The following is a 54149-nucleotide window of genomic DNA, read 5'->3' as shown; positions in this document are numbered from 1 at the left end:
GCTCCCCAGCAGGTTGCGCATCAGCGACCAGGCGTCATCCTGCAGCGCCGCGAACGCGCCCGGCAGGCTGCGCAGCGCCAGCCACAGGGCGATGAAGCCCAGCGACACGGTGATCGGAAAGCCCACCGCGAACAGGTTCATCGACGGCGCCGCGCGGCTGATCGCGGCAAAGCCGATGTTCACCACCAGCAGCGAGGTCATCGCCGGCAGCGCCACGCGCACCGCGCCGGAGAACAGCTCCGCCGCGAAGCCGACCACCGCGTGCAGGCCGTTCGCGTCGATCGCCGGCATGCCCGGCGGCAGGCTGCGGAAGCTGTCGGCGAGCAGCGCGATCAGGCGCAGATGGCCGTCCATCGCGAGGAACAGCAGGGTCACCAGCAACAGGTAGAACCCGCTCAGCACGTTCGCGCTGCCGCCGGCCTGCGGGTTGACCACCTCGGCGAAACCCAGGCTCATGCTCTGCCCCACCAGCTCGCCGCCGAACGCCACCGCCTCGAACACCAGCTTCAGTACGAAGCCCACCGCCGCGCCGATCAGCACCTGCCCGGCCATCGTCGCCACGCCGTCGCCGCTGAGCGGGTCGATCGTCGCCGGCGCCAGCGGTACCAGCACCAGTGCCAGCACCACCACCACGCCGATGCGGATACGCGCCGAAACCACCGTCGCGCTGAACACCGGCGCCACCAGGCACAGCCCGCTCACCCGGCCCAGCGCCCAGAACAGGCTGCCCAGCCACAGCGGCAGCCGCGCCAGGTCCAGCGCCGTCACCGGATCGCTCCCGGCAGGCTTTCGATCAGTTGCGTGGTGTAATGCACCAGCAGGCGCAGCATCCACGGCCCGGCGACCAGCGCCACCAGCGCCATCGCGATCAGCTTGGGGATGAAGCTGAGCGTCATCTCGTTGATCTGCGTGGCCGCCTGGATCACGCCCACCAGCAGGCCCACCGCCAGCGCGGTCAGCAGCAGCGGCGCGGCCACCAGCATCGCCACGTACAGCGCGTGCTGGCCGATCTCCATGACGGATTCGGGGGTCATGGGGCGGCTCCGCTTTGCTTTTCTGCGTCAAAGGCGAAGAGCTTTCGATCGCCTACGGCGACCGAGTCACTTTTCTCTTGCTTGGCCAAGAGAAAAGTAACCAAAAGAGAAGGCCACCCCGCTTGGCGCTTGCCGGGCATCCTGCCCGGCAAGTCCGTGAGTCGAGGCCGGGCTTTTCGACAGCACATCCATGTGCTGGCGAAAAGGAGTCGGCATCCTGCCGACTCCCGCTGCGCGGCCTGTCGACCCCGACTCACCGCCGCACAGGGGCCCCGGGTAGAGCAGCGGGCCATCGTGGCCCGCACTCGATGATGAAGCTGGGAAGCAAAAGCCACAGAGCAAAGTCCAGCGCTGCTGTTGCACTGCTGTTGATCTGGCTGTTGCTTTGGCTTTTCTGAAGAGTGCGGGCCACGATGGCCCGCTGCTCTACCTGGGGCCCCTCTGCAGCGGCGGGCGGGCGAAGGAAAGCCCGTAGGGTGGCCGGCATGGATGCCGGCCAGTTTTTCGCCAGCACAGGATGTGCTGTCGAAAAATCCCGTAGCCCGGCCGCGAACCTTGCGGGCAGGATGCCCGCAAGGCGCGCAAGCGGGGTGGCCTTTCTCTTGGGTTACTTTCTCTTTGGCCACGCAAAGAGAAAGTGACTCGGCTGCCGCAGGCAGACGAAAGCTCTTGCTCTGAAAGCTCTTCGCTCTGAATGCGGGGACGAGCGAGAGCATCGCCCGCGAGCGGGCTCCTACGAAGGCTGCGGCCAGCCGATGCGCGGTCACGTGTAGAAGCTCCCGGCCAGGGTCCCGAGCAGCAGCGTCCAGCCATCCACCAGCACGAACAGCATGATCTTGAACGGCAGCGAGATGATCATCGGCGAGACCATCATCATGCCCATCGACATCAGCACGCTGGCCACCACCAGGTCGATGATCAGGAACGGGATGAACAGCAGGAAGCCCATCTGGAACGCGGTCTTCAGCTCGCTGGTGAGGAACGCCGGCATCGCCACCTTGAACGGCACGTCGGCCTTGCCGGCGTAGGGTTTCTCCCGGGCCAGCCGGGTGAACAGCTGCAGGTCCGCCTCGCGGGTCTGGTCGAGCATGAAGCGCTTGAACGGCGCCGCGGCCGCCGGCAGCGCCTGCTCGGCGGCGAGCTGGCCATCCATGTACGGCTTCACGCCGTCGACCCAGGCGCGATTGAGCACCGGCGACATCACGAACAGGGTGAGGAACAGCGACAGCCCCAGCAGCACCTGGTTCGGCGGCGTCGACTGCGTGCCCAGCGCCTGGCGCAGGAAACCGAGCACGATCACGATGCGGGTGAACGAGGTCATCATCAGCGCGATCGCCGGCAGCAGGGTCAGCGTCGTCATCAGCGCCAGCACCTGCAGCGACAGCGTCCAGTTCTGGCCGCCGCCGGGCGCGCTCTGCACGTTCACCAGCGGTATCCCCGGCGGTGCCGCCAGCGTCGCCAGCGGCAGGGCCAGCAGCAGGACGGCGATGACCCAGCGCCGCGACTTCATGAGCCGCGCTTCCAGCGCGCCAGCAACTCGCCGAACGCGGGCAGCGCCGGTGCGGTGGGCACGGTGGGTTCGGCGGGCGTGCCGTCGTAGACGTGCAGCGTGCGCATGCCGCCCGGCCCCATGCCGACCAGCAGGCGCTTGCCGTCGGCGTCGAGCAGCAGCAGCCGCTCGCGCGCACCCACCGCGAACGTCTCCACGCAGCGGATGCGCCGCCCGCCGGGCCGGCTGCGCACCTGCAGGCGCCGGCTCAGCCAGCCCGCGACGAAGATCAGCGCCACCACCGCGGCAAGGCTGAGCAGCACGCGCAGCAACTCGCCGCCCACGTTGATGTCGGCCGCCGGCAGCGCCACCGGCGCCAGCGCCATGCGTATCCCGTATGACTCGCCGCATCGGCGGCTTGCCCTGGGGGCCATCGGCTTCGCCGATGTTCGCTCCGGCATCCTGCCTGCGCGATCCGCATCCCGGCTCTCAACAGACGAAGGCCTGGTCATCACGGCCGTTGTCACCGCAACTTCCGCACGCGCTCGGCCGGGCTGATCACGTCGGTCAGGCGGATACCGAACTTCTCGTTGATCACCACCACTTCGCCGTGCGCCACCAGGGTGCCGTTGACGAACACGTCCAGCGGCTCGCCGGCGGCGCGGTCCAGCTCCACCACCGAACCCTGGTTCAGCTGCAGCAGGTTGCGGATGCTGATGCGGGTGCGGCCGACCTCCATGGCCAGGGTCACCGGCACGTCCAGGATCATGTCGAGGTTGACCTCGCCGCTGCCTGCAGCGGTGCCGTGCAACGAATCGAACTCGACGCGCTCGCCGGCGTGGGCGGACGCGGCTTCAGTAGGCTGGTTCATGCGGGATTCTTCTCTCTGGAAAGGTCGCCGGCCGCGCGCCTTTCGCGCCGCCCGGCCTGGACATGGAAACGCACGGCGTTGCGGCCGCCGGACTGGCCGTAGCGGCCGCGGAACACCGGCACGTCTTCGGCGTAGACGGTGGCCAGTTCGGGCAACTGCACGGGGATCACGTCGCCCGGCCGCAGGTGCAGGAACTCGCCGAGGCTGAGCTGCACGTCGAGCAGCAGCGAGCTGAGGCCCACTTCCGCGTCGAGCACTTCCTCCTGCAGCATCTCCGCCCAGCGGTCGTCGCGGTCGGCGCGGTCGCTCTGCACGCCGGCGTCGAGCAGGTTGCGGATCGGCTCGACCATCGCGTACGGCAGGGTCAGGTGGATCTCGCCGCCGCCGCCGTCGAGCTCGACGTGGAAGCGCGACACCACCACCGTCTCGGTCGGGCTGACGATGTTGGCGAACTGCGGGTTGATCTCCGAGCTCTGGTACTCGAACTGCAGGCCCAGCACCGGCGCCCACGCCTCGGCCATCGCGCCGAACAGCTCGCCCAGCATGATCTGGATCACGCGGTTCTCGGTGGCGGTGAAGTCGCGCCCCTCGATGCGGGCGTGGTAGCGGCCGTCGCCGCCGAAGAAGTTGTCGATCACGGTGAACACCAGGCGCGGCTCGAACACCACCAGCGCGGTGCCGCGCAGCGGCTTGATGCGCACCAGGTTGAGGTTGCTCGGCACCGCCAGGCCGTGCACGTACTCGGCGAACTTGACCATCTTCACGCCCAGCACCGAGACCTCGCAGGTCTTGCGCAGCACGCTGAAGACGCCGGTGCGGAAGAACCGCGCGAAGCGGTCGTTGACCATCTCCAGCGTGGGCAGGCGGCCGCGCACGATGCGGTCCTGCTGGGTGAAGTCGTAGGTGAGCACCGCATCGGGCGGCAACGGCTCGTCGCTGCCGGTGCTCACCGCACCGCCGGCGACGCCGTCGAGCAGCGCGTCGATCTCGTCCTGGGAAAGCAGATCGCTCATGCGCGCGGCATCCGTTACTGCATCACGAAGCTGGTGAAATACAGCGCGTCGATGCCGGGCCGGCCGAGCCGCGCCCGGACGATCTTGCGCACCGCGTCCAGCGCCTGCTCCTGGAGCTTCTGGCGGCCGGCGGCGTCGCTGATGATCGAGTAGTCCTGGTTGCTGAACAGCGCCACCAGGGCATCGCGAAGCACCGGGTCGGCGGCCTTCGCCACGTTGATCGCCTCGGGATCGTGCGACATCAGGGTTACCCCCACCTGCAGGTAGCGCAGCGATCCGGCATCGCGGAAATTCACCACGAAGGCCGGATCCAGCGGCAGGTACAGCTCGGCCTTGCCGACGTCGGGGGCCTTCGCCCTGCCGTTCGCGGCGTGCGTGCCCTGGCGCGCCTGCCAGGCGTAGCCGCCGGCACCCAGCGCCAGCAGCAACGCCACGGCCACCCCGATCACCAGCGGCTTGCGGCTGTTGCGCTCCGCCGGCGCGTCGGCCACCGCTACGGCTTGTTCGTCGTCGATCATGAAAACCTCGGTCTGCCATGGTTTGGAATGCGCTCGGCGGGAGCGCCCACCAACAGAAGCAAACCACGTGCCATCCACAGGAAACGTTGTTCCAGCTGGATTTGACGGCATCGCACGCGAACGCGGCACGCCGCGCGGCGCTTTCTTGACGCCTGCCGGCGCATCGTCGCGACGCGATCGCGACGTGCCGGCCGGCGGTGCAGGCGCACTCCCGCCCCGGCGATTTCCGCGCGCGGAGAAAACCGCAAAGTGCGGATGCGATGAAGCGCGGATTCGCCCGCGTTACGCGAACGCGTCGAGCAGGCCGACCCGACCCGGCGATGCCGCCGGGCCGATGCCGTGGACTTCGACGATCTCGTCCGCCACGCCCGCGCCGGCATGGCCGGCGCGACGGCGGCCATCGCCGCGATCGCGCTGCCCCACCTCGGCGTGGCCCAGCGAGAGGCCGTGCCGGGCCAGCATCTGGTCCAGCTGCGGCAGGCCTTGCTGCACGGCCGCCACGGCCGCCGGATGCTGCGCGCTGAACACCACGTCCACGCGACCGTGCGTCACGCTGACATTGACGTCGAGCGAGCCCAGCTCCTCGGGATGCAGCCGGATCCGTGCCTGCTTGATATCCTGCCCGCCCAGCCAGGCCACGTGCTGGCCGAGTTCCTGGCCGAACGCCGGGCCGCCCGGCGGCGACTGCAGTTGCAGCGCATGCGGAACCACCGGCGCGGCGGGTGGCGGTTGGCCCGGCAGCGCGATCGGCGTCACCGCGTCTTTCGACGGCTCCCGGCCGGTATCGACCACCGGCAACGGGCCGCGCCCGGACACCGCCGCCACGACGGCCGTCACGGGCAGCTCGACGGCAGCGGCAGCGTCGAGCTGCAGCGACGTGGCGGCGCCGGCGTCGGTGGCCACGCTCTTGCCGCCCGCCGGCACGACGTCGACGGCCCCGGTCACGGCGGGGCGCAGCACGCCGGCGACCGACGGGCCGAGCAGCGCGAGCATGGCGCCGGCCAGGGCCGATGCCGCCGGCTCGCCCGAAGCATCCTTCTCCGCCGGCGCTTTCGCTGCAGGCGCTGCGGCATCCGGCGCCACCGCCACGGCGCCCGATGCCGGTGCCGGCCGGGGCCCCGTCGCGGACGGCGGATCGGCGGCGGGCGCAGCGGCGTCCGGCTGGCGCGGCGCCGGCGCCTGCTCGCGGCGCTCCGGCGCTTTCGACGAGGGATCCGCACCCGCCGCATCGCGCTGCTGGCGCGCCGCGTGCAACTGGCGGTCGAACGGGCCCGGCGCCGCGGCATCTTCGCGGGGGCCGCCTGCGGCCGCGGTGCGCGGAGGTGTCGGTGCAGGCGGGCCGGGGGCGACGGCTGGCGTGGTCATGGCAAGGACTTCCCTTCACGTGGAAACGCGGCAGGTGCCGGCGATGGCTGCACGATCGGGCCGCTCATCGCAGCCGCCGGTGCTGCATGCGCTCGTCGACTTCGGCCTGCTCGTGCCGGGCCTCGGCCCGGCGCTCGTGCTCGCGGTGCTGGGCGACGACGCTGTCCAGCGCGCTTTCGCGGGCGTGCGCCTGCTGCCAGCGCTCCCGTATCTGCTCCAGTTGCCGGCTCTGGCGGCCGACTTCGGCGGTCTGCTGCGTGATCGCCTGGTCGATCCGCTCGACGAATTTCCGGCGGTTGAGCAGCGCCGCCACGCCCAGCGCAGCGTCGCCGGCGGCGGCGTACTCGCGCCGGTAGCGCTGCAGTTCGCCAAGCTGCAGCTCGGCCCTGGCCAGTTGCTGCTGCTGTGCGGCCAGCTTCGCCAGCGCTTCCTCGCTGCGCTGCCTGGCCTGCTCCACCGCGGGTTCCAGCTGTTTCGTGCGCGAATTCATCCGGCCACCTGTTCGGCGAGGGCAGCGAGCTTGTCGATGGCCGTGTCGAGCGCCATCGGCTCGTCGACTTCCTGCTGCAGGAAGGCGCGCAGCTGCGGCCACATCTCGATCGCCTGGTCGACCTGCGGATCGGAGCCTTTCTGGTAGGCCCCCACCGCGATCAGGTCGCGCTGCTGGCGGTAGGCCGAATAGACCTGGCGGAAACGCTGCGCCGCGCGCAGGTGCCCGCGCGCCACCACCGCCGGCATCACGCGGCTGATCGACGCCTCGATGTCGATGGCCGGGTAATGGCCGGCTTCGGCGAGGTCGCGCGACAACACGATGTGGCCGTCCAGGATCGCCCTGGCGGCATCCGCGATGGGATCGTGGCGATAGTCGTCGCCCTCGGTGAGCACGGTGTAGAACGCGGTGATCGAGCCGCGTCCGTCGGCGTCGTTACCGGCGCGCTCGACCAGTGCCGGCATCATCGCGAACACCGACGGCGGGTAGCCCTTGGTGGCCGGCGGCTCGCCGATCGCCAGCGCGATCTCGCGCTGCGCCTGGGCGTAACGGGTCAGCGAATCCATCAGCAGCAGCACGCGCTGGCCGCGGTCGCGGAACCACTCGGCAATCGCGGTGGCGTACTGCGCGCCGCGCAGGCGCTTGAGCGGCGGCGCGTCGGCCGGCGCGGCGACGATCACCGCGCGCCGCCGGCCTTCCTCGCCCAGCGTGTGCTCGACGAACTCCTTCACTTCGCGGCCGCGCTCGCCGATCAGCCCGACCACCACCACGTCGGCGTTGGTGTAGCGGGTCATCATGCCGAGCAGTGTGGACTTGCCCACGCCGGAACCGGCGAACAGGCCCAGCCGCTGGCCGCGGCCGACGGTGAGCAGCGCGTTGATCGCGCGCACGCCGACGTCCAGCGGCGCGTCGATCGGCTTGCGCGCCATCGGGTTGATCGGTTCGCGCTTGAGCGCGGCGTGCTCGTCCGAATCCAGCGGGCCCAACCCGTCCAGCGGTACGCCGTCGGCGCCGATCACCCGGCCCAGCAAGCCTATGCCGACCGGCAGGCCGCCACTGTGCGCGCACGGGCGAACCCGTGCATTGGGCAGCACGCCGTGCATGTCGCCCACCGGCATCAGCAGCAGGCGCTCGTCGGCAAAGCCGACCACTTCGGTCTCGAGCTTTGCGCCGTCGGCCGTGTCGACCAGGCAGCGCGCGCCGAGCGCGGCCTCGCAGCCTTCCGCTTCCAGGGTCAGGCCGACCACGCGGCGCAGGCTGCCTTCCACCGTCAGCGGGCGCGCCGCAACGGCGCGCGCGGCGTATCGGGCAAACCGCCGCTGCCAGCGCGCGCGGCGCGCGCCGTCGGTGACATCGCGGTCGGCGTCGATACTCATGCGTCACCGCCGGTGGATTCGGCATCGTCGCCGAGCACGGCGTCGATCACCGCCGCCAGGCGGGTTTCCACCCGCGCGTCGAGGCGCGAGCGCTCGCTTTCGAGCCGGCAATCACCACGCGCCAGCGCGGGATCGGCGAGGAGCTGCCAATGGCTTTCGGCCGCTCCCAGCTCGCGCAGCAAGGCCAGGTCCTCCGGATGCACGTGCACCCGAAGCTCGCGGGTGGCCGCCGGCAGCGCGCCGGCCGCCTCGCGCACGGCGCGCGCGACCAGGTCGGGCGACAGCTGCAGTTCGCGCACGATCACCCGGCCGGCCACCACCGTGGCCAGCCGCGCCAGTTCCTGCCCGGCCTGTTCGTCGAGCGCCAGCAGCGGGCGCGCCGCCGCTTCGTACAATGCGTCGAGTTGGGCCATGCGCTGGCGCAACTGCAGCTGCGCCGCCTCCCGGCCTTCGGCGAGGCCGGCGGCATAGCCTTCCTCGCGCGCCTGCTGCTCGAGCGCCGCCAGTTCGCGCACGGTCGGTTGCGGCGACGCGTCGGCCGCCCTCGACGGCATCGGCCGGGTGCCCACGTTCGGCAGCTCCCAGCGCTGGAAATCCGCCACCGCGTTGTGGACCGCGGCCGCCATCAGACGTACTCATCCCCGCCGGAGCTCAGGCTGAGCTGGCCGGCATCGGCCAGCTTCCTGGCGGTGGCCAGCACCTCCTTCTGCGCGGCGTCGACCTCGCTCAGGCGCACCGGGCCCTTCACCTCCAGGTCGTCGCGCATCATGTCGGCGGCACGCTTGGACATGTTGGCGAAGATCCTCTCGCGCACTTCCGGTTCGGCGCCCTTGAGCGCGGTGACCAGGGTGCCCGACGGCACTTCGCGCAGCAGCTGCTGCATGCCGCGGTCGTCCAGCTCCGCCAGGTCGTCGAAGACGAACATCAGGTCCTCGATGCGCCCGCCGAGCGCCTCGTCGTGGCTGCGGATCGCCGTCATCAGTTCGGTTTCGCGGCTGGTTTCCATCGCGTTGAGGATGTCGGCGGCGGCCTTCAGCCCGCCGACGCTGGCTGACTTGAGCTTCTTGGTATTGCCGGAGAACTGGCGCTCCATGATCTCGTCCAGTTCGTTCAGCGCGTGCGGCTGCACGCCGTCCAGCGTGGCGATGCGCATCACCGCGTCGGAGCGCACGCGCGGCGGCAGGTAGCCGATCACCTCGGCCGCCTGGTCGGGTTCCAGGTGCGCCAGCACCAGCGCGATGATCTGCGGATGCTCCTGGTTGATCATCTCGGCGATGGCGCGGCTCTCCATCCACTTCAGCGATTCGAGCCCCTTGCTGCTGCGGCCGAGCAGGATGCGGTCGATCAGGCCGCCGGCCTTGCTCTCGCCCAGCGCGTTGACCAGGATCTTGCGGATGTATTCCTCGGTGCCCACGCCCAGCGCGGTCTGCCGGCCCATGTCCTCGCCGAGCTTGTCCAGCACGTGTTCGACGTGTTCGCGCGACACGCTGGAGAGTGCCGCCATGGCGGTGCCCACCGCCTGCACGTCGCGGGCGCTGAGATGCTTGAGCACCTCGGCGGCGTCCTGCTCGCCGAGCGTCAGCAGCAGGATGGCCGCGCGCTGCGCGCCGCTGATGGTTGCGTCGGGACGGTTAATTGCCATCTTCGCTCACCCAGTTCCTCACCACTTGTGCCACCTGCTTGGAGTTTTCGCCGACCATCCGCCGCGCCTGGCCGATGCGCTGCTCGTAGGCGAGCGTCGGCACGGCGTCGAGCCGGGCCGGCTCGTTGGCCGCCGGCTCGTCGTCCACGCGCACCGAGATCTTCGGCATCGGCGCCGGCAGCGCACGCGCCGTGGCCTCGCCGCGCAGCAGCCCCTTCAGCAGCGGGCGCAGCAGACCGAACGCCACCAGCAGCGCGATCAGCACGCCGAGCCCCTGCTTGAACAGATCCATCGCGCCGGGCCGCTCCCACAGCGGCGTCGCCGGCAGGGCATCCGGCGCGGGATCGCGATGGAATGCCTGGTTGACCACGCTGACGCTGTCGCCGCGCGCGGCGTTGAAGCCCACCGCGTTCTTGGTCAGCTCGGTAAGGCGCTGCAGTTCCTGCGCGCTGAACGGCACGCTCTTGGCCTCCGGGGCCGCGCCGCTGACCGGATCGGCGGCGGGAGCGACCAGCTTGTCGTCCAGCACCACCGCCACGGTGAGGCGGGCCAGCCGGCCGGCCGGGTCGCTGACATGGCTGATGGTGCGGTCGAGTTCGTAGTTGCGGGTGGCGCTGCTGGAGTTCTCGCCGGTACCGCCGGCCGCCGTCGCCGTCGCGCCGGCGCTGCCGGGCTTGCCGGCCTCCGGCCTGGCCGCGGTCGGTTGCGCCACCAGGGTCGGCGGCTGGTTGCTGAGCGCGCCGGGCACGCCGCCCGCCGCAGCGGTGCCGCCGCCGCGGTGCTCGCTGCTGGTCTGCTCGCTGCGCAGGGCCGGGTGATCGTGGCCGAAGGTTTCGGTGGCCTTCTCGCTCTGGCTGAAATCCAGGTCCGCGTAGACCTGCGCGCGCACGCGGCCGGGGCCGACCAGCGGCGTCAGCAGTTCCTCGATGCGCTGGGCATAGGTGTTCTCGATGCGCGTGGTCATGCGCAGGCGGTTGTCGCCTACCGCGCCCGGACTGTCCGGGTCGCTGGTCAGCAACTGTCCCTGCTGGTCGATCACCGAAACCTGGCGCGGGTCCAGTTCCGGCACGCTGGCCGCGACCAGGTGCACGATCGCCGCCACCTGGCCGGCGTCGAGCTGGCGTCCCGGATACAGCGTGACCAGTACCGATGCGCTGGCCTCGCGGCTGTCGCGGACGAAGGCCGACGGTTTCGGCAGCGCCAGGTGCACGCGCGCGGCGCGTACCGACTGCAAGCCGCTGATGGTGGTGCCGAGATCGGTCTCCAGCAGCTGCTGGTAACGGGTGCGCTCGGCCAGGTCGCTCATGCCGAACGGCGAATCGGCGGCCGGCAGCGCGCTGCTGGCGGCGCTCCCCTGCGGCAGTCCCTTCGCGGCCAGCCTGAGCCGCAGCGCGGCCAGGTCGGCCGCCGGCGCCATGATCGACGAACCGTCGTTGCCGAGCTGGTAAGGCGTGTTGCTCGCCTGCAGTTCCTGCGTGATCGCCGCGGCGTCTTTCTGCTCCAGCCCGGCGTACAGCAGGCCGTAGCTCGGTCCGCGCGACCACAGCACCACCGCCACGCCCAGCGCCACCGCCGCGGCCACCGCCACCAGCAGCATGAACTGGCGCGTCGCCGGATTGCTGGCGATCTGCTTGAGGGGATCCAGGCGCGTACCGTTGTTTGCGGTCGTCGCGATGGCGTTGTCTGCCATGCTGCTGCTCGTCGGCTAGGGCGGAGTCGAAGGTCGGCGCGGGCGCGTCAGACCGGCATGTTCATAATGTCCTTGTACGCATCGACCAGCTTGTTGCGCACCTCGACCATCGTGCGCAGCGAGAGGTCGGCCTTCTGCACCGCGATCATGGTGCGCCCGAGATCGGCGCCGGGGTCGCCGCGCTCGAAGCTTGCGGCCATGTTGCCCGCCTCCGTCTGGCTGCGGCCCACCGCGGAGATCGATTGCCTGAGCAGCGCGGAGAAGTCGGCCGGCCCGGCGCCGGCCGGCGCCGCCTTGACGGCGGTTTCCGGCAGGCGCACCTGCGCCGTCATCTGGCGCATCTGGGCAAGCAGGTTGTTGACGTCGATTGTGCTCATGTCGCTGGTTGCCTCGTGACGGAATCCCGGCGCGTGACGGGTTTGCAGGTGGTAAATGCACGAGCCGTGCCATGGCGATGCGAATGGCGATGTCGTGCTTCGCCGATCCGCGCCTCCGGCCCCGGCCTACGCCGCCAGGCTGTTCTGCAGGCCGTACTTGCGCAGCTTCTCCACCAGGGTGGTGCGCTGCATGTGCAGCAGGCGCGCGGCGTGCGCCACCACGCCGCCGGCGGCGTCGAGAGCCTGGCGGATCAGCCTCACCTCGATGTCGGCCAGGTGATCCTTCAGGTCGAGGCCGTCCTCGGGCAGCAGGCGCAGCGCTTCGTCCGCCGGATGCACGCCGCCTTCGCCCGGCTGCGGCTCGTCCTCCATCAGCGCCAGCAGGGCCGCGCCGCGCACTTCGTCGCCCGACTGCCGGCAGCGGTATTTTTCCGGCAGTTCGCTGCTGCGCACCTCGCCGTGCGGGAACAGGATCGCCATCCGCTCGACCAGGTTGGAAAGCTCGCGGACGTTGCCCGGCCACGCATGCGCACGCAGCGCCTGCATCGCGCCGGCACTGAAGCGCACCACGCCAAGGCCGCGGCGGGCCAGCCGCTGGTTGAACTCGTCGATCAGGGTCGGCAGATCCTCCAGCCGCTCGCGCAGTGCCGGAAGCTCCAGCGGGAACACGCTGAGGCGATAGAACAGGTCCTCGCGGAACTGGCCGTTGGCGATCGACTGTTCCAGGTTGCGGTGCGTGGCGGCGATGATGCGCACGTCACAGCGCTGGGTCCTGGTGCCGCCGATCCGCTCGTACGCGCGCTCCTGCAGCACGCGCAGCAGCTTCACCTGCATCGGCAGGCTCATGTCGCCGATCTCGTCGAGGAACAGGGTGCCGCCCTCGGCCATCTCGAAGCGGCCCTTGCGGGCGCTGATCGCCCCGGTGAAGGAGCCCTTCTCGTGGCCGAACAATTCGCTTTCCAGCAATTCGGCAGGGATCGCTCCGCAGTTGATCGCCACGAACGGCTTGTCGTGGCGCGGCGACTGCTCGTGGATCGCGCGCGCCACCATCTCCTTGCCGGTGCCCGATTCGCCCAGCACCAGCACGCTCGAATCGAACGGCGCGACCTGGCGGACCAGGGCGTTGACGCGGACCATCGGCATCGAATTGCCGACGAAGCGCAGGGCGCCGGACTGCCCGCCAAGCAGGCGCGCATAAAGGTTGCGCATCGCCTCGGCTATCTTCTCGTAGCGCAGCGGGAATGCCAGGGTGGCGATTCGCGCGGCAAACGACGATGCCGGGGCACTGAACCGCTCGAGCCAGGGCGAGTCGCTGGCCAGCAGCACCGGGACGTGGGCCGCCGCACCGCCGAGCAGGGCGAACTGGCGTTCGGCCTCGGCCTTGTCGTCGACGCTGCCGACATACACGGCGCGCCAGGCATGGGTGGACTCGTCGACGCCGTCGCAGCTGGCACCGTGTTGCGGCCGATAACCCAGGAAGTGAAGTGCCGAGAGCACGGAGCTTACCCGTGCCTGATCGGACTCGATGACCAGGAAGTCGAATTTTTGCACTGCAGTTTCTCCTTGCCGCACATTTGGCAGTCCCATGCTTCCGGCGGGACGGCCTTTTCATCGGTGCCGACTTTCCGTCGCCGGCCTGATGAACCATGAGCAATAAGGAGGCCAGTTTCGCGAACTGGCGCGGCAACAAAACGTCACATGTCGGCAAAACGCGATGCCCGACCCGCTTCCACATACGCGAGGGTCAGGCGTAACTTCATGAAACGAAAAATATTTATGTGGAAACGTTTACGTGACGCGATTAGCGCAAGAGATGTGACGGGCATCATGGCCGGTGCAAACCGAGTTTCGTATTTGCGAACCGCATCACATTCGACGCGCCGGCCGTGCCACGTTTCATCCGGCCAGTTGGCGGGCCTCTGCCACTTTGCGTCGATGATGGCGAAATACCAACCGCTCAATTGCGTCACCCAGCATGTCGCCCTGCGGTGCAAACGCCACGAAGATTCGACCATCGTCGAGTTGACGTTCCGCACGCGCCGCCAACTCGAGCGGCAGGCTGCGGCATGCGTCGAAGCGCAGCCGCAGCAGCAACGCACCGCCCGGCGGCACCAGCGCGGCCGGCAACAGCGCGCCGGCCGCATTGAAGCGCAGCGACTGGCGCGACGGTAGCGCGCCGGTGGGCGCCAGCAGGTGATTGACGATATCCACCAGCGCGGTGAGCTTGGCGTCTAGCCGCAGCATTTCCTGCATCAGCGGGTTGTCGTCCTCGCCGAGGTCGGCACGACGCTCTTCCAGCGCGGCGATCGCCGCCAGCGTGTTCGCGTTGCGCTCGGCCAGGCGCATCAGCAGCTCCTGCGACGGCGGCCAGGCGAGCGGCTCGCTGTCGGCATGCAGGCTTTCCTCGCTGCTCACCCGTTGGTCGAAATCATCCCAGCTGCTGGTGGTCATGGTGTGGCTCCGCGGCGCGACGGGGTGCCGAAAGCCGCCACGCCGGCGGCCTTGCGGGAGTCGGGCATCAGCAGCCGGTGCCCGTCACGGCTGCCTGTAGGCGGCGATCGCACGGGCACGGTCGGCTTCGCGTTGCCACTGCCCGGCCGCCGAGTCCCGCGCGCTGCCCACCAGCGCCTGCAGCTGGCGATCGTACGCCAGAATCTCGCCCAGCCGGGCACGGCTCGCCGGATCCGGCTCGTGCTCGCGCAACAGCAGCGGAGCACGCTCCGCTTCCAGCTCGATCAGCCGGGTCCACTCCTGCGCACCCGCGGCGGCCAGCATGCCGCGGGTCAGTTGCAGGGCGCGCTCCAGCAGGTTCATGGCTGCGCCGGCACGCCTGCCGCGGCTTGTACGGACGGGCCGATCTGCACCCAGCTGTCGCGGATCGGCTGCAGCAGGTTGCTGACCTCGTCGATCAGGCTGGCGTCGTCGCGCAGGTTGGCCTGCAGCAGGCGGCGGCTCATGTAGTCGTAGAGCGAATCCAGCCGGCCGACCAGGGCCGGGTCCGCCTTGGGGTCGAGGCTGCCGCGCAGGCCGCCGATGATCTCGATGCAACGTGAAATCGCCTCGCCCTTCGCCGCGACCTCGCCGCGCAGCATGTGCGCGCGGGCCTTCACCATGCGCTCCAGCGCACCGTCCATCAGCAGCGTGATCAGCCCGTGCGGATCGGCCGACTCCACCCCACCGTGCGAGCGGACTTGCTGATAGGCGCCTGCGCCGTAGCCGAATCCCATGTGCGTGTCTCCCGTTTGCTGATTACTTCTTGTTCGCCGCGGTGAGCGCGTCGAACTGCTGCTGCAGGTAGGTGCTGGTGCTGTTGAGCTTGGACATCAACGTGTCGAGCGCGGTGAATTGCGCCTTGTAGAGCGCGGTGAGGCTGTCCATGCGACTGTTCAGCGCGGTCTGCTGGTTGGCCAGGTCGCTCAGCTGCTGGCCGATGCTGCTGGTTCGGCTGGCCAGCACGCCCTGGCTGCCGACCCAGCTGGTCAGCGGAGCATTGAGCTTCGCCGCGAAGCCGTTGGTGCCACCGAACAGGGCGCCCACCTGCTTGCCGCCGTCGCCGAGCGCGGTCGCCAGCTTGCCGCTGTCCAACTTCAGCGTGCCGTCCACCTGCAGCGAGATGCCGATCGAGGACAGCGAGGCGCCGTTGGCGGTGCCGCCGATGATGCTCGACAAGGTGTTGTTGATGCTGTTGAGCGTGGCGTCGCCGAGCAGTGCGCCGGCGGTGCCGCTGGTAGCGTCGTACCTGGTCAGGTTCTGGTAGATCCCGACGAAGCCGTTGTAGGTGTTGACCAGGTTGGTCAGCGCACTGGTGGCCTTGCTGGTGTCGCTGGTCACGCTCAGCGTGCTGCTGCCGGCCTTGACCAGGTTCAGGGTGAGGCCGTCGATCGCGCTGCTGACAGTATTGCCGGCGCTGCTGGCGGCCAGGCCGTCGATGCTGTACTTCGCATCTGCGGCGGCGGTGACCACGCTCAGCCCGTTGCCGCTGGAGGCCGTCGGATCGTATTTCAGCGCCGCCAGCTTGCCGTCGCCGCCGCTGCTGCTTACCGAGAAACCGTTCGCCGCGCCGGTGCGGGTACCGCTCAGCACCAGGTGCGCGCCGTCGGTGCCGGTGACGATGGTGGCGCTCACGCCGGGGTTGGTGCTGGCGCCGTTGATCGCATCGCGGATCGCCGCCAGCGAGTTGTTGGTGCTGTCGAGGGTGAGGCTCATCGACTGGCTGCCTACCGCGATGGTCAGCGTGCCGGTACCGACCGCAGCGCTGCTGCTGGCGAATGCACCCGACGAAGCCTTCAGCGCGCTGGCCAGCTGCGTCACGACGATATTGTAGCTGCCGTTGACGGGAGTGCCGGTGGCGCTGGCGCCGAGTACGGTGGTGTCGCTGCTGCTTACCGCGCGGGCGGTGAAGGCGCTGCCGTCGGTGAGCGGGGCCATCGCCGACTGCAACGCGGAAAGCGCAGCGCTGACCTGGCCCAGCGCCGAAAGCTGGGTGTTCGCCGTGTTGGTCTGGCTGGTGATCTGGTTCTGCTGCGGCGCCTTCTTCGCGGCGACCAGCTGGCTGACCAGATTGGCCACGTCGAGCCCGGAACCCACGCCCAGTGACGTCAGCAGGCCCGTGGTCGGGGTGCTGGTGGAGCCGACGGTGATCGCCATGTGCGGGGTCCCTCAAAAATGGATGGAGCGGCCGCGATGTGCCGCGGCCGCTCCGGTGGCAAGTTACTGCAGCAGCTTGAGCACGCTCTGGGTGGAGGCGTTGGCCTGCGCCAGCACCGAGACGCCGGCCTGCTGCAGGATGTTCGCGCTGGACATGTTCGCGGTCTCCGCGGCGAAGTCGGCATCCTGGATCTGGCTGCGCGAGGCAGACAGGTTCTGCGAGATGGTCTGCAGGTTGGCGATGGTGGACTGGAAGCGGTTCTGCACCGCGCCCAGGTCGCTGCGCATCGAGCTGACCGTGTTCAGCGCGGCGTCGATGCGGCTAATGGTGTCGTTGGCGCTGGACACCGTCTTCACGTCGCTGGTGGACAGGCTGCCGCCGGTGGCGATCGCGGTGGCGCCCGCGCCGGTGAAGCCCAGGTTGCCCGCGCCCGCGCCGGACTTGGTGCCGTTCACGGTCAGCGCCGACTGCGAGTTCAGGTGCACCATGTGGCTGGTGCTGTCGTAGTAGGCCGAGACGCCGGCGACGCCCTTGGCGTTGATCGCATCGACCAGGCTCTGCGCGCTGTTATAGGTGCCGTTCATGTCGACGGCGGTGCCGCCGCTTGCCGACTGGATCGTCAGGTCGCCGGTGGCCAGCGTGAGGATGCCGGTGGAGGCCGGCGTCTGCGCGGCCACGCTGGTGGTGCTGAAATAGGTCGCCTGCTTGGTACCGCCGATCGCCACCGCCGTCGCGTTGGTGTTGCTGATGGTGATCTGGTTGCTGGTGGAGTTGAAGGTCGCGGTGACGCCGGCGCCGCCGGCCGTCTGGATCGCGGCGGCAAACTGGGCGCCCGTATAGGTGCCCGCGGCCACGGCGGTGCCGCCGATGGTCAAGTCGCCCGCAACGATGGTGGTCGACGCGCCCACGACCAGGCTGGTCGCCGTGCCCGGCGTCGCCGCGCTGACGGTAAACATGGCGCCCAGGTCGACGCTTTGCGTATTGGCCATCTGGCCGACCTGCTTGGCGCCCGCGCCCTGGCTCAGGTTGACCGAGATCGTCTCGCCGACGTTGGCGCCGATCTGGAACGCGGCGCTGCCGAAGGTGCCGTCGAGCACGTGGCGGCCGTTGAACGTGGTCTGCTGCGAGATGCGGGTGATTTCCGACAGGCGCTGCTGCACTTCGGCATCGAGCGCGGCGCGATCGCTGTCGGAGTTGGTGGCGTTGGCCGACTGCACCGCCAGCGTACGGATGCGCTGCATGTTGTTGGTCACCTCGTTCAGCGCCGACTCGGTGGTCTGTGCCAGCGAGATGCCGTCGTTCGCGTTCGACACGGCCTGGTTCAAGCCGTTGATCTGGGTGGTGAAGCGGGTCGAGATGGCGAGGCCCGCGGCATCGTCCTTCGCGCTGTTGATGCGCATGCCCGAGGACAGTCGCATGATCGCGGTGGCGAGTTTGCTCTGCGACTTGGCCAGGTTCTGCTGGGCGTTCAGCGAGCTGATGTTGGTGTTGACGCTCATGACCATGGGAGTATCTCCAGATGGGGTCGTAGGTGCCGGTATTCGGCGGTGGTTGCCAGCGGGGATTCCGATGGGAACACCGCCGCCTCAGTCACTGTTTCGACCCCCACCATGGAAACTTGAGAGATGTCAACGCAAATAATCGAACAACTTTGAACCCTGGATCCTCGTGAACGTCTGCTGTGCCGCCTGCAGCGCCGTGGTCCGCGCGGTGAGCTGGCTGATCGCGTCGTAGTAGTTCAGGTCCTGCACGCCGGACAGCGCGCTCTTGTACTGCAGCGTCAAGTCGTCGTTGAGCCCGCTCTGCTGGTCGAGCGCGTTCATGCGCGCCCCGACCATGCCACGGGTGCGCGTGATGTTGTCGATCGCCTGGTCGAGATTGGCGAACTGCGTGTTGATGCTGTTCTGCATGTCCGCGCCGCCGCCGTTGGGCTGGCGCAACGTGGTGATGATCTTGTCCAGCGTGGTGAACACGTCCTGCCTGGCGGAGGCGCCCAGCGCGAAGCTGTCGCCCGCATTGGGCTTACCGCTGAACGCTACCTGCGCACCGCGAAAGTTGATGCTGCCGCCGATGGTGGCGTCGTAGCTGCCGCTGTCCAGCACCGTGCCGGCGCCATCACGCACTTCATACGCATTGGCTGCGGTGAACACGATGCGGTAGCTGCCGCCGCCCCACGCCGAGGGATTCGCGCTGGGGTTGCTGACGCTGCTGGCGCCGGCCACCGCGCCGCCCGTGTTGGCTGCAGCGGCACTGACCGCGAACGTGCCGTTGCCGGTAGGGATGTCGGCGAACACCGTGCTGCCCGGATCGCCGGTGGCCACCTGCAGGCCGGGGCCGGCGGCGACCATGCGCTGGCCGTCGTCGCCCACGTAACTGACGCCGTTCTGCGAGGCGAACGGCGCCGTGCCCGTGCGGTTGCCGGCGAAGATGTAGTCGCCCTGGCCATCCTTGCTGTTCGCCTGGCCGAGCAGTTGCTGGCGCAGTTGCACCATCTCGGCGGCGATGTCGCCGCGGGTGCCGTCGGTCTGCGTACCGTTGGCCGCCTGCAGCAGCAAGGTGCGCACGCGACCCAGCACGCCGCTGACATTGGCCAGGCTCTGGTCCTCCAGCCCCAGCCGCGCGTTGGCGGTGCCGATGTTGCGCTGGTACTGCGCGGTGTCGGCGGTGAGATGGCTGAAGTCCAGCGCGCGCGCCGCGCCCACCGGATCATCGGACGGCTGGTTGATGCGCTTGCCGGTGCTCAGCTGCATATTGAGGTTGGACAGGTCGCCCTGGCGATCGATCATGCTGCCGACGGACTGCTGTTGCATCCAGCTGGTGGAGACGCGCATGGCTTACCCTCGCACGGCGCCGAGCAGCGCGCCGAAAATGGTGTTGGCGGTGCTGATGACCTGGGCCGAGGCCTGGTAGGCCTGCTGGTAGCGCAGCAGGTTGGCGGCTTCCTCGTCCAGGTTCACGCCGGAGACGCTCTGCTGCGAGCTCATCGCGTGGCTGTACACCGCGGTCTGCGTGGTCAGGTCGTCGTTGGCCAGCGCACCGGCGCTGCCGACCTGGCTCACCAGTTGGCCGTAGGCGCGGCCGGCGCTGGTGACGCCGCCGTCCAGCACGCCGAGGTTGGCCACCTTGCCCAGCATCAGCGCATTGCTGTTGTCACCCTGTGCATTGCTGTTGGCCTGTATGCCGAAGCTGTCGCCGGCCTGCGGCGTGCCGCCGAGCTGCACGCTCCAGCCGTTGTGGACGATCGGCTGGCCCGGCGTGAACGCCTGTGCCGCACCGCCGTCGATGCTGTAGCTTGTCGGCGAGCTGAACACGATGGAGCTGTTGTTGAACAGGGCCGGGTTGCTGCCGTCGCTGATGCTGACGGCGGGTGTCGCCGTGCCGGTATTGCCGGCGACGGCGGTGATCTTCAGCGGCGCCGCGGCGGCGATCCGGCCGGGATCGTCGATCGTCACCGAAAAGCCGGCGGCGGCATCGCGGCTGGGCTGCACGCGGAAGCTGTCGCCGGCGCTGGCGCTGCCGCCCACCACCAGGCTCAACCCGGCGGCCTTGAAGGGATCGGCGCTGGTGCCGCTGCCGCTCAGCGCGACGCTGGTGCCGCTGGCGTCGCGCATGCTCCAGTTGCTGCCGTTGTAGCTCAGCACGTAATCCTTGCCGGTCAGCTTGCCGATGTCGCTGATGCCGGCGGCCAGCGTGCCGCTGCCGCTGTTGCTGCTGGCCGCCTGCACGCTCGGTCCGGCGACGCCGAAGAACGTGCCGCCGATCCTGCCCTGCAGGTCCGCTCCCTGCGTGTGCTGGGCGTTGAACGCGCTGGCCAGGGCCTGCGCGGTGCGGCCCAGCTGGCTCTGTGCGGGATCGAGCACGTTGCCGCGGAAATCCAGCAGCGCGCCCAGGGTGCCGCCGCCGATGCGGCCGCTCAGCACGGCGCCGGAGGCCGCGCCCACCACTTCCTTGCGGGTGGCGTCGTAGACGTTCGGCGCGGTGCCCAGCGCATGCGCCTCGGTACCGGTGACCAGGGCCTGGCCGTTGCCCACGAAGATGCTGATGGTGTTGTCGCTCTGCGGTACCACGCTGACGCCGACCTCGCCCGCCAGCTTGTTCACCAGCGCGTCGCGCTGGTCGAGCAGGTCGCCCGGCGGCGAGCCGTCGGTAGCCGCCGAGGAACGGATCAGGCCGTTCAGCCTGGCAATCGACTGGCTGTCGCTGTTGATCGAATCGACGGTGTCGCCGATCTGCTGCTGTACCTGGCCGGAAAGCTGGCTGAACTGCCCGGACAACGCCCGGAAGGTGCTCGCCAGGCCGCCGGCGCGGGCCAGCAGTACCTGGCGCGAGGCGATATCCGATGGTGCGTTGGCCATGTCCTGCGCCGCGCCGAAGAAGCTGTCCAGCGAGGTCTGCAGGTTGCTGCTGCCGGACAGCTGGTTGTTGATCTGGCCGGTGAGGCTGGCCATGGTGCCGGCGCGCCCCTTGCCGGAGCTGGCCGACCACAGCGAGCTGTTGAGGAACTGGCTGTAGGCGCGCTGCACCGCCACGGTGTTGACGCCGGTGCCGACGTAGTAGCCGCTCTGCCCTTCCGGCAGCCGGGTGCCGTACGACACCAGCTGGCGGCTGTAGCCGTCGGTATTCACGTTGGCCACGTTGTGGCTCACCGTGCTCAGCCCGATCTGCGCGGCCAGCAGCCCGGATACGCCGGTCGATAGCATGTCAGCCATGGAGCATCCTCAATGCCGGGGGTACCGCGCGGCAGGCGCGGTGCATGGAAGCGGTAACGGCCGCGGCGCTGCTCACTTGAATCCGCCCGACGGCTGCAGTGCCGCCAGCGCCTCGCGCATCTGCGGACTGTTGGCGATCGCAGTGACCTTGGCCACGTACGACGGATCGGTCGCATAGCCGCCGCGGACCAGGGCCCGCGCGAAGCCGGCGACGTTCTCGCCCTGGCCCAGCGCCCTCGCATAGCGCGGGCTGTCGCTGAGCAGGCGGGCGTAGTCGGCGAACGATTCGGCCGGCGAGCCGTAGGCGCGGAACTGGTCGCGCCGGCGCACCGCCACGCCGTTCTCGTATTCCAGCGTGGGCACGCTGACCTTGTCGCCGTCCCAGCCGCCGCCAGCCTTGATGCCGAACAGGTTGAAGCTGCTGCTGCCGTCGCCATGGCTGGGCAGGTGCCGGCCCCAGCCGGTTTCCAGTGCCGCCTGCGCCAGCAGCGCGCGCACCGACACGCCGAGTTTCTTCGCCGCCACCTCGGCATGCGGTGCGAGCGCACGCACGAAATTCACCGGATCGCCGCCCGGCAGCAGCTTCGCCGCCGTGCCGGCCATGTCCAGCGCACCCCGCGCCAGGCGATCGAGCGCATCGCCCCACGGCGAGGCGGCGTCGAACGTCGACGGCATCGCCGCAACGCCGTCGGCCGGCGCCGCTTCGCCGCCGGCCGCATCGCCACCGGCGCCCAGTCGCAGCAGCGCGCGGACATTGGCGTTGAGCACGTCGGCCGTGGGCACCGGCAGGCCCTGCCCCGCCGTGGCGACCGCTTCCGGCTTGCCGCCCAGCTGGCGCACCAGCATCTTCGCGATGCCGAGCCCGTTGCGGCCGTTGGCCAGGCTCAGCGACAGCTGCTGGTCGAACATCTCGCGGTACGAGTCGACCTGCTCGCTGCCGGCGATGTCGCTGCCCATGCCGGCGTTGGCGTCGCGCATCGACTTCAGCATCATCTGGGTGAAGATCGCCTCGAACTGCTTGGCCACGGCCGGCAGCGCGCTCTTGCCGCCATCGCTGCGCGCCTGCGCGCGCAGCTGCTGGAACCCGGACAGTTCGGTCCAGGTATCGAGCGCGGGCGAAGGGCGGTTGATCGATGTCATGGTGATCCCGTCGCCTAGATCACGACCAGGTCCGCGTGCAGCGCACCGGCCTGCTTCAGCGCCTGCAGGATCGAGATCAGGTCGCTTGGCGTGGCGCCGACCTGGTTCACCGCGCGCACGATGGTGTCCAGGCTCACGCCGGGGCCGAACTTGAACATGTGCGCGCCCTCTTCGCTGACCTGCACACTGCTGCTGGGCACCACCGCGGTCTGCCCGCGGCCGAACGGCGCCGGCTGGCTGACCTGGGACTGCTCGCTGATGGTGACCTGGATTGCGCCGTGCGCCACCGCGGCGGCGCTGACCCGCACGTCGGAACCGATCACCACGGTGCCGGTGCGCGAGTTCACCACGATGCGCGCCGGGGCATCGCCCGGCTGCACGTCGAGGCTCTCGATCGCGCCCAGCCATGCCACTTTCTGCGCCGGATCCTGCGGCCCGCGCACGGATACCGAGCCGCCGTCGAGCGGCTGCGCGGTGCCGGCGCCGTAGGCCCGGTTGATCGCCGTGGCGATCCGCGTGGCCGTGGTGAAGTCGGCGGTGTTGAGGTTCAGCATCAGGTCGCCGCCGCCGGCGAAAGACGAGGGCACGACGCGCTCCACCGAGGCGCCGTTGGGGATGCGCCCGCTGGCGGAGATGTTGACCTGCACGCTGGAGCCGCTCTTGCCCTGCGCGCTGATGCCGCCGACCACCACGCTGCCCTGCGCCACCGCGTAGACGTTGCCGTCGGCGCCGCGCAGCGGCGCCATCAGCAACTGGCCGCCGCGGATGCTCTTGGCGTTGCCGATCGAGGCGACGGTGACGTCGATGGTCTGGCCCGGCTTGGCGAACGGCGGCAGGTCCGCGGTCACCATCACCGCCGCCGCGTTCTTCAGCTGCGGCCGCGCGCTGGCCGGCACGGTGATGCCGAACTGCTGCAGCATGTTCTCCAGGCTCTGCGTGGTGAACGGCGCCTGCGTGGTCTGGTCGCCCGAGCCGTCCAGGCCCACCACCAGGCCGTAGCCGATCAGCTGGTTGCTGCGCACGCCGGCCACCGAGGCGAGGTCGCGGATCTTGTCGGCATGGGCCGGGGCGACAACCAGAACCCCCACGACAAGCAGGAACACACGTAGGAGCCCGCTCGCGGGCGATGCCTTTGCCTTTGACCTTGCCGAATCCCGGCTTTCAACAGACGAATGTCTGGTCATCCCGAATCCCGGCTTCCAACAGACGAATGTCTGGTCATCCCGGAACAAACGCATCGCCCGCGAGCGGGCTCCTACGGTGGAGCGTGGCGACGGGCTCATCAGAACGGCATCCACTTGGAATTGAAGAAGCGCGACAGCCAGCCGCGCGTGTTCGCGTCGGCCAGGGTGCCGCGGCCGGTGTAGCTGATCCGCGCGTCGGCCACGCGGGTGGACGGCACCACGTTGTCCTGGCCGATGTCCTGCGGGCGCACGATGCCGGAGATGCGCACCAGCTCCTGGCCCTGGTTGATGGTCAGCCATTTCTCGCCGCGCACCAGCAGGTTGCCATTGGCCAGGCGCTGCGCCACGGTGACGGTGATCTGCCCGGTGAGCTGGTTGCTCTGCGTGCTGGAACCGGCGCCGTCGAAGCTGCGTTCGCCGTCCAGCCCGATGTTCGCCGCCTTGCCGCCGATCGAAACGCCCTGGCCGAGGATGGTGGGCGACGCGATCTTCGCCTTGTCGGTCTTGCTGGTGGTGGTGGTGGCCTTCTTGCTGGCCTGGGTGCTTTCCACCAGCGCCACGGTGAGGACGTCGCCCACGCGGTGCGCGCGCGGGTCGGCAAACAGTTCCATGTTCTGCTGGTCGTGGTAGATCGCGCCGTCGGCCTGCCCCGGCGCGATCTGCGCCGCGGGCGGCGGCGTGGGCGCCCATTCGGCATCGTCGTGCGTGCGCGGGCCAGTGGCGCAACCGGCCAGCAAGGTCAGCGCGCACAGCACGAATGGAAAACGGCGATCGAACATCACGACATGCCTCAGGTCTTGTTGGTGAGGAACTGCAGCATCGAGTCGGCGGCGGACACCGCCTTGGAATTCATCTCGTAGGTGCGCTGGGTCTCGATCATGTTGACCATCTGCTCCACCACGTTGACGTTGGAGCTTTCCAGCGCGCCCTGCGCCAGCGTGCCCAGGCCGTTCAGGCCGGGCTGGCCGATCTGCGGCGAGCCGCTGGAGGCGGTTTCCAGGTAGAGGTTGTCGCCGTTCGGCTGCAGGCCGGCGGGGTTGATGAAGTCGGCCAGCTGCACGGTGCCGATCTGCTGCGTCGCGGCCTGGCCCGGCACGCTTACGCTGACGGTGCCGTCGCTGCCGATGGTGATGCTCTGCGCGTTGGCCGGCACGCTGATGGCCGGATCCACCGCGTAGCCGTTGGCGGTGACGATCTGCCCGTTCTGGTCCATGTGCAGCGAGCCGTCGCGGGTATAGGCGATGCTGCCGTCGGGCATCGTCACCTGCAGGAAGCCGCGGCCCTGGATGGCCACGTCCAGCGAGTTGCCGGTCTGCTCGATGTTGCCCTGGGTGAACAGTTTCTCGTTGCCGACCACGCGCACGCCGGTGCCCAGCATCAGGCCGGCCGGCGCCTGGGTCTGCTCGGTGGTCTGCCCGCCGGGCTGGCGCAGGTTCTGGTAGACCAGGTCCTGGAACGAGGCGCGCGCGCTCTTGTAGCCGGTGGTGTTGGCGTTGGCGAGGTTGTTCGAGATCACGTCCATGCGCGTCTGCTGCGCATCGAGGCCGGTCTTGGCTACCCACAGGGATGAAAACATGTCGATGGACTCCGTCTGGATGTCTGGATGGCTAGGCGTGGATCAGGTGACCTGCAGCAACCGCGTGGCCGACTGTGCGTTCTCGTCGGCGCTGTGGATGGCGCGGATCTGCAGTTCGTACTGGCGCGACAGCTGGATCATCTGCACCAGCGTCTGCGAGGGGTTCACGTTGCTGGACTCGAGCACGCCGGACTTCAGGGTGACCGCCGGGTCGGTGTCCGCGGTCACGCCGCCGCTGAGGTGCATCAGCCCGTCGCTGCCCAGCGAGAGCTGGCCGGTAGGCGGGTTGACCAGCTTGATGCGGCCCACCGCGGCGATCGTCTGCGGGCCCTGCCCCATCGGCACCACCGACACCGTGCCATCGGCGCCGATGCTGATCTGCGCGCTCTGCGGCACGCTGATCGGGCCGCCGTCGCCCAGCACCAGGTTGCCGCGGGCGTCGGTGAGCAGGCCGTCGGGGGTCAGCCGCAGCTCGCCGGCGCGGGTATAGCCCTGGCTGCCGTCGGCGCCCTGCACCGCGATCCAGCCTGGCCCCTGCACGGCCACGTCCAGCTCGCGCCCGGTCTCGGTCTGGCCGCCCTCGCGCAGGTCCACGCCCATGCCCTGCGCCACGCCGTTGACCCGCGTGGGCAGGCCCGGGCCCTGCACCGGCAGGGGCTCGAACGCCGACAGCTGCGCCTTGAAGCCGACCGTATCGGCGTTGGCCAGGTTGTGCGCCACCTCCGACTGCGCGCGCATCATCTGCGTGGCGCCGGTCATGGCTACGTAGAGCGAACGATCCATGGAGAGCCCCTCAAAGAAGTGAGTGGAGAGAAGTGAGAAAAGAGAGAAGGCCGCTTTCTCTCACTCCTCACTCCTGATCACTCACTCCTCAATTGCGGATGTTGATAACGGTCTGGGTCAGCTGGTTGTCGACGGAGATCACCTGCGCGTTGGCCTGGTAGTTGCGCTGCGCCTTGATCATGTTGACCAGCTGCGCGGTGAGGTCGGCGGTGTTGGAGGCTTCCAGGGCGCCGGCCTGCACGTTGCCGAACGTGCCGCCGCCGGCCGCGCCCATCACCGGCGTGCCGGAGTCGTAGGAGGCCGCCCAGTTGGTGTTGTCCAGCTGGCGCAGGCCCTGCTCGTTGGAGAACTGCGCCAGCGCCAGCTGGCCGAGCGAGGCGGTCTGGCCATTGGAGTACTTGGCCTGCACCACCCCCTCCCTGGACACGTCGATGCTCGACAGGATGCCGGTCGGGTAGCCGTTCGGATTGATCGCGCTGGCCGCGTAGGTATTGCCGAACTGGGTCGCCTTGCTCATGTCCAGGGTGAGCTGCATGGGGTTGGCGCCGGGGCTGACCGACACCGCCGGGAAGCTCAGCCTGCCGCTGGCCGGCGCGACCAGTGCGCCGCTGCTGTTGAAGGTCAGCCGCTGCGAGGCGCCGGTCGAGGTGCCGTCGACATACAGGCTCGCGTTCCACACGTTGGCGGCCGGGTCCTTGACGAAATACACGACGCCGCTGTGGGTGGCGCCGAGCGAGTCGTACGCGGTGAACGGCGTGGCCTGGTTGTAGCTCAGCGGATTGTTGAGGGGATCGAACGCGGCAGCCGGCGGGGTGGCGTTGGAGGGCAGGTTCAGCGACATCTGCACCAGATCGGTGGCCTTGGCCGCGTTCTGCGAGGTGACCAGTTGCAGGTCGGTCAGCGTGCTGTTGTCGAAACCGCCGCCGGCCACCGGCGGATAGACCTGCAGCCGCTGGCCGTTGGCGTTCATCACGTATCCGTTCTGGTCCTTCTGGAACGCGCCGGCGCGGGTGTAGGAATAGCCCTTGCCGTCGTGCAGGGTGAAGAACCCGCCGCCGCTGATGGCGAAATCCAGGCTGTTGTTGGTGGTCTCGATGCTGCCGGCGGTGAACTGCTGCGCCACGTTGGTCAACCGCACGCCGCTGCCGGTCTGGCTGCTGCTGAGGTTGGGGCCGGCGGCGTTGAACAATTCGGCGAATTGCGTGCGCGAGCCCTTGAAGCCGGTGGTGGCGGTGTTGGCGATGTTGTTGGCGGTGACCTCGAGATCCTTCGAGGCGGCGTTGAGACCGCTCAATGCGATATTGAAAGGCATCGGAGTAATTCCTCTGTGTTGAAGCCCCGCGGGGCCATCAGTTGATCTGTGCGACCTGACTCAGCAGGGCCCCGCCAAAACCGTCCACATCCAGATAGGCGCCGTCGCTGCCGGTCATGCCCACGCCGGCGACCTTGCCGCTGACGTAGGTCGCCGCGGCGGCGTTGCCGGCCTGCGCCTTCAGGCCGTAGGTGCCCGGTGCCAGCGCGCTGCCGTTATCGCCGATGCCGTCCCAGTGGAACGCCACCAGCCCCGATGCGGGCGTGCCCAGGTTCAAGGTGCGCAGCACGTTGCCGGCCGCATCGGTGATCTGCACCAGCACCGTGCCGCCGCCGTCGGGGACGTTCACTGCGCCGTCCAGGCCGCCGGCCTGCAGGCGGCCAGCCGCCGAGGGCACGGTGACGCCGCGGCCGACCAGGCCGCTGGCCTGAAGCAGCTGGTTGCCCTGCAGCGACTTGCTCAGGCTGTCGAACGAGGCTTGCAGCGCCTGCGTGGCCGAGACCTGGCTGATCTGCGCCAGCTGGCTGACCATCTGCGACGAATCCGCCGGCTTGGTCGGGTCCTGGTTGCGCATCTGCTGCACCAGCAGGCTCAGGAAATCGGCCTGGCCGAGGGTCTTCTCCTTGCCCAGGCTGGCCGCCTGGGCGGCGCTCGCGCCCACGCCGGAAACATTCATGTCGCTCATGCCATGCACCTCACGGATTCATGCCTCATTTGCCGAGATCCAGCGTTTTCTGCATCAGCTGGCGCGTCGAATTCATCACCTCGACGTTGTTCTGGTACGAACGCGAAGCCGAGATCATGTTGACCAGCTCGTCGACCGGGTTGACGTTGCTGCTGTAGACGTAGCCGTCGGCGTCGGCCAGCGGATTGCCCGGCTCGTAGCGGCTCGGTATGGCGGCCTGGCTCTCGGTGACGCCGAGCACCTGCACGCCCTCGCCCGGCGCGTCGCCGCCGCCGGCCAGCCGGTTCTGCACGGCCGCGAACAACGGCTCGCGGGCGCGGTAGGCCGCCTCGGGCGTGCCGGCCACGCTGTCGGCGTTGGCCAGGTTGCTGGCCACCGTGTTCAGCCGCAGCGATTGCGCAGCCATGCCGGAGCCGGCCACGTTGAATACGGAAAAGAGCGACATCAGCCCTGCCCTCCGGTGATGGCGGTGCGCAGCATGCGGATCTGCGCGGTGATGAAGGAAAGGCTGGCCTGGTAGTGCACGCCGTTGGCGGCAAAGGCAGCCTGCTCGGCCTGCGCGTCGACGGTATTGCCGTCCATGCTCGGCTGGGTCGGCACGCGATAGGCGAGCCCGTCCGCCGCCTGCCCCGCCGAACCGATCTGGCGGGAGTCGGTCGTCTGCAGCGGCAGGCCGTCGGGACGGCCGCCGGCGGCGGCCAGCACCTTGCGGAAGTCGATGTCGCGGGCGAGATAGCCCGGCGTATCGGCATTGGCCAGGTTGTTGGCAAGCACCTCGGTACGGCGCTGCCACAGGTCCAGCGCCTGGGTGTGGATGCCGAACAGGTTGTCAGGGGTCAGGCTCATCGCTTCGCTCCGCGCGCAGTTGCCGCACGAAAGCTGGCAGCAAATTGCATGCCACCACCTGAAAACCGTTGCCGTGACTGGGCCGGCGGGGCAACCGACGCGGCGCTGCGGGGATCGCGCCGGCGAAAAGACGGTTTGTTGACGCTGCCCGGCGCGCGCCGCGCGGCGGTCAGTCCGCCGGCGCCGGCTCCGGCAGCAGCTCCAGCACGGCCTGCGCCAGCAGGTCCGGCTGGAACTTGGCGACGAAGCGGTCGGCCTTGACCTCCTTCACCATCGCCTCGTTGAAGATGCCGCTGAGCGAGCTGTGCAGCACCACCTTGAGCCGGCGCAGGCTGGGCGCCTCGCGGATCGCACGGGTCAGCGCATAGCCGTCCAGGCGCGGCATCTCGATGTCGGAGACCACCAGCCGCACCCCGTCGGCCGGATCGCCGGCGGCCAGCTCCCGCAGGCGGTCGAGCGCCTCGCGGCCGTCCTTCGCCACCACGCACTCGATGTCCATCTGCTTGAACAGGCTGACCAGCCGGCGGCGCGCGATCAGCGAATCGTCCGCCACCAGCACGCGCCGCGGCGCCAGCGAGCGTGCGCCGGCGACGCGCTGCATCTGCTCGGACAGCTCGGCCGGCGCGGCGTCGATGCTGGCCAGCACATGCTCCACATCCACCACCGCCAGCAGCAGGCCATCGACCCGGGTCACCGCATTCACCCGCGCGCCGAAGCCCAGCGCGCTGGGCGGCGCCACCAGCGCGTCGCCTTCGCATTGCACCATGCGCTGCAGGTCGGCCACCAGGAATCCCTGCATCGAGCGGCTGAACTCGGTGACCATCAGGTGTGCCGACTCCACGTCGCGCAGCGGCGCATAGCCGAGCGCGGCAGCCAGGTCGATCACCGGGATGGTCTGACCGCGATAGTCGCAGCTGCCCGCCAGCAGCGCGTGCACGCCCGGCATGCGCTCCAGCAGCGGGCGGCGCATCACTTCGCGCACCTTGAACACGTTGATGCCGAACAGCTGCTCGTCGCCCAGCCGGAACAGCAGCATCGCCACCCGGTTGTGGCCGGCCAGCCGGGTATGTCGTTCCACCTTTTCCAGCAGCGTGCCGCCCATGCGGGCTCCTCGATGGCGTACCGCGCGCAGCGGCCCTACGCGCAGGCTATCGGCCGCGATGCGATGCGCTTGAGTGCCGCTGCCGGCCAGCATCGCCCGACCGGGGTGGCATGCGACTTGCTTCCTCAAGTTTCGAGGATTCCTGACGATGCAGCTCCTGCATTCCCGCGCCATAACAAAGGTGATGTCCACCCCATGAGCTTGATCTGGAACCGGCACCTCGCCGCCCTGGTGGAGGCCGCTGCCGCCGGCAACGAAGCACAGGTTGCCGTACTGCGGCGCAAGTACCCGCGCGCGGCACGGACGCTGGCGCCGTTGCTGGCCCGCGTCGCCGGTCGGCCGCCAGCAGCGGCGGCGTTGCAGACCGTGGAGCAGCAAAGCCTGGTGCTGGGTGCGGTGCAGCAGCTGTCGCGCGAGCAGGCGGCCCTGGAGAAGGCGGCGATCGACAGCCGCGGCAGCGTCGATCGCTTGACGGATGGCAGCGCCGGTATCTCGACGGCCCTGCACCAGGTCGGCGCCGACCTGGACCAGGCCAGCCAGGCCGGGCTGGCCGGCACCGGCACCGTCAGCGAGCTCGACGGGCAGCTGCGGCTGCTGCGCAGCGCGCTGGCGGCGATGAGCCGCAACCAGAGCAAGCTGGCCGAGCAGGTGGCGCAGATCCGCAAGCTCACCGGCGTGGTGCAGGAGATCGCCCACCAGACCAACCTGGTGGCGCTGAACGCGGCGATCGAGGCCGCGCGCGCGGGCGAGGCGGGCCGCGGCTTTGCCGTGGTCGCCGACGAGGTCAAGCAGCTGGCGGAGAAAACCACGCTCACCACCACCGAAATCGAAGCCGTCACCGGCTCGATCGGCGACTTCTCGCTGCAGCTGAACGGCGACGTGCAGCATGGCCTGCAGCAGTTGGAACGGGCGCAGGCCGGCGTCGGCCAATCCGGCGCGATCCTGGACCGGGGCGGCACGGCGTTGCGCACGGCCAGCGAGCGCATCCGCAAGCTGCAGCAGGGCCACGATACGCAACATGCGCGCGCCACCGCGGCCCAGGCCGCGCTCGGCGCGCTGCAGCGCCGCGGCAGCGAGGCGCGGCGCCAATCCGAATCGCTGCACCGCGCCGCGCTGCTGGCCCATCGGCTGGCGCTGGACTGGCTCGAAGGCATCAGCGGCAACGACCCGGCCAGCCTCAGCCTGACCGTGCGCGAGGCAGCGCTGAACCTGCGCCAGGCGGCGGAACTGGCCCTGCTCGAACCCGGCGCGCTGGACCGGCGCTGGTTCGATACCCACGCGATCCATCGCAGCATCGGCCGGCTGGCCTCGCTGCACCATGGCAAGCCGGCCAGCGCCGCCCTGGCCGAGGCCGGCGAGCAGTTGCGTGAGCAGGGCAGCCGCTTCGTCACGCTGCTGTGCGACGGCCAGCTCGACCAGGCCACGCGGTTGTCGCAACAGCTCGAATCCGGCCGCGAAGCCCTGCTCGGGCAACTCGGCGCCCTGCTGGCGGACGCATGAGCGACTGCCGGACCGCCATCCGCCTGCTCTGGCTCGGCGCGCTGTGGTTCGGCGGCGCCCACGCCGCCGTCGCCACGCAATCGCCCGACAGCGTGCGCGCCGCGGCCGAACAGGCCGTACGCGCGCACTACGCGCTGCCGGGCAGCCGGATCGTCGTCACCGCGGCGCCACTCGACCCGCGTCTGCAACTGGCCGCCTGCGCCGAACCGCTGCGGGCGATCGTCGCCAGTCATGCCGAGGCCGCGCCGCGCATGACGGTACCGGTGCAGTGCCCGCAGCCCGGCGGCTGGATCGTGCGCGTGCCGCTGCAACTGCAGTTGTTCCGCACCGTGCTGGTGACCAACCGCCCGCTGCTGCGCGGCGACGGCCTGGGCGCCGCCGACGTGCACGCCGAGGAGCGCGACGTCACCCGGCTCGGCTACGGCTACCTCGAAAACCTCGACCAGGTGGCCGGCCGCACCCTCAACCGCGCCGTGGCCAGCGGCAGCGTGCTCACCCCCGGTGCGCTCGGCGGACGGCGCATGGTGCGCGCCGGCGACCATGTGCAGATGGTGGCCAGGCTCGGCGGCATCGAGGTGCGCGTGGATGGCGTGGCGTTGGGCAGCGGCGACAACGGCGCCCGCCTGCGGGTGCGCAACGAAAGCTCGGGCAAGGTGGTCGACGCGATGGTCAGCGCCCCCGGCGAGGTGCTCGCGCTGCCATGAGCCGGCCGCTGCCGGACGCCGACACCGCTATAGTCCTTGCCATCCTAAAGTTTCCGCGAATCCGGCCGATCCTTCGGTTACAGGGCCACATCCCAGCGAGAACGGACGCATGAACACGACCATTTCCAACAACGGCCTGCCGAAATTCCCGCAGGCCGCCAACAGCCCGGGCAACGGTCCGGCGACGCCGGCGGGAGCACCGGCGGCTCCCGGCGTACCCGCCGCCAAGGTCGACGATCAGCTCAAGCTGACCGATTCGGCCCTGGCGCTGCAGCAGGCCGCGCGGACGGACGACAGCGCCGCGATCGATCCGCAGCGGGTGGAGCGGGTGCGCCAGGCGCTGGCCGACGGCAGCTACAAGATCGACGCCGGCCGCATCGCCGACCGCATGATCTCGCTGGAACAGCAGCTCGGCGGCACGGGCAAGGCATGAACCGGCCGCTGAAGCATGAACTCGACGACGCGCTGGCGGCCGTGCTGGGCGACATGCGGCAGACCGTCGACCGTCTCGTGCAGGTGCTCGAAGCCGAGCGTGGCGCACTGGACGGCGGCGACAGCGCGGCGCTGGACCAGGCCGGCGCGCACAAGCAGGCCATCCTGCTGCAACTCGAGCAGCTCGACGCCGAGCGCCGGCAACTGGCGCGCGAACTGCCCGCTGCGAACTCCGCGCTGGAGCCGGCCTGGGCCGGCATCGTGCAGTCGCTGCGCCTCTGCCAGCAGCTCAACCAGCGCAACGGCAAGGCGGTCAACCAGCGGCTGAACCTGGTACGCCAGGCGCTGGCGGTGCTGACCGGACATGCCGGCGAAGGCGGACTCTACGGCCGCACCGGGGAACTTCACGCGAGCCTGCGTTCGCACGCATTGGCCGCGGCATGACACGGCAATGAGCAAGACCGCCGCCGCCTGCCTGTGCAGACGGTCCTCCTACTGACTGCGAAGCGGGCCACGGCATGCTTCAGCGTTAATCGCGACGACTGACTGACCATGAGCATATCCAACGCCTCCCACTCCTCCGCTGCCGCCACCGCCCCCGCTCCCGGCGCGCAAGGCTACGAGGGCGCAAGCGCCGCGCCGCTGCCGGTGCTGCGCGTGCCGATGCTCGACCGCGAACACCAGCTGTTCGCCTACGAGATCGTGTTCCACCGCGAAGCCGGCGACGAGCACACCCTGCTGCAGAACGTGCTGGCGACCATCACCGATGGCGCATTGACCCGGCTGGTACGCGGCAACCGCGCCTTCCTCAACCTGCCGTCCGAATTGCTGCCGGAAGACTCCGACGTGCTGTTGCACCAGCCGCGCCTGGGCGTGGTGCTGCAGCCGCACGCGGCAACCGACGCGCCGCTGATGAAGCGCCTGCAGCAGATGGCGCAGCGCGGCTGCCAGTTCGTGCTCGATGCGTCCGATATCGACCCGGAAAGCACGTTGCCGCTCGAAACGCTGCTGCACATGGTGCAGATAGTGCGGCTGGACGCCAGCCGGCTTTCGCCGGAGTGCCTGAAGGAACGCGCCGAGCGCCTGTACGCGCGGGGCATCCGCGTGATCGCCGGCCAGGTCAACGATCACCAGACCTACGAGCGCTGCCTGGAACTGCCGCTGCAGGCGATCCAGGGACGCTACCTGCTGGTGCCGCAACCGGTGGCGGTGCCCGTGCTCACCGCCAACCGGCTGAGCATGCTGCGGCTGATGCGGGTGCTGCAGGAAAGCAACCCGGGACCGGTGGAGCTGGGCAACATCATCCGCGACGACGCGGTGCTCAGCTACAAGCTGCTCAGCTGCGTCAACTCGGCCTACTTCGCGCTGCCGCGGCAGCTGAAGTCGGTGCAGCAGGCGGCGATCTTCTTCGGCGTCACGCGCATGCGCAACTGGATCGACACGATGGCGATGTGCGGCATGGACGATCGCCCGCCTGAGCTGCTGCGCGCCGCGCTGATCCGCGCCCACATGTGCGAGAAGCTGGCCGACGGCATGCCGCCCGGCCATGCGGAGATGGCCTTCACCGTCGGCCTGTTCTCGCTGCTGGACACGCTGATGTGCGCGCCGATGGAATTCCTGCTGACCCATCTGCGGCTGGTGCCGGAGATCAGCGACGCACTGACCGGCCGCGGCGGGCCGTTCGCGCCGCTGCTGCAGCAGATCCTCGCCTGGGAAGCCGGCGAGCTGACCAGCGAGCATGTCATGCCACAGCGCATCCAGCGGATGGCCGCGATCTACCTGGGCGCCACGCAGTGGGCCGACCAGGTCTACGCCAACGCCAGCGGGAAGGCGGGCGCCGAGTAACGGCCGTGCGTCGCCGTTCCCCGCGCACCCGCCAGCGCCGGCTCAGCGCCCGCGCCGCAGCCGCCACCCGGTGACCGCTGCGCCGCACGCCGCCAGCGCCAGCCATACGCACGCAGCCCATGCGTCGTCGCCCAGCCACAACACGCCGGCCACGATGCCCACGACCAGGGCACCCAGGCCCAGCGCGAGCCATCCGTCGGGTCGATGGCGCTGCGTGGCGAGCAGCAGGAAGGCACCCAGCGAGGCCAGCAGCACGGCGAGGATCTGCCGGACCCACACGAACTCCGGGGGCACCGGCAGGTCCGGGAAGACGTCCAGCACCGGCACGTCGCCGACCTGCACCATGTAGCCCTTGCCGTCGGCGGCATCGGTCGCCGCCACCAGCCGGTCGCCGTCCAGGCGGCCGACGACGGTCAATTGCTGCAGCGGCACGGCCGACCAGCTCACCCGCACGTCGCCGAGCCGCGGATCGCCCGGCCGCGCACTGGTCACCAAGTAATCCTGATAGCGACTGAAGCTGGCCGCGAGGTTTTCCGGCAGGGCCGCCGCATCCGGCTCGACCCGCTGCGTGCCGGGCAGCGCATGCAACAACACCGGATCGAGCTTGAAGCCGCCCAGTTGCACCAGGCCGGCGTCGAACTGCCTGCCGCCGATCGGGAAGCCCTGCGGGTTCGCGTGCCCCTTCGGATCCTCGAAACGGCTGGCATCGACCAGCCGGTCGACCCAGTCCAGCTCGTAGTGCACGTTGCCGCCGAAGCGCACCTCGCGCCACTGGAACATCTCCACCTGGCGCACCAGCACCGGCGTGTCCACGCGCTGGTTGAACTCCGGGTCGTGCGGCGCTTCCACCACTTTCGGCGTGCCGACCACGCGCACCATGCGGCCGTGCCGGCCGGCCGGCGGATGCGCGCCCGCACCGAGATCGATCACCTCGCCGCCATGCTGGCTGGCCACGGCGCGGTAGTGGAGCAGGCCGCGCGCGGTCATCGCCGCCAGCCCGATGCCGGCGAGCACCAGCAGCGTGCCGACGACGTTCAGCGCCAGGCCACGCATGGCTCTTCCCCTGCGTCCGCTCATCAGGCCGCTCCCGCCAGGCTCGACGGCGGCATGCCGCGCAGCGCGCGCTGCTCGTCGGTGGTGCCGAAGCGGCCGCGCTCGTCGCGCGTCACCCGCGCCAGCGCGCAATCGTGGTCGTGCGTGAAGAACAGCCGCACGCCGCGCGCCAGCTTGTCTTCCAGGAACACGCGCTTCTCGTCGATCAGCTTCTCCGGCCAGCGGTCGTAGCCCATCGTGATCGGCAGGTGCACCCAGAAGCGGCCGGGAATCAGGTCGGCGCAGAACACCACGCCGCCGACTTCGGCCAGCATCAGGCCGGGCGTGTGGCCGTCCGAGAAGAAGAAGCGCACCGACTCGCCCAGCGTCCGCGAATGTTCGCCCTCGACCAGCTCCAGCCGGCCGCTGGCTTCCAGCAACGGCTGCAACTCGGGCACGAACGAGGCGCGGTCGCGCGGGTGCGGCTTCAGCGCACGACGCCAGTGCTCCGCACCCGCCACGAAGCGCGCGTTCGGGAACAGCAGTCGCGGCGGCTGGCCTTCCTCCCATGCCGCCAGCAGGCCGCCGGCATGGTCGAAGTGCAGGTGCGACAGCACCACCACGTCGATGTCCTCGTGGGAAAGCCCTACCTCGGCCAGCGAATCCAGCAGCACGTGGCGCGACTCGACCACGCCGTAACGCTCGCGCAGCGCCGGCTCGAAGAACGCGCCGATGCCCGTCTCGAACAACACGTTGCGCCCGTCCAGATCCTTCACCAGCAGGCAGCGGCAGGCCAGCGGTATCCGGTTCTCCGCATCCGGCGCGATCCAGCGCGACCACAGCGCTTTGGGAGCGTTGCCGAACATGGCGCCACCGTCCAGTTGCTGCGAGTTGCCGAGCAGGGACCAGAGTTCCATCTCAGATACCTCGCGTTGCCGACGGATTCGCCGGGAGCGAATCCGGACGCCGCAGGCGGCCCCGCGCAGCGCGCGGGGTGAGGCCCACGGATGGGCCGAACCACATCGCGCCGCCGTCCAACTGCTGCGAATTGCCGAGAAGCGAGAACAGTTCCATGGCGTGACCTTTACTGCACCTTGCCCAGCCCGGACGGCCGGCGCGGGTCGCTGGCGGCATCCAGCGTGTTGGCCTTGCGGTCCCAGGTCACCACGTTCATGAAGCCCCACGACTCGCGCGGCTTGAGCGTGTAGCCCATCTTGGTCAGCGCATCGCCGGTGGCGGCGTCGAAGCTGCCCTCTTCCACGTTCACCACGTCCGGCAGGTACTGGTGGTGGAAGCGCTTGTGCGCGGCGATCTGCTGCGCGCTCTCGCCGTCGATGAAGTGCAGGATGCCTTCCAGCACCTGGGTGATGATGGTCGAGCCGCCGGGCGAGCCGATCACCGCGGTGCGGTCGGCGCCGATCACGATGCTTGGCGACATCGACGACAGCATGCGCTTGCCCGGCGCCGGCGCGTTCGCCGTGCTGCCGAGCAGGCCGTACACGTTGGGCTTGTTCGGCACCAGCGCGAAGTCGTCCATCTCGTCGTTCAGCAGCACGCCGGTGCCCGCGGCGACGAAGCCGGAACCCATCGTGTAGTTCACCGTGGAGGTCACCGCGGCCATGTTGCCGTCGGCGTCGATGATGGAGAAATGGGTGGTGTGCATGCCCGGCTCGGGCGCCTCGGCGCGCGGCAGCATCGACGACGGCGTGGCCTTGTCGGGCAGGATGCCCTGGCGCAGGCCGGCGGCGTAGTACGGCGACAGCAGCATGTCCAGCGGCATCTGCACGAAATCCGGATCGCCCAGGTAATCGTTGTGGTCGCGGAACGCGCGGCGCATCGCCTCGACGATGTAGTGCACGCGCGTGGCGGCATCCATCTTCGTCAGGTCGTAGCCGGACAGGATGTTGAGGATCTCGGCGATCGCCACGCCGCCGGACGACGGCGGCGGTGCGGTGACGATCTTGTAGCCGCGATAGTCCACGCTGATCGGCGTGCGCTCCTTGGCCTGATAGCCGGCCAGGTCGGCCAGCGTCCAGTTGCCGCCGGCGGCACGCACCGCCTTGACCAGTTTCTGCGCGATCTCGCCGCGATAGAAGCCGTCGTGGCCATGCGCGGCCAGCAGCTCCAGCGTGCGCGCCTGGTCCGGATCGCGCCAGATCGCGCCCTCCGCCGGCGGCTTGCCGCCCGGCAGGTACTTGGCGGCCGAGGCGGGCCAGCGCTCGAGATCCTTCTGCGTGCCGGCAATCGCGCCGCGCAGGCGCTCGTCCGGCTTGAAGCCGTCGCGGGCGATGCGGATCGCCGGCGCCAGCGACTGCGCGAGCGGCAGGCGCCCGTAACGACTGGACAGCAGCACCAGCCCGGCCGGCTGGCCGGGGATGCCGGCCGACAGCGGCCCGCGCAACGCGGTGTCGCGGTTCGGGCTGCCGTCCGGGTTGAGGTAATCCTTGGGATTCACCGCGGCCGGCGCGGTCTCGCGCGCGTCGATGAAGATGTTGCGGCCGTCCTTCGCCCGGTGCAGCACGGCCATGAAGCCACCGCCGGTGCCGGAACTCTCCGGTTCCACGATCGACAGCGTGGCCGCCACCGCCACCGCCGCGTCGAACGCATTGCCGCCCTTGGCCAGCACTTCGAGACCGGCTTCGGTGGCATGGAAATTCGCGCTGGCGACGGCCGCATGGCCAGGGCGCGGTGACGCGGCGTGGGCCGCCGCGGCCGGAGCCGTCTTCGGCGCACCGTCCGCGGCGAACGCGCTGCCGCCGACCAGCAGCAGGCTCAGCGACAAAACGCCCGACAACGGCCGGCGCCAGTTCACGGAAAACCTCATGCCGCGGACTCCTTCGCCATCAGCTGGCGGTATTTGAGTTCAAGCTGCTCGGGCGATTCGGCGTGGTCGGGGTCGCCGATGATGCATTCGACCGGGCACACCACCACGCACTGAGGTTCGTCATGATGACCGACGCACTCGGTGCACAATGCCGGATCGATCACGTAAAACTCCTCGCCCAGCGAAATCGCCTTGTTGGGGCAGGCCGGCTCGCAGACGTCGCAGTTGACGCAGGTATCGAGGATTTTCAGGGACATGGGAACAAGCGAGGAGTGAATGAAGAGGAGTGAGAAGCGAGAGAGAGCAAGAACTCGCCGCACACCCGGCTTTCTCTCACTCCTCACTCATCAACTACTCACTCCTGTTTCTTACATCGCGACGAAGCGGACCGTGGCGCCGGTGGGCTTCAGCACGTCGTCCACGCGCTGCTGGTCGGCCGGGGCGCCGATGAACAGGACGATCACGTCCTTGAACGAGCCGGGCTTGGCATCCTTGAACGCCGCGATGACCAGGTCGGCCGTCTTCGCCGAATCCTGGCCGGCGAACACCAGCATATTGCCCGGCAGCACGCCGCGCGCCACGGCATCCTGCACGTTCGACAGCTGGCGGCCGCGGCCGGCCACGGCCTCCTCGGAATCGCCCGCCGGCACCAGGTACGGATACGGGCGGTCGGCCTTCATGCCCTGCATGTTGTTCTGCACGATCTGGCCGAAGTAGGCGTTCCACGCCTTGCTGTCGTTCGGATCGGTCGGCTTGGTCGCCTGCTGGCTGGCCTGCTGGCCGGCCTGTTCGGCGGCTTGATGTTTGCCGCAGGCGCTCAGGGCGAGGCTGGCAGTCAGTGCGACGGCAGCAATGAGAGCGAACTTACGCATGGTTATCACCTTCCGTTTCGGGTTGCTTGTTGGAGCCGGTCCGGCCCTTCTGCCAGCGCTGCCGCATGGCCTGTTGTACCGCCGGATGCACGAAACCGGAGATATCGCCGCCTAGACGGCCGATCTCGCGCACCAGCGAGGAGGAGATGAAGCTGTATTGCTCGGCCGGCGTCAGGAACAGCGTCTCGGCCTGCGGGATCAGGTGCCGGTTCATGCTGGCCAGCTGGAACTCGTATTCGAAATCGGACACCGCGCGCAAGCCGCGGATGATCACGCCCGCGCCGATCTGCTGGATGAAGGTGGCCAGCAGGCAGTCGAAACCGCGCACCTCCACGTTCGGCAGGTCGGCCAGCGCCAGCCGCGCCAGGGTGATCCGCTCGGCCATGCTGAAACCCGGGCCCTTGCTGGAGCTGTCGGCCACCGCCACCACCACGCGGTCGAACAACGGCGCCGCGCGTGCCACCAGATCGGTGTGGCCGTTGGTGATCGGATCGAAGGTGCCCGGGTAGACGGCCAGGCGCGGGTTGCCCAAAGCTTTGCTCACAGGTGGGGACACAGCAGCTGAATTGACCCTAGCTTAACGGAAGGCGCGCCGATAGAGCGCAAAACGCACCTCGCCGGCGCGGCCTTCGCGATGCAACCGCCAGGACGGCGGCAAGGCCGGCACGTGGTCGCGTGGCGACTCCGCATAGATCCACGCCTGCGCAGCCAGCCAGCCGCCCTGCTCCAGCTGCCCGGCCAGCGCCGGCCACAGGTCCAGCGCGAACGGGGGGTCGAGGAAGGCCAGGTCGTACGGTTGCGCCGTGCCCTGCAGGAACAGCCCCGCATCCAGCTCCGCCACCTGGCCGCCCGGGGCCTTGAGCCGCGCCAGGTTCGCGCGCAGCGCCTGCGCAGCACTGGCGTCGCGTTCCACGAACTGCACGCCGGCGGCGCCGCGCGACAGCGCCTCGATGCCGAGCGCGCCGGTGCCGGCGCACAGGTCCAGGCAGCGCGCGCCGTCGAGCACCGGCGCCAGCCAGTTGAACAGGGTCTCGCGCACCCGCTCGGGCGTCGGCCGCAGGCCCGGAAGATCCGGCACCTCCAGCCGTGAATTGCGCAGGCTGCCGCCGATGATGCGGACCCGCCCCGGCCCGGCCTTGCGCCCGCCGTTCATGCCGCCGCGCCCTCAGCGGGCGGTACAGGTTGGAGTGTTAGCATGCCGCCCATTGTCTTTGAATCGCCGCCGCAATGCTCAAGTTCTGGAAGAAAAAGCCCACCGAAAAGGATGCCGGGCAGCCTGCCGCAAAGGCCCCGGCGGCCGATGCCGTCGCGCCCGAAGGGGACGAGGCGACGCTGCACGAGGCGCTGGCGGAAATCCCCGCGCCCGCCGATACCCGGCCCGGCCACGAACGCTTCGTGGCGCCGGCCGGGGAACCCGCCGCGGCACCGGCCTCAGCCAGGCGCAGCTGGCGCGAGCGGCTCGCCGGCAATGCGTTCTCGCGCGGCCTCGGCGCGCTGTTCATGCGCCACCCGAAGCTCGACGACGACCTGCTCGACGAGCTGGAAACCACCCTGATCACCGCCGACGTCGGCATCGAGGCCAGCACCGAGCTGGTCGAGAACCTGCGCAGGCGCATGCACCGGCGCGAGTTCGCCGACGCGCAGGCGCTGCTGGCCGCGCTGCGCCAGGCGCTGGTCGCCCTGCTCAAGCCGGTCGAGCAACCGCTGGAGGTGCGCGGCAAACAGCCGTTCGTGGTGCTGGTGGTCGGCATCAACGGCGCCGGCAAGACCACCACGATCGGCAAACTGGCCCGCCGCTGGCGCGACGAACGGCGCGCGGTGATGTTGGCCGCCGGCGACACCTTCCGCGCCGCCGCGGTCGAGCAGCTGAAGACCTGGGGCGAGCGCAACCAGGTGCCGGTGATCTCGCAGGGCCAGGACGCCGACGCCGCCAGCGTGATCTTCGACGCGCTGCAGGCGGCGCGCTCGCGCGGCACCGACGTGCTGGTCGCCGACACCGCCGGCCGATTGCACACCCAGGGCGGCCTGATGGACGAGCTGGGCAAGATCGCCCGCGTGCTGAAGAAACTCGACGCCGACGCGCCGCACGAGGTGCTGATGGTGATCGACGGCACCACCGGCCAGAACGCGGTCAGCCAGGTGCGCCAGTTCCGCCAGATCGTCGGCGTCACCGGCCTGGTGGTGACCAAGCTCGACGGCACCGCCAAGGGCGGCGTGGTGTTCGCGCTGGCGCGCGAATTCGGCCTGCCGATCCGCTTCGTCGGCCTGGGCGAGAGCGCCACCGACCTGCGCGTGTTCGAAGCCGAGGCGTTCGTCGACGGCCTGCTCCCGGCCAGCCTCAGTGGCGAGGCGCCGGGCCATGACTGAACCGCGCTGGCGAGGCTGAGCGGATGTCGCGCCGCCTGCGGTTGACCTTGCTGCTCCTTGGCGGCCTCGCGCTGGCGGCGGTGCTGGCCGCGGTGGTCGCGGTCTACCTGCTGCTGCAGCCCGAGCGCTTCACCCGCATGCTGCAGACCCAGGCGCGCGGCGCGGGGCTCGAATTGAACCTGGCCAGCCCGGCCAGCCCCACCCTGTTCCCGCGCCCGGCGCTGGACCTGAACGGCATCACGCTCAACGCCGCGGGTGCCAGCGCGCCGATCCTGCTGGCCGCGCGCGGCCAGCTCGTGCTGCCCTGGCATACCCTGTTCGGCGGCCCCACGGTGATCTCGCAACTGCAGATCGACTCGCCACGGGTCGACCTCGACGCACTGCAGGAATGGCTAGCCGCGCTGCCCTCGCGCCCCGTGGGCTCGCCGCCGAACATCCCGCGCATCGACACCGGCGTCGACATCAACCACGGCAGCCTGGTGCGCGGCAACGCCGTGCTGCTCGACAACGTCTCGCTCGAAGCCGGCCGGCTGATCTCCGGCCAGCCGTTCCCGCTCAACCTGTCCGCCACCACCGCGGCGCACACGCCGCTGCAGTTGCGGCTGTCCGCCACGCCGCGCATCGAAGGCAGCACGCTGCAACTGGACAACGTCAGCCTGCACCTGGCCCAAGGCGGCACGACCACGCTGACGCTCGCCGGCAATGCGCGTTGGCACGGCGCCGCCGATGCCGCCGCCAACCTCGCCGGCCGGCTCGACCAGGCCAAGGCCGGCCAATACGACATCTCGCTGCGGCTGACCCCGGCCAACCAGAACGACCCGCTGCTGCTCGCGCTGAAGCTCGACGGCCCCGCCAACCACGCCGACCTGCACCTGCCGCCGCTGGCGCTGGCCCATTGGTGGAGCCAGCTGAGCGACCCGCAAGGGCCGCAGCTGAGCATGCCGCCGGGCAACGGCCACGCGGAAATCGCCCGGATCGACGCGGGCAGCGTCGCCATCGAAGGCCTGACCATCCGTGCCGGCGATACCGCACCAGCGCCCGCCGGCACCACGGCGAAACCCGCCACCGGCAAACAGCCATGAGCGCAACCCTGGCCCCCCGCCTGCTGCGCTGGTTCGACCGGCACGGCCGCAAGAGCCTGCCCTGGCAACACGCATTCGACGACGGCCGGCGCGACGCCTATCGCGTGTGGTTGTCCGAGGTGATGCTGCAGCAGACCCAGGTGGCCACCGTGGTCGGCTACTTCGAACGCTTCGTCGCCGCGCTGCCCACGCTGCGCGCGCTCGCCGCCGCCGACGAGGACACCGTGCTGGCGCTGTGGTCCGGCCTCGGCTACTACCGCCGCGCGCGCTTCCTGCACCGCGCCGCGCAACTCTGCGTGGAACGCCACGGTGGCGAACTGCCGCGCGACTTCGACGCGCTCGCCGCGCTGCCCGGCATCGGCCGCTCCACCGCCGGCGCGATCCTGGCGCAGGCGCACGGCCTGCGCTTTCCCATCCTCGACGGCAACGTCAAGCGCGTGCTGGCGCGCTACCATGGCATCCACGGCCATCCCGGCGAAAGCGCGGTGGAGAAGCAGCTGTGGCAGCACGCCGAGGCACATACCCCGGCCACACGCGTCGCCGACTACACCCAGGCGATCATGGATCTCGGTGCAACGCTATGTACGCGCTCGCGCCCGCGCTGCGAGGACTGTCCGCTGGCCACCGGTTGCATTGCCCGTCGCGACGGCCTCACCGCGCAACTGCCCGGCCGCAAGCCGGCGAAATCCATTCCCGCCCGCGCCACCGTGATGCTGATCCTGCGTGACCGCCAGGGCCGCGTGCTGCTGGAACGGCGCGGCCCGCAAGGCGTGTGGTCCGGCCTGTGGAGCCTGCCCGAGGCGGCCGATCCGGATGGCGCCTGGCGCGTCGCGCTGCAGCATGCGCGGATCGACGACGCCCGGGCGCTCGCCTCGTTCACCCACGTGTTCAGCCACTACCGCTTGAATATCGAGCCGCTGCTGTTCGATCGCGCGACAGCGCAGCACCGCATCGCCGATAATCGGCAGTCGCGCTGGTGCAGCGCCGACGAACTGGCCGCATTGGGGCTACCCGCCCCGGTCCGCACCCTGCTCCAGAGCATCCGGTAGGAGCGCACCCTGTGCGCGATGCTTTGATGTCGATCGGAGCGAAGAGCATCGCGCACAGGGTGCGCTCCTACCGATACCCGTGAAGCCCCGAGGAAACCCCATGACCCGTACCGTCCACTGCGCCAAGCTCGGCATCGACGCCGAAGGCCTCGACTTCGCCCCCTGGCCCGGCCCGCTCGGCCAGCGCATCTACGCCGGGATATCCAGGTCCGCCTGGCAGCAATGGCTGGCCCACCAGACCACGCTGATCAACGAATACCGGCTCAATCCGCTCGACCCGAAGGCGCGCAAATACCTCGGCGAACAGATGGAAAAATTCCTGTTCGGCGGCGACGTCGACCAGGCCGCCGGCTTCACCCCGCCCGACCTGGAGTCTTGACGAAAAGCCGTGCATTGGGTCTAATGCGCGGCTCCACGCATCGTCGACGGCCCCCGCGGCTGTTCCCGATCGCCAGCTTCCCGGCCGGGTAGCTCAGTTGGTAGAGCAGGGGATTGAAAATCCCCGTGTCGGCGGTTCGATTCCGTCCCCGGCCACCATGCATGCGACGACTCGGCCCACCCCTCGCGGTGGGCTTTGTCTTTCTCTCCTTCTCGTGTTCCACCTGGCGTGCGGAACTGCTGATCCGTCACGCCACCGTCTGTGGCCCGCGTGCGAAAATCAGCCTCTCGTCGATACGTCGCGCAGGCCATGACCTCCCAGAAATACGATTTCCGCCAGTTCCAGGAAGAGCTCGCGACGCTTGAACGCAAGATGGAGAAACAGACGCCGGCCAAGCCGCTTGGCAAGAAGGCCGCGGCGGCGCAGCGGCTTGCGATGGCACGGGAGGAATTCCTGGCGTTGCGCCAGCGGCACGGGCTGAGCGTCGCCGACGTGGTGGCGTTCTTTCCCGAGGAAGAGGGTATCGCCTACCTGCAACAGCTGATCGCCGCGGCGCAGGCGAAGCCGCGGCGCCCGCGCAAGGCATGACGGCGCGGACAGGATTCGCGGACGCGGGCCGCGCCGATCAGGCCGGCTATACTTCCACCATGCAATGGAGCGGCCCGCCCCGGGGGGGCACCGCGCTAAAGAACGAGCGGACGATGACCATGCCAACCGATCTCCATGGACTGCTCACGATGCGGCGGACTGACATGGCGGACACGATGCGTTCGAGTTACCCGGGCCGGCGCCGCGCGATGTGGGCCGCCGTGCTGCTGGCCGCACTGGGTGCGGGCGGCTGTTCCTCGATGGGCAGCCGCTCCTCGGTCGTGGTCGCCCCGGCGCAGTCGACGGCGACGACGGAGTCGTCGGCAACCGCGTCCGGCGAATCTTCGCTGGCGGCAATCATCCGCAACCAGCTCCAGCTCGGGCACTACGACACCGGCGAGAAGGCGCTGCGCCAGCACCTGCGGCAGCACCCGGGCGACCGCGCGGCGCAGGGCATGCTGCGCCAGCTCACCGTCGATCCCGAACAGATGCTCGGTAGCCGCTGGCATGCACACATCGTGCAGGCGGGCGAGTCCTACAGCACGCTGGCCGAACGCTATCTCGGCGACGCGAACCTGTTCCTGATCCTGGCCCGCTACAACGGTTCGGCCAACCCCTCGCTGTTGCGCGTCGGCCAGACGCTTCGCATACCGGCACCCGCGGAAGGTGCTGCGCCGGCGGCCGTGGCTGCGGCCGATGCCGCCGCACCCGTCGCACCGGCATCGCCGCCACCGGGCGCCGAATCCGCCGCGGCGAAGGCGCGCCGGCTGCAGGACGAGAGCGTGGCCCTGCTCGACCAGGGGCGCAAACAGCAGGCACTCGCCCGTCTCGGCGAGGCGCTGGCGATCGAACCGCGCCTGAAGCCGTCCGGCACCAAGGCGGCGACGCTGCGCAGCCAGTTGCTGGATTCGTACCACGAGCGGGCCATCGTGCTGTACCGCGACCAGCAGCTGGACCCGGCCATCGCGCTGTGGGACCGCGTGCTGGCGATCGCGCCGGACTACGAGCCGGCCGTGATCTACCGGGCGCGGGCGCGCGAGCTGAAGCATCGGCTCGAACAGTACTGAGCCACGCCGGTCCGTCAGCCGGCGCCGCCCTCGTCCGGCGTCACCGGCATGATGCGCGTCGGGCGCGAAACGTCGGCCTCCACGGCTGGTGCAGGCGCGGTCTTCCCGGCGCGGCGCTGGCGCGATTGCAGCGTGCTGTTCATCAGGTTGAAGGTGGCGAACAGCCGGCCGATCTCGTCCCTCCGCGTCAGCCGAATGCGGTGGCCGAAGTCGCCGCGCGCCACCCGCAACAGCGCATCGCGCACCAGGTCCAGCGTGATCAGCGGCCGGCGGAACAGCCAGTAGGCCGCGCCGATGACGGCGGCCAGGGTCAGCAGAAGCACCACGACGATCACCCACAGGGTGGTTCTCTGCGCGGCGCGCAACGCGGCGTCGCCGATGCCAAGGCGCAACTCGCCCACCGTCTTGGCCTGGTAGCGGATCGGCACATCGAACAACAGCATCGCGCTCTGACCCGGGTCGCCAGGGTCCCGGCTGAGATAGCTGCGGATATCGTCCTCGCGCGGCAGGTAGGCCTGTCCACCTGGCTCAGGCAACGGGTGACCGACCTCCTCCTGGCGGGTGCTGGCCACGACGTCGCCGCGCCGGTCGGCGATGGCCAGGTAGTGGATCTGCTGGTTGCGCGAGATGTCGCCGACCAGCGCACGGGTGGCGGCGGTGTCGCCGAGCAGCAGGTTCTCGGCCGACTCGCCGGCGACCATGCGCCCCATCGAACTGCCGAAGTCCAGGGCCACGCCGGTCACTGCGGCGCTCTGCTTGGTGTAGATCGTGGCCAGCCCCAGCACCAGCACCAGGCTCAGGATGGCGCCCAGGCTGCTGGCCCAGCGCAGCCGCAATGAAATGATGCGGGTGGCCAGCGGATTTTCGCGCTCGCGCTCGTACTCGCGGGCTGCCAGGCGCAGGTCGTCGACCACCTCCGCGCCACGCTGGTAGCGCGCGCCCGCCGTGGGTTCCAGCAGGGTGCGCACGATGTTCATCAATATCGAGGGCGTGGCCGGGTCGCGCGGCCGGACCGGCGGATGCGGCGAGCGCAGGCGCTTCCTGAGCAGTTGCTGCAGGTTCCCGAGGTCCGGCCACGGCAGCTTGCCGGTGACCAGCCAGTACAGCACCACGCCCAGCGAGAACAGGTCGCTGCGCGCGTCGGCCCGCTCGCCGCGCAGGCGCTCGGGTGCCATGTAGGCCGGCGTGCCGCCGATTTCCGCGGACAATCCGTTGCCGTCCGGTGGCGAGCCGCGGCGTTCGGCGATGCCAAAGTCGCTGATCTTGGCATAGTTCCAGCCATCGGCCAGCATGATGTTTTCGGGCTTGATGTCGTGGTGGACGATGCCACGGGCATGTGCATAGTCGAGCGCGGAGGCAAGCTGGCCGGCCAGCTCGAAGACCGCCGGCAGCGGCGGAAATCCTTCGCGGCTGACCTTGCCGGCGAGCGTCTCGCCCGAGAGGCGTTCCATCGCGATGTAGGAGCGGCCGTCCACAGTCTCGCCCACGTCGAAGATCGTGACGATGTGCGGATGGGTCAGGTGTCCCGCCGCGCGCGCCTCGACCAGGAAGCGGCTCCGGTAGGCGGGGTCGGCGGCGATCTCGCGATGCAGGCACTTGATCGCCACCTTGCGCTCGATGCCCGGGTCGAAGCCGGCATAGACGACCGCCATCGCGCCTTTGCCGAGGATGCCCTCGATGCGGTAACGGCCGACGCTTGCCGGGGTGGCGTCCTCGCTCACGGCGACCCTAGCAGCCACCAGGCGAGCGCGCCGAACACGGCCAGCAGCAGGGCGGCGCCGGCGATCCAGCGCCAGGATGCGTCGATCCGCTTGCCGTGCTCGCGGGTAAGGAACACGAACTCGACCTGGCCCAGCCTGACGTGGTCGCCATGCCGCAGGACCACCTCGTGGATGCGCCGGTCGTTCACGAACGTACCGTTGGTGGACAGCGTGTTCATGATGACGCAGTGGCCCTGCTGGTTGGTGATCCAGGCGTGGCAACCGGATACGCTCAGGTCGTCGACGACGATCTCGTTGTCGATCCGGCGGCCAATGGTATGCCGGCCCGGGCGAAGCACGAAGCGGCGCCCCACGATGCCATGGCTGCTGCCTTCCAGTACCGGTTCGTGCACGCTGATCCGGCCCCCCTGCCCCTCCTGCATCTCGCTGGCGTACTGCCGCAATGCCTCGGTGGAAAAAATCCGGGTGCCCTGCGGCCCCGGCGATCGATCGCCGGACTGGCTGGACGGTGCTTGACCACGATTGCTCATCGAAACCTCGAACTCCTAATCAGGCGGCACTATAACCAACTGGCAGGCAACCTTCGCACCGGTTGTTGACATTCATATTTATTTTCGTAATTCTAGAAATATGGAATCAATAGATGCCCTCGCCTGCCTCAACGCGCTTGCCCAGGAGCACCGCCTGAACCTGTTCCGCCTGCTGGTGCAGGCGGGCGATGAAGGGATGGCGGTGGGCGAACTGGCCGCCGCGACCGGGCTGGCTGGCGCGACGCTGACGAACCACTTGCACATCCTGCGGCGCGCCGGCCTGGTCGGCGACGAGCGGCGCGGACGGGTGATCCAGTGCCGCGCGAACTATCTGCAGATGAATGGCCTGCTCGGCTTCCTCACCGAAAGCTGCTGCGCAGGCTCCGCCGCCGCCGGCTGCGCGCCGGCCAAAACCTGTCGGCCCACCGAGAGAAAATGATGAAACGCTTCCACGTGCACGTGAACGTCGACCAGCTCGACCGCAGCATCCGTTTCTACACCACGCTGTTCGGCGTTGCCCCGAGCGTGCTGAAGCCGGACTACGCGAAGTGGATGCTGGACGATCCGCGCGTCAATTTCGCCATCTCGCAGCGCGGCCGCAAGGCGGGCGTGGACCATCTCGGCCTGCAGGCCGGGGACGACGCCGAACTCGCCGCGATCGGCGCGCGGCTGCAGGCGGCCGACGCCGTCACGCTGGCCGAGCGCGCCACCGCGTGCTGCTACGCGCGCTCGGACAAGTTCTGGGCGGAGGACCCGCAGGGCGTGCGCTGGGAAAGCTTCCGCACCCATGGCGAAGCCACCGCCTACATCGGCGCGCCGCAGCCCGACGGGGACGCGTGCTGCGGCCCCGCAGCCTCCGCCGGTTCCTCCACGTCGTGCGGCCCGGCCGCGAACTGCTGCTGAGACGGGCATGCACACTCCACCGTACAACGTGCTGTTCCTGTGCACCGGCAACTCCGCGCGCAGCGTGATGGCCGAGGCCCTGCTCAACGTGCTCGGCAACGGCCGGTTCAGGGCCTTCAGCGCCGGCAGCTTCCCCAGCGGCAAGGTGCAGCCGATCGCCGCCGAACTGGCGCAGGCCTTCGGCTACCACGCGCCGCTGCGCAGCAAGAGCTGGGACGAGTTCGCGCAGCCGGGCTCGCCGGCGATCGACATCGTGATCACCGTCTGCGACAACGCCGCCGGCGAAGTCTGCCCGGTCTGGCCCGGCCGGCCGGTCACCGCGCACTGGGGCGTACCCGACCCGGTGGCGGCCGACGGCGGCGAGGAAGCGCGCCGGCGTGCGTTCCAGTCGGCCTGGCTGATGCTGCGCCGGCGCATCGACCTGCTGCTGGCGTTGCCGCTGGAGAAACTCGACCGGCTCGCCATGCAGCAGCAGCTGCGCACCATCGGCCAGACGGCGGCGGCGGATGAACGCTGAGATCGCGGCGCCGGCACCGGCGCAACTCGGCTTCTTCGCCAGCTACCTGAGCGTCTGGGTGGCACTGTGCATCATCGCCGGCATCGCGCTGGGGCATGCCTCGCCGGCGGCGTTCGAGGCGCTGGCGGCGATCGAACTGCAGCACGTCAACCTGCCGGTCGCCGCGCTGGTATGGCTGATGATCGTGCCGATGCTGCTGAAGGTCGACTTCGCGCAGTTGGCCGGCGTGCGGCGCCAGGCGCGCGGCATCGGCATCACCCTGCTGGTGAACTGGGCGATCAAGCCGTTCTCGATGGCGCTGCTGGGGTGGCTGTTCGTCCGCCACGCGTTCGCCGCGTGGCTGCCGGCGGAACAGCACGACGCCTACATCGCGGGCCTGATCCTGCTGGCCGCGGCACCGTGCACGGCGATGGTGTTCGTGTGGTCGCGGCTGTGCGGCGGCGAACCGAACTTCACGCTGGCCCAGGTAGCGCTCAATGACACCATCATGATCGTCGCGTTCGCGCCGATCGTGGCCCTGCTGCTGGGCGTGGCGTCGATCCGGGTGCCGTGGGGCACGCTGCTGCTGTCGGTGCTGCTGTACATCGTGGTGCCGGTGGTCGTGGCCCAACTCTGGCGCGGGTGGCTGCTGCGCCGGCGCGGGCCGCACGCACTGGAAGCGGTGCTGCGGCGCATCGACCCATGGTCGACCGCCGCGCTGCTGGCCACGCTGGTGCTGCTGTTCGGCTTCCAGGGCGAGGCGATCCTGGCGCAGCCGCTGGTCATCGCGCTGCTGGCGGTGCCGATCGTGATCCAGGTGTACCTCAACGCCGGCATCGCCTACGGCCTCGGCCGCTGGCTCAAGGTGCCGCATTGCGTGGCCGGCCCGGCCGCGCTGATCGGCGCCAGCAACTTCTTCGAACTGGCGGTGGCGGCGGCGATCAGCCTCTTCGGCCTGCGCTCGGGCGCGGCGCTGGCCACCGTGGTCGGCGTGCTGGTCGAGGTGCCGGTGATGCTTTCGGTGGTGCACATCGTCAATCGCAGCGCCGGCTGGTTCGATCGCCGACACGGCTGATCCGGCGCGGCGCAGCCGACGACCACCCGCGCGACCCGCAGATGATGGCGAGGCCGTTTCTCGATGGCACTACCCGCGATGAAACCCGCGAAATGCCGGGCAATGGATTGCGTATGCGCACGTGCGCGCCCCGGATTTGCGCGGCGGCATGCGGAAGGCCAAGGCCGACGATTCCGCCGGCAACCGCGTCAGGCTGAGGGTCGCACCCCGCAGCGGCAAGGTGATCGGCATCGATTAGCCCGCCGACTCATCCGCGGGATGAAAAGGCCACACCGTCACGCATCGACCGGCACCGATGGCACGGCGGGCAGCGGCTGCGCAAGGGGCACCACCCGGCCGAGCCAGTCGGCCGCCATGCCGGCGACCTCGCTCGCGCTCATGCCATGGGTATCGATGGCCCCATTGAGCCCGCCGTAGGGCGCATATTTCGACGGCTGGGTGACGGAGAACAGGCCCAGCGTCGGCGTTCCGCTGGCGGCTGCCAGATGCATCACGCCGCAATCGGCGCTGATGAAGCCGTCCATGTTCGCCACCATCGAGGCAAGGCGACGCAGACCGCGCGTGTAGTACGGGGCGAAGTCCCCGCCGAGTTGCGACCTTCCGTGTTCCGCCAGCACGTCGACGATCAGCACGTCCGGCCGCTTCTCCGTCAGCGCGCCGGCGAACTGCCGCCACCAATCCTCGCCGTAACACTTGGCGCCGGTGGCATTGGCGAATATGCCGACGATCGTGCGCCCGGCCGGCCGCGGTGGCGCCGCACCGAGTATGTTCGCCAACGCCCGCCGGGCCTGCTGCTTCTCGCTGTCCGACAAGTCCAGATTGAGCGGTGGGCAGGGGTGGTCCAACTCCAGCCCCCGGGCCGCGCGCAACAGGAATACGCCTCGCTGGCCCAGGTGTTCGGGACAAGGCAGGCCGTGCCATGCCGACCCGGGGTTCGCCTCGGGATCGGGGAACCCCAGCTTGAAGCGGGCCTTGACCGTCAGCAGCAGCAACCGGCCCGACTGCGAGCCCTGGCAGGTGTCGATGGCCAGGTCGTAGGAATTCCGCTGCAGCTCCCGCAGCAATGCCCTCGTCCGCCACAGGTGCTGCGCGATCTTCCGCGGCAGGCTGAATATCCGGCGGACCTGGAAGCGGTTCGCGAACAGGCTACTGGCCGCATCGCCGCCGACGACCAGGTCGATTTCGGCACCCGGATAAAGCGCCTCGACCTCCGCAAGCAGCGGGCTGACCAGGATCGCATTGCCAAGCCGATGGTTGGGCCGGCAGATCAGGATGCGGTGGATCCCCCGCGCCGGCAACCGGCCCGGCTCGCACAACTGGCGCTCGACAGCCGCGAACAGGCGCCCCAGAAACAACGAAACGACCCGGCGCCGAAAGGCATCCCGCCACCGCGTGGCGATGTGCGGGGGAGCAGGTGCAGCATCTTGCGGAAGCACGGCGGACGGAACCATTCGGGCGTACCAGGCCCCCGATGGGGGATGACGCCATAGTAGCCGGATTCGCTTAGCCGCCCCTAAGATGCGCCGGCCGGCGGCGGCTTCGGGAAGTCCCGGCACCGCACGCCTGAATGCCGGCCATCGGTCCATAAGCCCACGCTAAGCGGACTGCGGCAAAAAGGTCGTGCGGCGATGTCCGCCGCTCCTCCTAAGGGAATCGACATGAAAAAGCTCCTCTGCATGCTTGCCTCCGCCGGCCTGGCCGCGGGCGCCTTCGCCGCCGGCGCCACGCCCGCCACCACACCGGAGGCGCAAGCCAGGGTCAAGTTGCCGCAGGCGCGCGAAATCGCGCTCAAGGCCTTTCCGGGAAAGATCGTCAAGGAAGAATTGGAAAAGGAGCAGGGCGGCAGCGGCCTGCGCTATTCGTTCGACATCGCGAACGGCAAGGCCACCCATGAGGTCGGCATCGATGCAGTGACCGGCAAGCTCCTGGAAAACTCCGTCGAGGGCAAGGACAGCGATTGACGGCGCGCCCGGCGCCCGTCCGGGTGCCGGGCGGACCCGCCGCACGGCGCCGTCGCCGATTCGCGAATGGACCGGCACGAGCGGACTGACTACTATCGGCGGACCCTTCATCCCCGACTGGTGACCGCCCGTGAAGCGACTGCTCCTCTGCGCCCTGATCATGTCTGCCTGCGCCGCCGCGCAGGCGACCGATGCCCCGACCTTCAGCCCCGAGCGCCTGTCGGCCGACGTGAAGACACTCTCCTCGGATGCGTTCGAGGGCCGCGGCCCGGCCACGCCGGCCGAGACGAAGACCATCGACTACGTGGTGGCGCAGATGAAGGCCGCCGGCCTGCAGCCCGGCGGCGACCTCAAGGACGGCAAGCGCAGCTGGACCCAGGCGGTGCCGCTGCTGCGCAGCGAGATCGTCGGCGCGCCGAAGCTCACGCTCGCCCTCGGCGACAAGCACGAAGCGCTGACCCAGGGCGAGCAGATCGCGGTGCGCGCGCCGATGGACGGCTCCACCTCGGTGGCGATCGCCGACGCGCCGCTGGTGTTCGTCGGCTACGGCGTCGAGGCGCCGGAGCGGCACTGGGACGATTTCAAGGGCGTCGACCTGCACGGCAAGATCGCGGTGGTGCTGATCAACGACCCGGATTTCGAGACCGGCGTGGGCGACTTCGGCGGCAAGGCGATGACCTACTACGGCCGCTGGACCTACAAGTACGAGGAAGCCGCGCGCAAGGGCGCGCTGGGCGTGCTGATCGTGCACGAGACCGCGCCGGCCTCGTACGGCTGGGCCACGGTGAAGAATTCCAACACCAACACGATGTTCGATATCGTGCGCGACCAGCCCTCGGCCGTGCATCCGCAGCTGGAAGCGTGGATCCAGCGCGACCTGGCGGTTGCGATGTTCAAGCACGCCGGGCTGGACTTCGACGCGCTGAAGAAGCAGGCGCAGACGCGGGCGTTCAAGCCGGTGACGCTGAAGGGCGAGAGCCTGTCGGCCAGCTTCAAGGTCGACAAGAGCGTGATCACCTCGCACAACATCGTCGGCCGCATCGAGGGCAGCAAGCACCCGGAGCAGACGGTGATCTACAGCGCGCACTGGGATCACCTCGGCGTCGGCCAGCCCGACGCGAAGGGCGACCGCATCTACAACGGCGCGGTCGACAACGCCACCGGCACCGCGGCGCTGATCGAGCTGGGCCGCGCATTTGCACACGCACCGCGGCCCGAGCGCTCGGTGGTGTTCCTCAACGTCACCGCCGAGGAGAAGGGCCTGCTCGGCTCCGAGTACTACGCCGCCAACCCGCTGTACCCGCTGGCCACCACCGCCGGCGTGCTCAACATGGACGCGCTCGACCCGCACGGCCCCGCGCGCAACTTCACCATTTCCGGCAGCGCCAAGCTGGGCCTGCTGGACGACCTGATCGCCGACGCGAAGCAGTACGGCATGAGCTACACCGCCGACCCGAAGCCGGAGGCCGGCCACTTCTTCCGCTCCGATCACTTCTCGTTCGCCAAGCGCGGCGTGCCGGCGATCTCGTTCGGCTCCGGCAACGACTGGGTCAACGGTGGCCTGAAGGCCGGCAAGGCGGCCGAGGACGAATACGTCGCCAAGCACTACCACCAGCCGTCCGACGAATGGCAGGCCAGTTGGTCGTTCACCGGCATGGCGCGCGACCTGCAGCTGCTCTACGCCGTGGGCAGCCAGCTGGCGAATTCCGGCCAGTGGCCGGACTGGAGCAAGGACTCCGAGTTCCGCGGCATCCGCGACGCCAGCGCCGCCGAGCGGAAATAGGTTCGCGGTCTGTCATCTGCATGTAGGAGCGAGGGGGGGGGGGGGGGGGGGGGGGGGGGGGGGGGGGGGGGGGGGGGGGGGGGAAAGGG

At 69.6% G+C, this 54149-nt stretch carries 60 protein-coding genes and 1 tRNA gene (1 of these 61 cut by a window edge); 18 read left to right on the top strand and 43 right to left on the bottom strand.

The genetic code is table 11. The features are described from left to right. The 32 genes from fliR to AC3WRN_RS07785 all read right to left on the bottom strand — a co-directional run. On the bottom strand, window positions 1-768 hold the 5' portion of the coding sequence (fliR, locus tag AC3WRN_RS07940; RefSeq protein ID WP_492622575.1) for a flagellar biosynthetic protein FliR. 3 nt of this gene lie to the left of the window's left edge; only the first 768 of its 771 coding nucleotides appear in the window; it begins with the start codon at window positions 766-768; its stop codon lies beyond the left edge, outside the window. After that, window positions 765-1034: a flagellar biosynthesis protein FliQ gene (fliQ, locus tag AC3WRN_RS07935; RefSeq protein ID WP_492622574.1), complete on the bottom strand. Its 270-nt coding sequence runs from the start codon at window positions 1032-1034 to the stop codon at window positions 765-767. Before fliQ ends, fliR begins: the two co-directional genes overlap by 4 nt. Before the next feature lie 763 nt (window positions 1035-1797). After that, on the bottom strand, window positions 1798-2544 hold the full coding sequence (gene fliP / locus AC3WRN_RS07930) for a flagellar type III secretion system pore protein FliP (protein ID WP_492622573.1): 747 nt from the start codon (window positions 2542-2544) through the stop codon (window positions 1798-1800). After that, window positions 2541-2909 (bottom strand): flagellar biosynthetic protein FliO, encoded by a 369-nt coding sequence (fliO, locus tag AC3WRN_RS07925; protein ID WP_068095214.1) that lies wholly within the window; start codon window positions 2907-2909, stop codon window positions 2541-2543. The genes fliP and fliO overlap by 4 nt, the downstream gene beginning before the upstream one ends. A 137-nt stretch (window positions 2910-3046) precedes the next feature. Beyond that, window positions 3047-3394, bottom strand: coding sequence for a flagellar motor switch protein FliN (gene fliN, locus AC3WRN_RS07920; RefSeq protein ID WP_492622572.1), 348 nt, complete (start codon window positions 3392-3394; stop codon window positions 3047-3049). Beyond that, window positions 3391-4407: a flagellar motor switch protein FliM gene (gene fliM / locus AC3WRN_RS07915; RefSeq protein WP_492622571.1), complete on the bottom strand. Its 1017-nt coding sequence runs from the start codon at window positions 4405-4407 to the stop codon at window positions 3391-3393. Before fliM ends, fliN begins: the two co-directional genes overlap by 4 nt. A 14-nt stretch (window positions 4408-4421) precedes the next feature. Further along, the gene (locus tag AC3WRN_RS07910; protein WP_492622570.1) at window positions 4422-4925 is read right to left on the bottom strand and encodes a flagellar basal body-associated FliL family protein; all 504 of its coding nucleotides are present in this window, start codon (window positions 4923-4925) and stop codon (window positions 4422-4424) included. Between the two features lie 282 nt (window positions 4926-5207). Continuing rightward, window positions 5208-6290, bottom strand: coding sequence for a flagellar hook-length control protein FliK (locus tag AC3WRN_RS07905; RefSeq protein ID WP_492622569.1), 1083 nt, complete (start codon window positions 6288-6290; stop codon window positions 5208-5210). A 64-nt stretch (window positions 6291-6354) separates the two neighbouring features. After that, complete coding sequence (gene fliJ, locus AC3WRN_RS07900) at window positions 6355-6780, bottom strand: flagellar export protein FliJ (RefSeq protein WP_492622568.1); 426 nt, start codon at window positions 6778-6780, stop codon at window positions 6355-6357. Beyond that, window positions 6777-8156 carry a flagellar protein export ATPase FliI gene (fliI, locus tag AC3WRN_RS07895; protein ID WP_492622567.1) on the bottom strand — a complete coding sequence of 460 codons (1380 nt, stop codon included), beginning with the start codon at window positions 8154-8156 and terminating at the stop codon, window positions 6777-6779. The genes fliJ and fliI overlap by 4 nt, the downstream gene beginning before the upstream one ends. Beyond that, window positions 8153-8782: a FliH/SctL family protein gene (locus tag AC3WRN_RS07890; protein WP_068095228.1), complete on the bottom strand. Its 630-nt coding sequence runs from the start codon at window positions 8780-8782 to the stop codon at window positions 8153-8155. The genes fliI and AC3WRN_RS07890 overlap by 4 nt, the downstream gene beginning before the upstream one ends. Then, a complete protein-coding gene (gene fliG / locus AC3WRN_RS07885) occupies window positions 8782-9771 on the bottom strand; it encodes a flagellar motor switch protein FliG (protein WP_201028758.1) in 990 nt (329 codons plus the stop codon). The genes AC3WRN_RS07890 and fliG overlap by 1 nt, the downstream gene beginning before the upstream one ends. A gap of 16 nt (window positions 9772-9787) precedes the next feature. Next, window positions 9788-11488, bottom strand: coding sequence for a flagellar basal-body MS-ring/collar protein FliF (gene fliF / locus AC3WRN_RS07880; RefSeq protein ID WP_492622566.1), 1701 nt, complete (start codon window positions 11486-11488; stop codon window positions 9788-9790). A gap of 47 nt (window positions 11489-11535) precedes the next feature. Next, window positions 11536-11865, bottom strand: a complete 330-nt coding sequence (gene fliE / locus AC3WRN_RS07875) for a flagellar hook-basal body complex protein FliE (protein WP_068095234.1) — start codon at window positions 11863-11865, stop codon at window positions 11536-11538. A gap of 126 nt (window positions 11866-11991) precedes the next feature. After that, window positions 11992-13416 (bottom strand): sigma-54 dependent transcriptional regulator, encoded by a 1425-nt coding sequence (locus AC3WRN_RS07870; RefSeq protein ID WP_492622565.1) that lies wholly within the window; start codon window positions 13414-13416, stop codon window positions 11992-11994. A 345-nt stretch (window positions 13417-13761) separates the two neighbouring features. Then, entirely contained in the window at window positions 13762-14316 is a 555-nt protein-coding gene (locus tag AC3WRN_RS07865; RefSeq protein WP_068095238.1) for a PilZ domain-containing protein, read from the bottom strand. A gap of 84 nt (window positions 14317-14400) precedes the next feature. Beyond that, the gene (fliT, locus tag AC3WRN_RS07860) at window positions 14401-14679 is read right to left on the bottom strand and encodes a flagellar protein FliT (protein WP_492622564.1); all 279 of its coding nucleotides are present in this window, start codon (window positions 14677-14679) and stop codon (window positions 14401-14403) included. Further along, a complete protein-coding gene (gene fliS, locus AC3WRN_RS07855) occupies window positions 14676-15092 on the bottom strand; it encodes a flagellar export chaperone FliS (protein WP_492622563.1) in 417 nt (138 codons plus the stop codon). Before fliS ends, fliT begins: the two co-directional genes overlap by 4 nt. A gap of 22 nt (window positions 15093-15114) precedes the next feature. Then, window positions 15115-16512 carry a flagellar filament capping protein FliD gene (gene fliD, locus AC3WRN_RS07850; RefSeq protein WP_492622562.1) on the bottom strand — a complete coding sequence of 466 codons (1398 nt, stop codon included), beginning with the start codon at window positions 16510-16512 and terminating at the stop codon, window positions 15115-15117. 63 nt (window positions 16513-16575) lie between these two features. Beyond that, window positions 16576-18018 (bottom strand): flagellin N-terminal helical domain-containing protein, encoded by a 1443-nt coding sequence (locus AC3WRN_RS07845; RefSeq protein ID WP_492622561.1) that lies wholly within the window; start codon window positions 18016-18018, stop codon window positions 16576-16578. A gap of 123 nt (window positions 18019-18141) precedes the next feature. Next, complete coding sequence (flgL, locus tag AC3WRN_RS07840) at window positions 18142-19344, bottom strand: flagellar hook-associated protein FlgL (protein ID WP_492622560.1); 1203 nt, start codon at window positions 19342-19344, stop codon at window positions 18142-18144. A 3-nt stretch (window positions 19345-19347) separates the two neighbouring features. After that, entirely contained in the window at window positions 19348-21222 is a 1875-nt protein-coding gene (flgK, locus tag AC3WRN_RS07835; RefSeq protein WP_492622559.1) for a flagellar hook-associated protein FlgK, read from the bottom strand. A 72-nt stretch (window positions 21223-21294) separates the two neighbouring features. Then, window positions 21295-22362, bottom strand: coding sequence for a flagellar assembly peptidoglycan hydrolase FlgJ (gene flgJ, locus AC3WRN_RS07830; RefSeq protein WP_492622558.1), 1068 nt, complete (start codon window positions 22360-22362; stop codon window positions 21295-21297). 14 nt (window positions 22363-22376) lie between these two features. Next, on the bottom strand, window positions 22377-23450 hold the full coding sequence (locus tag AC3WRN_RS07825) for a flagellar basal body P-ring protein FlgI (RefSeq protein WP_068096663.1): 1074 nt from the start codon (window positions 23448-23450) through the stop codon (window positions 22377-22379). Between the two features lie 194 nt (window positions 23451-23644). Further along, complete coding sequence (gene flgH / locus AC3WRN_RS07820; protein ID WP_492622557.1) at window positions 23645-24325, bottom strand: flagellar basal body L-ring protein FlgH; 681 nt, start codon at window positions 24323-24325, stop codon at window positions 23645-23647. Window positions 24326-24336: 11 nt separating this feature from the next. Beyond that, window positions 24337-25122, bottom strand: a complete 786-nt coding sequence (gene flgG / locus AC3WRN_RS07815) for a flagellar basal-body rod protein FlgG (protein ID WP_068096564.1) — start codon at window positions 25120-25122, stop codon at window positions 24337-24339. Between the two features lie 42 nt (window positions 25123-25164). Further along, window positions 25165-25905 (bottom strand): flagellar basal-body rod protein FlgF, encoded by a 741-nt coding sequence (flgF, locus tag AC3WRN_RS07810; protein WP_082823484.1) that lies wholly within the window; start codon window positions 25903-25905, stop codon window positions 25165-25167. Between the two features lie 88 nt (window positions 25906-25993). Further along, window positions 25994-27217, bottom strand: coding sequence for a flagellar hook protein FlgE (flgE, locus tag AC3WRN_RS07805; RefSeq protein WP_492622556.1), 1224 nt, complete (start codon window positions 27215-27217; stop codon window positions 25994-25996). Between the two features lie 37 nt (window positions 27218-27254). Beyond that, window positions 27255-27902, bottom strand: coding sequence for a flagellar hook assembly protein FlgD (locus AC3WRN_RS07800; protein WP_068096569.1), 648 nt, complete (start codon window positions 27900-27902; stop codon window positions 27255-27257). Between the two features lie 25 nt (window positions 27903-27927). Next, on the bottom strand, window positions 27928-28347 hold the full coding sequence (gene flgC / locus AC3WRN_RS07795) for a flagellar basal body rod protein FlgC (protein ID WP_492622555.1): 420 nt from the start codon (window positions 28345-28347) through the stop codon (window positions 27928-27930). Continuing rightward, entirely contained in the window at window positions 28347-28748 is a 402-nt protein-coding gene (flgB, locus tag AC3WRN_RS07790) for a flagellar basal body rod protein FlgB (RefSeq protein ID WP_068096573.1), read from the bottom strand. Before flgB ends, flgC begins: the two co-directional genes overlap by 1 nt. 169 nt (window positions 28749-28917) lie before the next feature. Further along, complete coding sequence (locus tag AC3WRN_RS07785; protein WP_492622554.1) at window positions 28918-29850, bottom strand: chemotaxis protein; 933 nt, start codon at window positions 29848-29850, stop codon at window positions 28918-28920. Between the two features lie 195 nt (window positions 29851-30045). On the opposite strand from AC3WRN_RS07785, the gene AC3WRN_RS07780 reads away from it, so the two are divergent. The 5 genes from AC3WRN_RS07780 to AC3WRN_RS07760 all read left to right on the top strand — a co-directional run bounded on the left by AC3WRN_RS07780 (window position 30046) and on the right by AC3WRN_RS07760 (window position 34331). Continuing rightward, the gene (locus tag AC3WRN_RS07780; protein WP_492622553.1) at window positions 30046-31350 is read left to right on the top strand and encodes a methyl-accepting chemotaxis protein; all 1305 of its coding nucleotides are present in this window, start codon (window positions 30046-30048) and stop codon (window positions 31348-31350) included. Continuing rightward, window positions 31347-32054, top strand: coding sequence for a flagellar basal body P-ring formation chaperone FlgA (flgA, locus tag AC3WRN_RS07775; RefSeq protein WP_492622552.1), 708 nt, complete (start codon window positions 31347-31349; stop codon window positions 32052-32054). The genes AC3WRN_RS07780 and flgA overlap by 4 nt, the downstream gene beginning before the upstream one ends. A 109-nt stretch (window positions 32055-32163) precedes the next feature. Continuing rightward, window positions 32164-32487, top strand: a complete 324-nt coding sequence (gene flgM / locus AC3WRN_RS07770; RefSeq protein WP_492622551.1) for a flagellar biosynthesis anti-sigma factor FlgM — start codon at window positions 32164-32166, stop codon at window positions 32485-32487. After that, on the top strand, window positions 32484-32930 hold the full coding sequence (locus AC3WRN_RS07765; protein ID WP_492622550.1) for a flagella synthesis protein FlgN: 447 nt from the start codon (window positions 32484-32486) through the stop codon (window positions 32928-32930). Before flgM ends, AC3WRN_RS07765 begins: the two co-directional genes overlap by 4 nt. Window positions 32931-33038: 108 nt before the next feature. After that, window positions 33039-34331, top strand: a complete 1293-nt coding sequence (locus AC3WRN_RS07760; protein WP_492622549.1) for an EAL and HDOD domain-containing protein — start codon at window positions 33039-33041, stop codon at window positions 34329-34331. Between the two features lie 42 nt (window positions 34332-34373). Here AC3WRN_RS07760 and AC3WRN_RS07755 read toward each other — a convergent pair whose 3' ends face one another. The 8 genes from AC3WRN_RS07755 to rsmD form a co-directional block, all read right to left on the bottom strand. Further along, on the bottom strand, window positions 34374-35384 hold the full coding sequence (locus tag AC3WRN_RS07755; RefSeq protein WP_492622548.1) for a TMEM43 family protein: 1011 nt from the start codon (window positions 35382-35384) through the stop codon (window positions 34374-34376). A 23-nt stretch (window positions 35385-35407) separates the two neighbouring features. Further along, complete coding sequence (locus tag AC3WRN_RS07750; RefSeq protein WP_492622547.1) at window positions 35408-36280, bottom strand: MBL fold metallo-hydrolase; 873 nt, start codon at window positions 36278-36280, stop codon at window positions 35408-35410. A gap of 1 nt (window position 36281) precedes the next feature. Beyond that, window positions 36282-36437 (bottom strand): hypothetical protein, encoded by a 156-nt coding sequence (locus AC3WRN_RS07745; RefSeq protein WP_492622546.1) that lies wholly within the window; start codon window positions 36435-36437, stop codon window positions 36282-36284. A gap of 10 nt (window positions 36438-36447) precedes the next feature. After that, complete coding sequence (ggt, locus tag AC3WRN_RS07740) at window positions 36448-38187, bottom strand: gamma-glutamyltransferase (protein WP_492622545.1); 1740 nt, start codon at window positions 38185-38187, stop codon at window positions 36448-36450. After that, window positions 38184-38444 (bottom strand): YfhL family 4Fe-4S dicluster ferredoxin, encoded by a 261-nt coding sequence (locus AC3WRN_RS07735; protein WP_492622544.1) that lies wholly within the window; start codon window positions 38442-38444, stop codon window positions 38184-38186. Before AC3WRN_RS07735 ends, ggt begins: the two co-directional genes overlap by 4 nt. Before the next feature lie 111 nt (window positions 38445-38555). Further along, window positions 38556-39059 (bottom strand): hypothetical protein, encoded by a 504-nt coding sequence (locus AC3WRN_RS07730; RefSeq protein WP_068096591.1) that lies wholly within the window; start codon window positions 39057-39059, stop codon window positions 38556-38558. Beyond that, a complete protein-coding gene (gene coaD, locus AC3WRN_RS07725; RefSeq protein WP_235604223.1) occupies window positions 39052-39603 on the bottom strand; it encodes a pantetheine-phosphate adenylyltransferase in 552 nt (183 codons plus the stop codon). The genes AC3WRN_RS07730 and coaD overlap by 8 nt, the downstream gene beginning before the upstream one ends. 33 nt (window positions 39604-39636) lie before the next feature. After that, the gene (gene rsmD, locus AC3WRN_RS07720) at window positions 39637-40212 is read right to left on the bottom strand and encodes a 16S rRNA (guanine(966)-N(2))-methyltransferase RsmD (RefSeq protein ID WP_492622543.1); all 576 of its coding nucleotides are present in this window, start codon (window positions 40210-40212) and stop codon (window positions 39637-39639) included. A gap of 74 nt (window positions 40213-40286) precedes the next feature. On the opposite strand from rsmD, the gene ftsY reads away from it, so the two are divergent. From ftsY to AC3WRN_RS07685, 7 genes are all read left to right on the top strand, one after another. After that, window positions 40287-41426 (top strand): signal recognition particle-docking protein FtsY, encoded by a 1140-nt coding sequence (ftsY, locus tag AC3WRN_RS07715; RefSeq protein ID WP_492622542.1) that lies wholly within the window; start codon window positions 40287-40289, stop codon window positions 41424-41426. Window positions 41427-41449: 23 nt separating this feature from the next. Beyond that, a complete protein-coding gene (locus AC3WRN_RS07710; protein WP_492622541.1) occupies window positions 41450-42508 on the top strand; it encodes an AsmA family protein in 1059 nt (352 codons plus the stop codon). Then, a complete protein-coding gene (gene mutY, locus AC3WRN_RS07705) occupies window positions 42505-43557 on the top strand; it encodes an A/G-specific adenine glycosylase (protein ID WP_492622540.1) in 1053 nt (350 codons plus the stop codon). Before AC3WRN_RS07710 ends, mutY begins: the two co-directional genes overlap by 4 nt. A gap of 100 nt (window positions 43558-43657) precedes the next feature. Beyond that, window positions 43658-43936 carry an oxidative damage protection protein gene (locus AC3WRN_RS07700; RefSeq protein ID WP_492622539.1) on the top strand — a complete coding sequence of 93 codons (279 nt, stop codon included), beginning with the start codon at window positions 43658-43660 and terminating at the stop codon, window positions 43934-43936. An 82-nt stretch (window positions 43937-44018) separates the two neighbouring features. After that, a tRNA-Phe gene (locus tag AC3WRN_RS07695) sits at window positions 44019-44094 on the top strand. Window positions 44095-44245: 151 nt separating this feature from the next. After that, window positions 44246-44524 (top strand): 2-hydroxyacyl-CoA dehydratase, encoded by a 279-nt coding sequence (locus AC3WRN_RS07690; protein ID WP_492622538.1) that lies wholly within the window; start codon window positions 44246-44248, stop codon window positions 44522-44524. A 176-nt stretch (window positions 44525-44700) separates the two neighbouring features. After that, entirely contained in the window at window positions 44701-45591 is an 891-nt protein-coding gene (locus AC3WRN_RS07685; protein ID WP_492622537.1) for a LysM peptidoglycan-binding domain-containing protein, read from the top strand. Window positions 45592-45605: 14 nt separating this feature from the next. Here AC3WRN_RS07685 and AC3WRN_RS07680 read toward each other — a convergent pair whose 3' ends face one another. Next, complete coding sequence (locus AC3WRN_RS07680; protein ID WP_068096620.1) at window positions 45606-47312, bottom strand: protein kinase domain-containing protein; 1707 nt, start codon at window positions 47310-47312, stop codon at window positions 45606-45608. Next, window positions 47309-47842: an FHA domain-containing protein gene (locus tag AC3WRN_RS07675; RefSeq protein ID WP_492622536.1), complete on the bottom strand. Its 534-nt coding sequence runs from the start codon at window positions 47840-47842 to the stop codon at window positions 47309-47311. Before AC3WRN_RS07675 ends, AC3WRN_RS07680 begins: the two co-directional genes overlap by 4 nt. A gap of 100 nt (window positions 47843-47942) precedes the next feature. On the opposite strand from AC3WRN_RS07675, the gene AC3WRN_RS07670 reads away from it, so the two are divergent. From AC3WRN_RS07670 to arsB, 4 genes are read left to right on the top strand one after another with little or no spacing between them, the layout of a single operon-like run. Next, window positions 47943-48281, top strand: a complete 339-nt coding sequence (locus tag AC3WRN_RS07670; protein ID WP_068096624.1) for an ArsR/SmtB family transcription factor — start codon at window positions 47943-47945, stop codon at window positions 48279-48281. Continuing rightward, entirely contained in the window at window positions 48278-48745 is a 468-nt protein-coding gene (locus AC3WRN_RS07665) for an ArsI/CadI family heavy metal resistance metalloenzyme (RefSeq protein ID WP_492622535.1), read from the top strand. The genes AC3WRN_RS07670 and AC3WRN_RS07665 overlap by 4 nt, the downstream gene beginning before the upstream one ends. A gap of 7 nt (window positions 48746-48752) precedes the next feature. Further along, entirely contained in the window at window positions 48753-49262 is a 510-nt protein-coding gene (locus tag AC3WRN_RS07660) for an arsenate reductase ArsC (RefSeq protein ID WP_492622534.1), read from the top strand. Then, window positions 49252-50316 (top strand): ACR3 family arsenite efflux transporter, encoded by a 1065-nt coding sequence (gene arsB / locus AC3WRN_RS07655; RefSeq protein ID WP_492622533.1) that lies wholly within the window; start codon window positions 49252-49254, stop codon window positions 50314-50316. Before AC3WRN_RS07660 ends, arsB begins: the two co-directional genes overlap by 11 nt. A 275-nt stretch (window positions 50317-50591) precedes the next feature. On the opposite strand, the gene AC3WRN_RS07650 is transcribed toward arsB, so the two are convergent. Further along, window positions 50592-51767: a glycosyltransferase family 9 protein gene (locus AC3WRN_RS07650; RefSeq protein WP_492622532.1), complete on the bottom strand. Its 1176-nt coding sequence runs from the start codon at window positions 51765-51767 to the stop codon at window positions 50592-50594. Between the two features lie 225 nt (window positions 51768-51992). Here AC3WRN_RS07650 and AC3WRN_RS07645 point away from each other — a divergent pair, with 225 nt between their 5' ends. Together AC3WRN_RS07645 and AC3WRN_RS07640 are read left to right on the top strand one after the other, a co-directional pair. Next, window positions 51993-52277, top strand: a complete 285-nt coding sequence (locus AC3WRN_RS07645; protein WP_492622531.1) for a PepSY domain-containing protein — start codon at window positions 51993-51995, stop codon at window positions 52275-52277. 130 nt (window positions 52278-52407) lie between these two features. Beyond that, window positions 52408-54060 (top strand): M28 family metallopeptidase, encoded by a 1653-nt coding sequence (locus AC3WRN_RS07640; protein ID WP_492622530.1) that lies wholly within the window; start codon window positions 52408-52410, stop codon window positions 54058-54060. Window positions 54061-54149: the final 89 nt, after the last annotated feature.

Source organism: Rhodanobacter sp. FW101-FHT13A11 (assembly GCF_058790335.1).
This window is presented reverse-complemented; position numbering and strand designations above follow the sequence as displayed.

Coding starts and splice junctions, on each gene's coding strand:
- fliQ (WP_492622574.1), bottom strand. CDS start 1,034: ATGACCCCCGAATCCGTCATGGAGATCGGCCAGCACGCGCTGTACGTG.
- fliP (WP_492622573.1), bottom strand. CDS start 2,544: ATGAAGTCGCGGCGCTGGGTCATCGCCGTCCTGCTGCTGGCCCTGCCG.
- fliO (WP_068095214.1), bottom strand. CDS start 2,909: ATGGCGCTGGCGCCGGTGGCGCTGCCGGCGGCCGACATCAACGTGGGC.
- fliN (WP_492622572.1), bottom strand. CDS start 3,394: ATGAACCAGCCTACTGAAGCCGCGTCCGCCCACGCCGGCGAGCGCGTC.
- fliM (WP_492622571.1), bottom strand. CDS start 4,407: ATGAGCGATCTGCTTTCCCAGGACGAGATCGACGCGCTGCTCGACGGC.
- AC3WRN_RS07910 (WP_492622570.1), bottom strand. CDS start 4,925: ATGATCGACGACGAACAAGCCGTAGCGGTGGCCGACGCGCCGGCGGAG.
- AC3WRN_RS07905 (WP_492622569.1), bottom strand. CDS start 6,290: ATGACCACGCCAGCCGTCGCCCCCGGCCCGCCTGCACCGACACCTCCG.
- fliJ (WP_492622568.1), bottom strand. CDS start 6,780: ATGAATTCGCGCACGAAACAGCTGGAACCCGCGGTGGAGCAGGCCAGG.
- fliI (WP_492622567.1), bottom strand. CDS start 8,156: ATGAGTATCGACGCCGACCGCGATGTCACCGACGGCGCGCGCCGCGCG.
- AC3WRN_RS07890 (WP_068095228.1), bottom strand. CDS start 8,782: ATGGCGGCCGCGGTCCACAACGCGGTGGCGGATTTCCAGCGCTGGGAG.
- fliF (WP_492622566.1), bottom strand. CDS start 11,488: ATGGCAGACAACGCCATCGCGACGACCGCAAACAACGGTACGCGCCTG.
- fliE (WP_068095234.1), bottom strand. CDS start 11,865: ATGAGCACAATCGACGTCAACAACCTGCTTGCCCAGATGCGCCAGATG.
- AC3WRN_RS07865 (WP_068095238.1), bottom strand. CDS start 14,316: ATGACCACCAGCAGCTGGGATGATTTCGACCAACGGGTGAGCAGCGAG.
- fliT (WP_492622564.1), bottom strand. CDS start 14,679: ATGAACCTGCTGGAGCGCGCCCTGCAACTGACCCGCGGCATGCTGGCC.
- fliS (WP_492622563.1), bottom strand. CDS start 15,092: ATGGGATTCGGCTACGGCGCAGGCGCCTATCAGCAAGTCCGCTCGCAC.
- fliD (WP_492622562.1), bottom strand. CDS start 16,512: ATGGCGATCACCGTCGGCTCCACCAGCACCCCGACCACGGGCCTGCTG.
- AC3WRN_RS07845 (WP_492622561.1), bottom strand. CDS start 18,018: ATGGTCATGAGCGTCAACACCAACATCAGCTCGCTGAACGCCCAGCAG.
- flgL (WP_492622560.1), bottom strand. CDS start 19,344: ATGCGCGTCTCCACCAGCTGGATGCAACAGCAGTCCGTCGGCAGCATG.
- flgK (WP_492622559.1), bottom strand. CDS start 21,222: ATGGCTGACATGCTATCGACCGGCGTATCCGGGCTGCTGGCCGCGCAG.
- flgJ (WP_492622558.1), bottom strand. CDS start 22,362: ATGACATCGATCAACCGCCCTTCGCCCGCGCTCGATACCTGGACCGAA.
- flgH (WP_492622557.1), bottom strand. CDS start 24,325: ATGTTCGATCGCCGTTTTCCATTCGTGCTGTGCGCGCTGACCTTGCTG.
- flgG (WP_068096564.1), bottom strand. CDS start 25,122: ATGTTTTCATCCCTGTGGGTAGCCAAGACCGGCCTCGATGCGCAGCAG.
- flgF (WP_082823484.1), bottom strand. CDS start 25,905: ATGGATCGTTCGCTCTACGTAGCCATGACCGGCGCCACGCAGATGATG.
- flgE (WP_492622556.1), bottom strand. CDS start 27,217: ATGCCTTTCAATATCGCATTGAGCGGTCTCAACGCCGCCTCGAAGGAT.
- AC3WRN_RS07800 (WP_068096569.1), bottom strand. CDS start 27,902: ATGAGCGACATGAATGTTTCCGGCGTGGGCGCGAGCGCCGCCCAGGCG.
- flgC (WP_492622555.1), bottom strand. CDS start 28,347: ATGTCGCTCTTTTCCGTATTCAACGTGGCCGGCTCCGGCATGGCTGCG.
- flgB (WP_068096573.1), bottom strand. CDS start 28,748: ATGAGCCTGACCCCTGACAACCTGTTCGGCATCCACACCCAGGCGCTG.
- AC3WRN_RS07785 (WP_492622554.1), bottom strand. CDS start 29,850: ATGGGCGGCACGCTGCTGGAAAAGGTGGAACGACATACCCGGCTGGCC.
- AC3WRN_RS07780 (WP_492622553.1), top strand. CDS start 30,046: ATGAGCTTGATCTGGAACCGGCACCTCGCCGCCCTGGTGGAGGCCGCT.
- flgA (WP_492622552.1), top strand. CDS start 31,347: ATGAGCGACTGCCGGACCGCCATCCGCCTGCTCTGGCTCGGCGCGCTG.
- flgM (WP_492622551.1), top strand. CDS start 32,164: ATGAACACGACCATTTCCAACAACGGCCTGCCGAAATTCCCGCAGGCC.
- AC3WRN_RS07765 (WP_492622550.1), top strand. CDS start 32,484: ATGAACCGGCCGCTGAAGCATGAACTCGACGACGCGCTGGCGGCCGTG.
- AC3WRN_RS07760 (WP_492622549.1), top strand. CDS start 33,039: ATGAGCATATCCAACGCCTCCCACTCCTCCGCTGCCGCCACCGCCCCC.
- AC3WRN_RS07755 (WP_492622548.1), bottom strand. CDS start 35,384: ATGCGTGGCCTGGCGCTGAACGTCGTCGGCACGCTGCTGGTGCTCGCC.
- AC3WRN_RS07750 (WP_492622547.1), bottom strand. CDS start 36,280: ATGGAACTCTGGTCCCTGCTCGGCAACTCGCAGCAACTGGACGGTGGC.
- AC3WRN_RS07745 (WP_492622546.1), bottom strand. CDS start 36,437: ATGGAACTGTTCTCGCTTCTCGGCAATTCGCAGCAGTTGGACGGCGGC.
- ggt (WP_492622545.1), bottom strand. CDS start 38,187: ATGAGGTTTTCCGTGAACTGGCGCCGGCCGTTGTCGGGCGTTTTGTCG.
- AC3WRN_RS07735 (WP_492622544.1), bottom strand. CDS start 38,444: ATGTCCCTGAAAATCCTCGATACCTGCGTCAACTGCGACGTCTGCGAG.
- AC3WRN_RS07730 (WP_068096591.1), bottom strand. CDS start 39,059: ATGCGTAAGTTCGCTCTCATTGCTGCCGTCGCACTGACTGCCAGCCTC.
- rsmD (WP_492622543.1), bottom strand. CDS start 40,212: ATGAACGGCGGGCGCAAGGCCGGGCCGGGGCGGGTCCGCATCATCGGC.
- ftsY (WP_492622542.1), top strand. CDS start 40,287: ATGCTCAAGTTCTGGAAGAAAAAGCCCACCGAAAAGGATGCCGGGCAG.
- AC3WRN_RS07710 (WP_492622541.1), top strand. CDS start 41,450: ATGTCGCGCCGCCTGCGGTTGACCTTGCTGCTCCTTGGCGGCCTCGCG.
- mutY (WP_492622540.1), top strand. CDS start 42,505: ATGAGCGCAACCCTGGCCCCCCGCCTGCTGCGCTGGTTCGACCGGCAC.
- AC3WRN_RS07700 (WP_492622539.1), top strand. CDS start 43,658: ATGACCCGTACCGTCCACTGCGCCAAGCTCGGCATCGACGCCGAAGGC.
- AC3WRN_RS07690 (WP_492622538.1), top strand. CDS start 44,246: ATGACCTCCCAGAAATACGATTTCCGCCAGTTCCAGGAAGAGCTCGCG.
- AC3WRN_RS07685 (WP_492622537.1), top strand. CDS start 44,701: ATGCGTTCGAGTTACCCGGGCCGGCGCCGCGCGATGTGGGCCGCCGTG.
- AC3WRN_RS07675 (WP_492622536.1), bottom strand. CDS start 47,842: ATGAGCAATCGTGGTCAAGCACCGTCCAGCCAGTCCGGCGATCGATCG.
- AC3WRN_RS07670 (WP_068096624.1), top strand. CDS start 47,943: ATGGAATCAATAGATGCCCTCGCCTGCCTCAACGCGCTTGCCCAGGAG.
- AC3WRN_RS07665 (WP_492622535.1), top strand. CDS start 48,278: ATGATGAAACGCTTCCACGTGCACGTGAACGTCGACCAGCTCGACCGC.
- AC3WRN_RS07660 (WP_492622534.1), top strand. CDS start 48,753: ATGCACACTCCACCGTACAACGTGCTGTTCCTGTGCACCGGCAACTCC.
- arsB (WP_492622533.1), top strand. CDS start 49,252: ATGAACGCTGAGATCGCGGCGCCGGCACCGGCGCAACTCGGCTTCTTC.
- AC3WRN_RS07650 (WP_492622532.1), bottom strand. CDS start 51,767: ATGGTTCCGTCCGCCGTGCTTCCGCAAGATGCTGCACCTGCTCCCCCG.
- AC3WRN_RS07645 (WP_492622531.1), top strand. CDS start 51,993: ATGCTTGCCTCCGCCGGCCTGGCCGCGGGCGCCTTCGCCGCCGGCGCC.